General features: G+C 69.3%; 43 protein-coding genes and 5 pseudogenes (1 of these 48 running past the window's edge). 21 read left to right on the top strand and 27 right to left on the bottom strand.

Translation table 11 applies throughout. The features are described 5' to 3' along the window. Positions 1–16 precede the first annotated feature (16 nt). The 7 genes and pseudogenes from ABZS61_RS17930 to ABZS61_RS17900 all read right to left on the bottom strand — a co-directional run. Entirely contained in the window at positions 17–511 is a 495-nt protein-coding gene (locus tag ABZS61_RS17930) for a MarR family winged helix-turn-helix transcriptional regulator (protein ID WP_356421402.1), read from the bottom strand. Between the two features lie 577 nt (positions 512–1,088). Continuing rightward, a pseudogene (locus ABZS61_RS17925) lies at positions 1,089–1,250 on the bottom strand (RNA polymerase subunit sigma-24); the annotation flags it as partial. A 571-nt stretch (positions 1,251–1,821) separates the two neighbouring features. Then, the gene (locus tag ABZS61_RS17920) at positions 1,822–2,754 is read right to left on the bottom strand and encodes a hypothetical protein (RefSeq protein ID WP_356421399.1); all 933 of its coding nucleotides are present in this window, start codon (positions 2,752–2,754) and stop codon (positions 1,822–1,824) included. Beyond that, the gene (locus ABZS61_RS17915) at positions 2,751–3,233 is read right to left on the bottom strand and encodes a hypothetical protein (protein WP_356421396.1); all 483 of its coding nucleotides are present in this window, start codon (positions 3,231–3,233) and stop codon (positions 2,751–2,753) included. Before ABZS61_RS17915 ends, ABZS61_RS17920 begins: the two co-directional genes overlap by 4 nt. A 3-nt stretch (positions 3,234–3,236) precedes the next feature. Next, positions 3,237–4,460, bottom strand: coding sequence for a macrolide family glycosyltransferase (locus tag ABZS61_RS17910; protein ID WP_356421393.1), 1,224 nt, complete (start codon positions 4,458–4,460; stop codon positions 3,237–3,239). Then, on the bottom strand, positions 4,457–5,359 hold the full coding sequence (locus tag ABZS61_RS17905) for a patatin-like phospholipase family protein (protein ID WP_356421390.1): 903 nt from the start codon (positions 5,357–5,359) through the stop codon (positions 4,457–4,459). Before ABZS61_RS17905 ends, ABZS61_RS17910 begins: the two co-directional genes overlap by 4 nt. 431 nt (positions 5,360–5,790) lie before the next feature. Beyond that, a pseudogene (locus ABZS61_RS17900) lies at positions 5,791–6,453 on the bottom strand (nitroreductase); the annotation flags it as partial. Positions 6,454–6,592: 139 nt separating this feature from the next. On the opposite strand from ABZS61_RS17900, the gene ABZS61_RS17895 reads away from it, so the two are divergent. After that, positions 6,593–7,243, top strand: a complete 651-nt coding sequence (locus ABZS61_RS17895) for an NAD(P)H-dependent oxidoreductase (RefSeq protein WP_356421387.1) — start codon at positions 6,593–6,595, stop codon at positions 7,241–7,243. A gap of 369 nt (positions 7,244–7,612) precedes the next feature. Here ABZS61_RS17895 and ABZS61_RS17890 read toward each other — a convergent pair whose 3' ends face one another. The 3 genes from ABZS61_RS17890 to ABZS61_RS17880 form a co-directional block, all read right to left on the bottom strand. After that, positions 7,613–8,098, bottom strand: coding sequence for a MarR family transcriptional regulator (locus ABZS61_RS17890; protein WP_356421384.1), 486 nt, complete (start codon positions 8,096–8,098; stop codon positions 7,613–7,615). 225 nt (positions 8,099–8,323) lie between these two features. Then, complete coding sequence (locus ABZS61_RS17885) at positions 8,324–10,813, bottom strand: SpoIIE family protein phosphatase (protein WP_356421381.1); 2,490 nt, start codon at positions 10,811–10,813, stop codon at positions 8,324–8,326. 525 nt (positions 10,814–11,338) lie between these two features. Next, entirely contained in the window at positions 11,339–12,058 is a 720-nt protein-coding gene (locus tag ABZS61_RS17880; RefSeq protein ID WP_356421378.1) for an alpha/beta hydrolase, read from the bottom strand. 659 nt (positions 12,059–12,717) lie between these two features. Between ABZS61_RS17880 and ABZS61_RS17875 the strand changes: the two genes are divergently transcribed. Together ABZS61_RS17875 and ABZS61_RS17870 are read left to right on the top strand one after the other, a co-directional pair. Beyond that, positions 12,718–13,191, top strand: a complete 474-nt coding sequence (locus tag ABZS61_RS17875) for a carboxymuconolactone decarboxylase family protein (RefSeq protein WP_356421375.1) — start codon at positions 12,718–12,720, stop codon at positions 13,189–13,191. Positions 13,192–13,483: 292 nt separating this feature from the next. Then, complete coding sequence (locus tag ABZS61_RS17870) at positions 13,484–14,383, top strand: RNA polymerase sigma-70 factor (protein WP_356421372.1); 900 nt, start codon at positions 13,484–13,486, stop codon at positions 14,381–14,383. Between the two features lie 448 nt (positions 14,384–14,831). Here the strand turns inward: ABZS61_RS17870 and ABZS61_RS17865 are convergent, their stop codons facing one another. Beyond that, complete coding sequence (locus ABZS61_RS17865) at positions 14,832–15,671, bottom strand: alpha/beta hydrolase (RefSeq protein ID WP_356421369.1); 840 nt, start codon at positions 15,669–15,671, stop codon at positions 14,832–14,834. A gap of 728 nt (positions 15,672–16,399) precedes the next feature. On the opposite strand from ABZS61_RS17865, the gene ABZS61_RS17860 reads away from it, so the two are divergent. Further along, the gene (locus tag ABZS61_RS17860; RefSeq protein ID WP_356421813.1) at positions 16,400–18,100 is read left to right on the top strand and encodes an FAD-binding protein; all 1,701 of its coding nucleotides are present in this window, start codon (positions 16,400–16,402) and stop codon (positions 18,098–18,100) included. 76 nt (positions 18,101–18,176) lie between these two features. On the opposite strand, the gene ABZS61_RS17855 is transcribed toward ABZS61_RS17860, so the two are convergent. Next, entirely contained in the window at positions 18,177–18,908 is a 732-nt protein-coding gene (locus ABZS61_RS17855) for an NAD(P)H-binding protein (protein WP_356421366.1), read from the bottom strand. 642 nt (positions 18,909–19,550) lie between these two features. Here ABZS61_RS17855 and ABZS61_RS17850 point away from each other — a divergent pair. Beyond that, the gene (locus ABZS61_RS17850; protein WP_356421363.1) at positions 19,551–21,053 is read left to right on the top strand and encodes an SDR family oxidoreductase; all 1,503 of its coding nucleotides are present in this window, start codon (positions 19,551–19,553) and stop codon (positions 21,051–21,053) included. Beyond that, entirely contained in the window at positions 21,050–22,429 is a 1,380-nt protein-coding gene (locus ABZS61_RS17845; RefSeq protein WP_356421360.1) for a deoxyribodipyrimidine photo-lyase, read from the top strand. The genes ABZS61_RS17850 and ABZS61_RS17845 overlap by 4 nt, the downstream gene beginning before the upstream one ends. 115 nt (positions 22,430–22,544) lie before the next feature. On the opposite strand, the gene ABZS61_RS17840 is transcribed toward ABZS61_RS17845, so the two are convergent. Continuing rightward, on the bottom strand, positions 22,545–23,387 hold the full coding sequence (locus tag ABZS61_RS17840) for a DUF1206 domain-containing protein (RefSeq protein ID WP_356421357.1): 843 nt from the start codon (positions 23,385–23,387) through the stop codon (positions 22,545–22,547). A 58-nt stretch (positions 23,388–23,445) separates the two neighbouring features. After that, complete coding sequence (locus ABZS61_RS17835; protein WP_356421354.1) at positions 23,446–23,970, bottom strand: DoxX family membrane protein; 525 nt, start codon at positions 23,968–23,970, stop codon at positions 23,446–23,448. 228 nt (positions 23,971–24,198) lie between these two features. On the opposite strand from ABZS61_RS17835, the gene ABZS61_RS17830 reads away from it, so the two are divergent. Together ABZS61_RS17830 and ABZS61_RS17825 are read left to right on the top strand one after the other, a co-directional pair. Then, a complete protein-coding gene (locus tag ABZS61_RS17830) occupies positions 24,199–26,214 on the top strand; it encodes an NADPH-dependent 2,4-dienoyl-CoA reductase (protein ID WP_356421351.1) in 2,016 nt (671 codons plus the stop codon). A gap of 34 nt (positions 26,215–26,248) precedes the next feature. After that, positions 26,249–26,806, top strand: coding sequence for a helix-turn-helix transcriptional regulator (locus tag ABZS61_RS17825; RefSeq protein WP_356421348.1), 558 nt, complete (start codon positions 26,249–26,251; stop codon positions 26,804–26,806). Positions 26,807–26,815: 9 nt separating this feature from the next. On the opposite strand, the gene ABZS61_RS17820 is transcribed toward ABZS61_RS17825, so the two are convergent. Further along, on the bottom strand, positions 26,816–27,913 hold the full coding sequence (locus tag ABZS61_RS17820; RefSeq protein ID WP_356421345.1) for a hypothetical protein: 1,098 nt from the start codon (positions 27,911–27,913) through the stop codon (positions 26,816–26,818). Then, positions 27,910–28,770 (bottom strand): phosphatase PAP2 family protein, encoded by an 861-nt coding sequence (locus ABZS61_RS17815; RefSeq protein WP_356421342.1) that lies wholly within the window; start codon positions 28,768–28,770, stop codon positions 27,910–27,912. Before ABZS61_RS17815 ends, ABZS61_RS17820 begins: the two co-directional genes overlap by 4 nt. A gap of 162 nt (positions 28,771–28,932) precedes the next feature. Here ABZS61_RS17815 and ABZS61_RS17810 point away from each other — a divergent pair, with 162 nt between their 5' ends. From ABZS61_RS17810 to ABZS61_RS17765, 10 genes and pseudogenes are all read left to right on the top strand, one after another. Further along, positions 28,933–29,583 (top strand): TetR/AcrR family transcriptional regulator, encoded by a 651-nt coding sequence (locus tag ABZS61_RS17810; protein WP_356421339.1) that lies wholly within the window; start codon positions 28,933–28,935, stop codon positions 29,581–29,583. A 223-nt stretch (positions 29,584–29,806) separates the two neighbouring features. Beyond that, on the top strand, positions 29,807–30,820 hold the full coding sequence (locus tag ABZS61_RS17805; protein ID WP_356421810.1) for an SPFH domain-containing protein: 1,014 nt from the start codon (positions 29,807–29,809) through the stop codon (positions 30,818–30,820). Further along, positions 30,817–31,716 (top strand): hypothetical protein, encoded by a 900-nt coding sequence (locus tag ABZS61_RS17800; RefSeq protein ID WP_356421336.1) that lies wholly within the window; start codon positions 30,817–30,819, stop codon positions 31,714–31,716. The genes ABZS61_RS17805 and ABZS61_RS17800 overlap by 4 nt, the downstream gene beginning before the upstream one ends. A 162-nt stretch (positions 31,717–31,878) precedes the next feature. Then, positions 31,879–32,880, top strand: coding sequence for a helix-turn-helix transcriptional regulator (locus ABZS61_RS17795; RefSeq protein ID WP_356421333.1), 1,002 nt, complete (start codon positions 31,879–31,881; stop codon positions 32,878–32,880). A 42-nt stretch (positions 32,881–32,922) separates the two neighbouring features. After that, positions 32,923–33,423 carry an NUDIX domain-containing protein gene (locus ABZS61_RS17790; protein ID WP_356421330.1) on the top strand — a complete coding sequence of 167 codons (501 nt, stop codon included), beginning with the start codon at positions 32,923–32,925 and terminating at the stop codon, positions 33,421–33,423. A gap of 63 nt (positions 33,424–33,486) precedes the next feature. Next, complete coding sequence (locus tag ABZS61_RS17785; protein WP_356421327.1) at positions 33,487–33,981, top strand: FBP domain-containing protein; 495 nt, start codon at positions 33,487–33,489, stop codon at positions 33,979–33,981. A gap of 88 nt (positions 33,982–34,069) precedes the next feature. Continuing rightward, positions 34,070–34,477, top strand: coding sequence for an SHOCT domain-containing protein (locus ABZS61_RS17780; protein ID WP_356421324.1), 408 nt, complete (start codon positions 34,070–34,072; stop codon positions 34,475–34,477). 326 nt (positions 34,478–34,803) lie between these two features. Beyond that, on the top strand, positions 34,804–35,193 hold the full coding sequence (locus tag ABZS61_RS17775; protein WP_356421321.1) for a VOC family protein: 390 nt from the start codon (positions 34,804–34,806) through the stop codon (positions 35,191–35,193). A gap of 586 nt (positions 35,194–35,779) precedes the next feature. Then, positions 35,780–36,310: a DUF6221 family protein gene (locus ABZS61_RS17770; RefSeq protein ID WP_356421318.1), complete on the top strand. Its 531-nt coding sequence runs from the start codon at positions 35,780–35,782 to the stop codon at positions 36,308–36,310. 175 nt (positions 36,311–36,485) lie between these two features. Continuing rightward, positions 36,486–37,370, top strand: a pseudogene (locus ABZS61_RS17765) (IS5 family transposase). Positions 37,371–37,380: 10 nt separating this feature from the next. Here the strand turns inward: ABZS61_RS17765 and ABZS61_RS17760 are convergent. The 6 genes and pseudogenes from ABZS61_RS17760 to ABZS61_RS17735 form a co-directional block, all read right to left on the bottom strand. Continuing rightward, positions 37,381–37,776: a hypothetical protein gene (locus tag ABZS61_RS17760; protein WP_356421315.1), complete on the bottom strand. Its 396-nt coding sequence runs from the start codon at positions 37,774–37,776 to the stop codon at positions 37,381–37,383. A gap of 90 nt (positions 37,777–37,866) precedes the next feature. After that, positions 37,867–38,696, bottom strand: a pseudogene (locus tag ABZS61_RS17755) (IS5 family transposase). Between the two features lie 493 nt (positions 38,697–39,189). Next, positions 39,190–42,603, bottom strand: a complete 3,414-nt coding sequence (locus ABZS61_RS17750; RefSeq protein ID WP_356421312.1) for an SAV_2336 N-terminal domain-related protein — start codon at positions 42,601–42,603, stop codon at positions 39,190–39,192. A gap of 16 nt (positions 42,604–42,619) precedes the next feature. Then, the gene (locus ABZS61_RS17745) at positions 42,620–43,630 is read right to left on the bottom strand and encodes a MoxR family ATPase (protein ID WP_356421309.1); all 1,011 of its coding nucleotides are present in this window, start codon (positions 43,628–43,630) and stop codon (positions 42,620–42,622) included. Further along, complete coding sequence (locus ABZS61_RS17740) at positions 43,627–45,789, bottom strand: trypsin-like peptidase domain-containing protein (RefSeq protein WP_356421306.1); 2,163 nt, start codon at positions 45,787–45,789, stop codon at positions 43,627–43,629. The genes ABZS61_RS17745 and ABZS61_RS17740 overlap by 4 nt, the downstream gene beginning before the upstream one ends. A 1-nt stretch (position 45,790) precedes the next feature. Continuing rightward, the gene (locus ABZS61_RS17735; RefSeq protein WP_356421303.1) at positions 45,791–46,105 is read right to left on the bottom strand and encodes a trypco2 family protein; all 315 of its coding nucleotides are present in this window, start codon (positions 46,103–46,105) and stop codon (positions 45,791–45,793) included. 123 nt (positions 46,106–46,228) lie between these two features. Here ABZS61_RS17735 and ABZS61_RS17730 point away from each other — a divergent pair, with 123 nt between their 5' ends. Further along, a complete protein-coding gene (locus ABZS61_RS17730; RefSeq protein WP_356421807.1) occupies positions 46,229–47,797 on the top strand; it encodes a class I SAM-dependent DNA methyltransferase in 1,569 nt (522 codons plus the stop codon). A 775-nt stretch (positions 47,798–48,572) separates the two neighbouring features. Here the strand turns inward: ABZS61_RS17730 and ABZS61_RS17725 are convergent. The 3 genes from ABZS61_RS17725 to ABZS61_RS17715 form a co-directional block, all read right to left on the bottom strand. Beyond that, positions 48,573–52,961, bottom strand: a complete 4,389-nt coding sequence (locus tag ABZS61_RS17725) for a caspase family protein (RefSeq protein ID WP_356421299.1) — start codon at positions 52,959–52,961, stop codon at positions 48,573–48,575. After that, on the bottom strand, positions 52,958–53,851 hold the full coding sequence (locus ABZS61_RS17720; RefSeq protein WP_356421296.1) for a hypothetical protein: 894 nt from the start codon (positions 53,849–53,851) through the stop codon (positions 52,958–52,960). Before ABZS61_RS17720 ends, ABZS61_RS17725 begins: the two co-directional genes overlap by 4 nt. A 292-nt stretch (positions 53,852–54,143) precedes the next feature. Beyond that, positions 54,144–54,407 carry a hypothetical protein gene (locus tag ABZS61_RS17715; protein ID WP_356421847.1) on the bottom strand — a complete coding sequence of 88 codons (264 nt, stop codon included), beginning with the start codon at positions 54,405–54,407 and terminating at the stop codon, positions 54,144–54,146. Between the two features lie 27 nt (positions 54,408–54,434). Here ABZS61_RS17715 and ABZS61_RS17710 point away from each other — a divergent pair. Further along, a pseudogene (locus tag ABZS61_RS17710) lies at positions 54,435–54,572 on the top strand (IS3 family transposase); the annotation flags it as partial. 12 nt (positions 54,573–54,584) lie between these two features. Here the strand turns inward: ABZS61_RS17710 and ABZS61_RS17705 are convergent. Beyond that, positions 54,585–54,839, bottom strand: coding sequence for a hypothetical protein (locus tag ABZS61_RS17705; protein WP_356421293.1), 255 nt, complete (start codon positions 54,837–54,839; stop codon positions 54,585–54,587). A gap of 71 nt (positions 54,840–54,910) precedes the next feature. After that, a complete protein-coding gene (locus ABZS61_RS17700) occupies positions 54,911–56,473 on the bottom strand; it encodes a restriction endonuclease (RefSeq protein ID WP_356421290.1) in 1,563 nt (520 codons plus the stop codon). 751 nt (positions 56,474–57,224) lie between these two features. On the opposite strand from ABZS61_RS17700, the gene ABZS61_RS17695 reads away from it, so the two are divergent. Continuing rightward, a protein-coding gene (locus ABZS61_RS17695; protein WP_356421287.1) for an IS5 family transposase occupies positions 57,225–57,671 on the top strand; the annotation gives its coding sequence in 2 pieces (ribosomal slippage) (positions 57,225–57,555 and positions 57,555–57,671; 792 coding nt in all); it runs 344 nt beyond the window's last position.

Here is a 57,671-nt window from a genome sequence, read left to right as displayed (position 1 = left end):
CGGACGGATGGGAGGGTCAGCGCTGGGGGGCCTGCATACGGGCGAGTTCCGTGTTCATCCGGGCGAGGAAGCGGAGCGTAGCCGCCAGATCTTCCGGATCGGACGAACTGCGGGCCGCGGACGCGGCTTCGGCAAGGGGCATGAAGAACGACCGGGCAACCGCCTTGGCCGTGGGCTCGTAGTGCAGATGCACGACGCGCCTGTCTGCGCTGTCCCGCGAGCGCCGGATGTGACCGACGCGCTCCAGACGATCCAGGCACGCGGTCACCGCACCGGAGGTCAGCCCGAGATGATCACGCAGCCGGCCGGGAGTCATCGGAACATCCGCGTCCAGGATCGCCGCGAGCGCCTGGACATCCGTGGCGTGGAGGCCCTGGGTGTGCGCGAAAGCGTGCACCAGGCGGTTGATCTCGCCGGTCATTCGGCGCAACTGCATCGCCAGTGCCTGGAGCTCCAGCACCGCCGACGCTCCCGTGCGTGATCCCTCGCGAGCGTCGTCTGCACTGTCCACCGGACCATACTAGGGTCTTCCGATCTGGATCAGGCCTGATCAGGTCTCGGGTCCGGTACGTGCAGCTGCACGGTGGTGGAGGGAGTCCACGCGATGCAGCCTCCCCTGCTCGATGGGGGTCTCTCCTGCTCGAGCGCAGCCGAGAGCTCGGGGAGGTCGGCGATCGACAACATCGCCGGAGGTGTTCCACCCGGCCCTCAAGGCTTCGGAGGGCACGTGTCGAACCCCGAGAGCCCGCGTGATCCAAACGGAAGGGCCAGATCGCGTCGTCCGACAAGCTGGTCCGGAAGACAGCTTCCGGCTTCCGCCGCCGGGCGGGTCGACTCGTCTCCCAGTAGCAGGGGAACGTCCGGGCGATCCACTCCCCCGGTTCCGGCCACCCTTGCTGTTGAACGGGTGGCGGACCGTCGCCGGCCCACTTGCGCCTGTTGGGCAGTCCCCCGCATCGGGTGGCCTGAGCAGCCCTTGGCGGCAAAGAGTTCGCGTGAAATTGCCGCGTGGCGGGGCCGGTTGGAGGAGATCGCAGGGGGAGATGTTCGCTCCGTCGGCGCGAGCCGGCCCGGCGCGGGGACTGGCAGCGGGAGGTGAGGGTGGTTTCGGACTCGACGCGGGTGAGCTTTTCGGAGTTGCGGACGTAGTAGAGGCCCGTGACGCGGGCGTTCTCCGCGCGGCAGGCCAGCACACCGTCGATCACGCCGTCCAGGCGCAGGATGATTCCGGGGTTGCCGTTGATCATCGTCGGTCGCGTCATCAGAGCCGGTCACGCGCTCGTGCAGGCGGATCCGTTCGACGAACTCGGGACGCGGATTGACCACGGTCACGGACACACCCTCGCGCCGCGCCAGACTGTTCGCCGCCGTCACGCCCCCTTACCCGCCACCGATCACGACTATCTCGACGTTCCCGTTCATCATGTCTCCCATGTGTTGTGGACTCGGCATTGAGACACCGGCCGCGCCTCCCCCGTAACAGCCCGCGGATGAGATGCAGCCCACATCGGACGCGTCGGGGACTGCCTCTCCGCCTCGAGCGGCGTGACGCGCCCCTGCCCTGGTCGGGCAGGGGCGGGGAGTCTCGTGGCAGCGGGGAGACGGACCCGGGAAACAGAGGTCCGGAGAACGGCTCGGCCGCCACCGCCGGAAGATCGAGCGGGTGAGGTCCGCCTCCCACAGGCGGCGCCGGCACTGCGGCTGGGGTTCTCGACTCCGTTGCCCATGGATTCCTCCGGGGGCCATCCGGTCGGCGACGTGACGGTCGCGGTTCCCAGCCCGGCCGACCTGCACTACGCACTCCGGCCGAGGCGCTCATGGCTACGGGTGATCCGTGGCCACGGTCGCGCCGTGATGGGCGCGGATGAGCGAGATCACGGTGTCGGCCGTCCGGTCGAGGTGGCTGCGGCCGTCAGGCAGCCGAGCCGTCGTGCTGATGTAGCTGTGCGGCCCGACGTGCGTGGCCGGGTCGAGTCGGTGCACGGTGATCTTTCCCGCACGGTCGGCCCGGTTCCATGCGCTGCCCCTGACCAGGCGCCAGCGCTGAGGGAAGATCCAGGTACCGACTCGCTCGATCCGGTCGCTCGCACTGGTCAGGCGGTGCAGGTGCTCGGCTCGGCCGAGGTCGTTGGCGCCGTTGTGGAACCCACCGAGGGTGATCAGCAGGAGCGGGCATCGCAGCCGGGTGTGCAGTTCGTCGACCGCGCCGCTTGCGACCTGGGCACCGCCGCTGTAGCTGAGCAGCACCACGGGAATGCCGCTGTCGGGCTGATAGCCCGCGAGCCGGAGCTGCGTGGAAATCTGGGATCCGACGGCCCGGTTGTACAAGGGGCGGTACCGCTGGTCGGCGGCGACGAAGATCTGCATGACATTGTGCAGGAACAGCAGCAGCTCGGTGCGGCGGCGCAGCCACGCCCACACCGGTCGCTCGGCAAGCGGGTCGGCGAGTGGCGAGTAGGGCTGTACCTGGCCCAGCACCCGCAGCTCCGGCGCTCCGGCGATCAACGCCTTGACCAGCTGGCCGCCGTCCCGGCTGTCGCGGACGCGGCGCTTGCCGATGCCGTCCAGGTAGACCAGGTAGGCATGCGGAGGACTGTCGGGCGCCGCTCCCCGCGCGTAGGGCACACCCGCCGGAAGTTGATCGACGGGCGCCCGCCAGCCGGCCCCGTAGGCCAGTACCTCGTAGCGGGCGAGCAGTGCTTCGGCGAGGAGAGCCGGCCCGATCGCGAAGACCCAGAGCAGGAAGGCATTCATGAGATCGGCCCCCGCGCCTCGGCCGCGCTGATCCTCACGACCAGACGCCGAACAGCCTCTACGGCGACACCGAGCCCGGCCCCGGCGACGGTCACGCAACCAGCGGCGCCCCACCAGCCCAGCTCCGTCGCCGCGGCGAGCGGACCCGCCAGTCCGGCTCCGACCCCCACAAAGAGCAACAGGTGGAGGAGGGGCCCGAGCAGGGGGAACGCAAGGACGGCAGCCAACACCAGCGGAGCGACCAGATCCGGTGTCCAGGCCAACCCGGCGCCCGTCGGTGCAGGGGACAGCACCAGCTCGGCCAGGGTCCACGCGGTCAGCGGCCACAACGCGAACACAGCGCCCTCGACGAGGCCGCCGGCACAGAGCAGCGCTGCCACCCGAGTCCGCGACATGCCGGGTCGGCGCACTGCCAGGGGCAGGATGCGCCCGGCGGCCTCCGACACTCCGGCGAACAGCAACAGGACGACGAGTGCCATGGCTCAGCCTCTCTGTGACGGATCGACAGGAGCCGGCCGACCGGCCGAGCCTGTTTCATACAGGTACCGTTCGAATGCGTCGGCGGCGCGCCGATACCCACCCGCCTCGTGCTGGGCAACCTGCAGTGTGGTGGCGGCTGCCCGGAACCGGGGGTCGTGGAGAAGGCGCCCGGCGAGGGCGGTTACGGATTCCTGGGTCACGTCCCCGGTCCTGATCGACAGGCCGGCGCCGAGCTCTGCGACGCGACGGGCCACCATCGGCTGGTCCGCGCCCTGTGGGACCACCAGCATCGGGACCCCGGCGTACATGGCCTCGTTGACGCTGTTCATCCCGCCGTGGGTGACGAACAGCGCCGCGCGGGCGAGCACCTCGGGTTGCGGAACGAAGCGGCGGGCGAGCACATTCGCGGGCAACGGACCCAGTGCGGCGGGATCGGTCTGCCCGGTGGAGACGATGACGGTGCCGCCCAGTGTCGCGAGCGCGGTGGCGAACGTACGCAGAAGCTGCGGGTCGGCGTTGAACACCGTGCCCAGCGACGCGTAGAGCACCGGGCCCCGGAGCCGATCCACCGGGAACGACGGGTCGACCGGACGGGCGCCGATGCTCGGTCCTACGAACCGGTAGGACCCGTCGAAATCTGCGGCGTCGGGCTGGAACTCCCGCGAGGTGTAGACGAGATTGAGCGGCTGGCGGATGTTCCCCAGGTCGAGCAGGGGCAGCCCACCCATGTCGTAGCGGCGGCGCAGCCCCCGGCGCGACCGCAGGTATCCCTGGACGCTGCCCGGTCGAGCCGCCGCTGCGGCCAGCAGCTCCCGCGAGCCTCGGGTGGGGCTGGGCACGTGCCGGTTGAAAGCGAACGTGGTGAACGACGACGCCGCCGGGACCTTGAGTTCGCGGGCGGCGACCGCGCCCCACAAACAGGCGTTGTCGTGCACGATCAGGGCGGGCCGGATGCGGCGCAGGTCGGTGAGCACCGCGGGCAGCAGGCGGGCGGCCGTGCTTGCAAGCCCCTCGATCAATGTGACCGGCGTCGGTGGATCGGGGAGCGGCTGGTCGCCCCCGGGGTAGAGGCACACCGTCGCGCCGACAGCCTCGATCTCCTCACGGAAGGCGGGCGAGGTGTGGTACGTGACGGAGTGGCCGCGCCGAACGAGCTCGGCGACCACCGGCAGCGTCGGGTTGACGCGTCCATGCATGGCGATGTTGAGAAACGCGATGGTACTCACAGGGCAACCTCCGATACTGAGGAACTCGATGCCTCGCCCGGGCCTGCCGACGCCTCCGTCGGAGGGCCGTCGAGCCGATACAGCCCTGGCCCACTGACGTGCAGCTCGTCGAGAAAGCGTCCGGCGGTACGGGAAGCGGTGCTGATCAGCCGCTGGGAGTGACCGAAGTCCCAAGGGGCGGGCCAGGCATCGATGCCGGTCGGCAGCACGACGGTCGGAATGCGACGCGCCACCTCCTGCACATCGCGCTCGATCTGATGGTGCATCAACAGCAGCCCTGCTCTGGCGGCGATCGCCCCGGCCCGCAGGCGCGGGACGGTCGGGCTCAACGGCGAGCACTCCGGCCCGGTCGCCAGCACCACCACGCTGGCCGCCCCGGCCTGCAGGGCCGCCAGAACGGGGACATAGGCGATCACTCCGCCGTCGACGAGCGTCCTGCCGTCCCGGTTCACCGGAGGCAGGATCCCGGGAACGGCCGCGCTGGCGAGCAGCGCTGACTCGAGGTTTCCGTGGTCGAGCAACGCCGGAGCACCGGTGCTCAGATCCATCGCCACGGCAGTGAACGGGACGGCCAGTTGCTCGATACGAGACGGCAGCCCGGAGTGGGCAATCAGTCGACGCAGGCCGCGATCGGTGAAGATGCCGGCCCGTGACGACGGCCAGCCGAGCGGATAGACCTCACGCCGACGCAACCGGGTCCATACGTGGTCCAGCCACGGCGCGGCACTCTCGGGGTGGGCGGCCGCGATGGCCCCGTTGAGGGCGCCCACCGAGGTACCGATGATCATGTCGGGGACAAATCCGCGCTGCTCCAACGCGCATCCGATACCGACATGCGCCGCTCCGAGCACGCCACCGGCGCCCACCACGACGGCGACGGGACGGGGAAGTGCGTGCAAGCCGGACGCCGCGGGCCCCTGGGGCGGCAGGCTCGGTGACAGGGGAGGCGCCCCTTGGTCGCTCGTCGGGGTTCGAGGCCACTCATGGCCACGACCACTCGTCGAGACGCTCCCACTGAAGCCGGAGCGGGCCCATGGGACCGGTCTCCGACCACAAGCAATCTTTCTGATCAACGTTCTCACCACAGCACGGAATCGAGTTTGCTTTCTCAGCCATGTCCGGGCGGCAGCCCGATCTGTGACACCAACCGCCGGATCCGTTCGGTGAAGGCGCCATTGATACGCGTGGAGATGCGCCGCGCCAGTCGGCCTCCGGGCGCATGGCGCCTCCCGAGATCCGCGGCTCCGGCTCCTGGACCACAAGGCTTCGAGGTCGAGGAGTTCGCCGCCGTCCCCGACGTGGAGCGAACTCGGCCTGAGTGGTCCACCGTGTCGACGAATGTGACCGTCCTGTCGAGCGGCGCCCGGCCCGTTCGGGTCTCACCCACCGTCACGTCTTCGAACCCGATCGACATCCCACAGAAGAGCATGAGCTCGTCCGGGGGCGTGAGGACCTCGGCGACGGTCCTGTGATACTTCGCCCACGCCATCTGCGCGCAACTGTGCAGCCCCTCGGCGCGGAGGAGCAGCATGACGGTCTGCAAGTACATGCCGACGTCAGCCCATTGGGGCCGGCCCAGGTCGCGGTCGATGTAGCAGAACAGGGCGGCGGGCGCGCCGAAGCATTCCCAGTTCGCGGTGGCGGCCCTCTGGCGCGCCTCCAGGTCGTCGCGGCCAACGCCGAGTGCGCCGTAGCGCTGCTCGCCGAAGGCGGATCGACGTTCGCGATACGGGGACTTCAGTGCGGGCGGGTACTGCTCGTACTCCGGCTCGTCCCAGTGGCCACCCGCCGAGACGCGCCTGCCGACGCGTTTCTTGAGTTCGGCCAGCGGCGCGCCCGTCAGCACGAAGGCACGCCACGGCTGGAGGTTCGACGCAGACGGCGCCCAGGCCGCGGCGGACAGCACGCGCTCGAGCACCTCCCTCGGGACGGGCCGGTCGGTGTATCCACGCACCGCCCGTCGGCTCGTGACCGCTTCATAGACGTCGACCATCGCCATCCCATCCACTCGACACATCAACCTTGGTTACACTCGCGATGGTATCATTCAATACAATCGCGCATGCAACCATCTCCGCTGCGCAGTCGGCCCTTGATTCCCCGCCCCGGGGACCACTCTTCGAAGGAAGCCCATGGCCACACTGCTGCACATCGACTCGTCCGCTTTTCCCGGCAAGGCGTCCTCCTCGCGTTCGGTCGCGGAAGCCTTCCGCAGCGCATGGGAGGAGCAGCACCTGGAGGGCACCGTGCTCTACCGCGACGTCGCCGCCACCCCTGTCCCGCACATCACCGCCGACGCTTTCACTGCCGGATTCACCGCCGCGTCCGCGCACACCCCGGAGCAGTCCGCCGCCTTCGCAGCGCGCGTGAGGCTCATCGAGGAGCTGGAGCAGGCGGACGCCGTCCTGATCGGCGCCCCGATGTACAACTATTCGATCCCGTCGACCCTCAAGGCGTGGCTGGACAACGTGATCCTGCCCGGCCGCACCGCGGGCGAGAAGCCCTCCGCCCAGGGCACCCCCGTCACCGTCGTCGCCAGCCGAGGAGGCTCCTACGCGCCGGGCACACCGAAGGAGAGCTGCGAGTACGTGCAGAACTATCTGGAGGCCGTCCTGGGGGGCATCCTGGGTCTGGACGTCGATTTCATCGTCCCGGAACTCACCATGGCCCCCCGGAACCCGGCCATGTCCGAACTGATGCCTCTCTATCGGGCCTCTCGCGAGCGCGCCTTCGAGGACGCGGCCACCAAGGCCAAGGATCTCGCGGAGCGCCTCGCCGCGTAGGCCCCGGGTATGGACGCCCCGTGGCGCCTCGATCCAGGGCGTCACGGAACGCCTTCCTCGACTGCGCCTCCCGGAAGGTGACGGTGGCGAATTACCCCTGGGGGACAGCGGCCGGGCGCCGAGGGCTACGGCCTGCGCAGCCCTGGCCGCGCATCGAGACGAAAGAGCTGCCCGCGAGCGCGAAAGGCACACCGCCGCTCACATGGGCTGCGCGGTGCGGGGACAGCTCGGCCCCCGGTACGAGCCACGACTGCCGCGGCAGCCAGGTCAGGCGTGTGGTTGCGAGGCCGCATCCCGAGGCCGGGTTCGCGGCGGCAGCCGCAAAGGCCGGCGACGCGCGCCCAAGGGGCAAAGGGCGCAGGGACGCGCTTACGCCTCACCGTCAGCGGGATAGGCAAAGCGGATCAGCAGGTCCTTCAGCTTCTCGGGCTCACCAGGATCCAGGTCGGAGATCATCCGCTCAGCCAGTGGCGCCGCCGCCACGTGAGCTGCATCGAAAAGCTCGACGCCCTGATCCGTGATCTCGACTGCCCTTGCCCGCCGGTCCCCCGGAACAGCCTTGCGTACCGCCAGCCCTCTACGCTCAAGATCGTCCACCACGCGCATGATGCCCGCCTTGTCCGTCCCCGTCTCCGCCGCCAGGTCCCGCTGCACCGTGGCGCCACGGTCGACCAGCACCATCAGCACGGCAAAATGCCGCAGCTCGACGCCGAGCGGCCGAAGCGCCTCAGCCATTACTGCGGCCGCGCGCCAGTGCGCCCGGCGCAGCAGCAGGCCGAGAGCGAATGGCGAGGCATCCCCCGGGCGGTCGGTCGCACGCGAGGCGGTGGTGTGATCAGAAGCGTCGGTGCCCATGAGGGCAGATTACCAGCCATCTTTTCAATCGATACGATATCGAACGACATTAGTTGATTGCGGCTACACCTCGCTCCGCGCCTCAAGGACCCGGCCAGGACCACACGCGCACGGCCCCGGCAACGGCCATCATCTGCAGTGGTCACACTTCGGCACGGTCGGCCAGGCCTCGCGCCGGCACGAGCGACGCGATGCATCGAGGGGGATCCGGTTGCCCTTGAGGGGTTACGGGCGGCGTGCCGGAACTCCGCGCGCGTGAGGGCGTGCGGAAACCAGGTCCTCTTCAGCCCAGACGACCTTGCCGTCCGGTATCGAGCGGGATCCCCATCGGCGGGACAGGTGGGCGACAAGGCTGAGCCCGCGGCCGTTCTCGTCGACGGTGCGCGCGCGACGCAGACGTGGGGAGCAGACGTCGGTATCGGACACTTCACAGGTCAGGACCTGATGCTGGATGAGACGCAGATGGATCGGACCGGTGCTGTAGCGGACTGCGTTCGTGACCAGTTCGCTGACGATGAGCTTCGTGGGGCCTTCGACCCCTTCCAAGCCCCATTCGGCCAGCTGGCCGGCCGCCACCTGCCGGGCCGAGCGGGCAGCAGTCCGATCGTTCGGCAATGTCCAGGAGGCGACGCGGTCCGGGCTGAGGGAACGAGTCCGGACGACGAGCAGGGTGACGTCGTCGGACGGCCCCCGACCCGGGAAGGTATCCATCGCCCGGCTGCACAGGTCCTCCAGGGATCGGCCCGGTTGCGCCAGAGCAGCCCCCAGACGGTTCATTCCCACATCGATGTCGTGATCACGGGACTCGATCAGGCCGTCGGTGTACAGGGCGATGAGGCTTCCCTCGGGCAGTTCGAGCTCCACGGACTCGAAGGGGACCCCCAACCCGGTGCCGAGCGGCGTGCCGCTGGGAAGATCGGCGAAGGTGACCCCGCCCTGCGGGTCGACGATCGCGGGCGGAGGGTGTCCGGCCGCTGCCATGGTGCACTTCCGCGTGACCGGATCGTAGACGGCGTAGACACACGTCGCACCCACTGCGGCGGAGCGCTGGTCCGGAACGTCGGCGTCCTCCTCCGCCAGTCGCTGCACCGTGTCATCGAGGTGGGCCAGCACCTCGTCGGGGGGCAGTTCCATGTCGGCAAGCGTGTGGACGGCGGTACGGAGCCTGCCCATGGTCGCGGCGGCGTTGATGCCGTGCCCCACCACATCACCGACGACGAGGGCCACCCTGGCGCCGGACAGTGGGATCACGTCGAACCAATCACCTCCGACGCCGCGGTCCATATCCGCGGGCAGGTAGCGCGAGGCCGCCTCGACCGCGACACCGCCCCTCAGACGGTGCGGGAGCAACTGCCGTTGAAGCGTAAGAGCCACGGAGTGTTCCCGCGCGTACTGGCGTCCGTTGTCCAACGACTCCGCGGCCCGGCTGACGAGTTCTTCGGCCAGGAGCCGGTCGACCTCTTGGAACGGCGCCGGGTTTCCGGTGCGAAGGAAGAAGGCCACCCCCAGCAGGGCCTGTCGCGCGCGGATGGGTACGACCATCAGAGAGTGCACGCCGCTCTCATGGATCTTCTGCGCCCTCACGGGGTCCCGGTCGATCCAGGTGCCTGGAGCGGTGTCCACGATCGGCTCCAGGTGGGACCTGCCGGTGTGCAGGGCGTCAGCGATGGGCGAAGCAGGCGGCATGGGGACCGGCTCACCGCGCACCCACGGCGACTCCGGGGCCCCTTCGTGGATCGAGGCCACCCCGGCCCGCCGGAAAGCGGACAGGCGTCGGCCCATCGGACCGACGCGGACCGGGGGCCCTTCGCCGAACGGGACCGGCTGCTCCAGGTCGACTGCTGCGTAGTCGGCGAACAGTGTCACGGCAATGTCAGCCAGTTCCTGGCTGGTCTGCATCAGGTCCAGAGTTCTGCCCAGGCGCATACCGGCCTGGCCGAGGGCGGCGAGGCGCTCGCGCAACCGCCGCCTCTCCGTGACATCGACGTCGATGGTGCACACTCCCAGCGCTCTGCCGTCGGCGTCCTGGAGGCAGGAGGACGAAGCGGCGAACGTGTGCTCGCGAAGCGGACCCGCCGCGGGCTTGGGCCGCCGGTACTCGTGGACCCTGGTGGTGCCGCTCTCCAGTACCTGCCGCATCACCGCCTCCAACGCATCGCGTTCGGCACCGGGCAGTACATCGGCAGAACGACGGCCGAGCCTTCGGTCGCGGGATATACCGTCGTGACTCTCCATCGCGTCGTTCACCCAGGCGCAACGCAGCTGCGGGTCACGAACAGAGATGCCGATCGGCGTGCGGATGAGAAGCGACTCCCGCGCGGATCCGTTCACCGCCTGGCCGACGGGCGTGCCCACGTCGCTCACGGACATGAGCCATCGGATCGATTCGTCCTGCCCCCGCAACATCGAGATCCGCAGGTCGACGTCAAGCATGCGACCGTTTCGGTGGCGGACCGCCGTCGCGCCCGGCCAGCCGTTCTGGGTACGGCACTGCTCGACGTACGCCGACATCGTCGGCGCTGCCTCGGAGCACGGCAGTACGAGTACAACAGACCGACCCATCACGTCCCCGGCCGAGTACCCGACAAGCCGCTCGGCGGCCTGCGTCCACGCGACCACCGTCCCCTGCTCGTCGACCATCGCGATCGCCGGCTCGGATGTCTCACGCGTCTTCGGATCTTTACGACCGAGTGTCACATCGTCAGTACTGGTCATGGGGAAACACTGCCCTCAGATAGGTGGGAGGGGACCGATACGGGCCACGAGCGGATGCACGGACGGCTGCGAGCCCAGGAACCACGGCAGGGTGGGCACTTGAGCGGCCCGTCAGCGTTCTCGATCCCCGCGGAGACGCAGTCACCGAACTGGCTGCCCTATGCCCCTTTTGGGTAATTGACCGGATGGGACTCTGCTGTGTGACACCGCGGCATCCGCAGCTGAGTTGGGGCCACCCGGGTGTTGTCCACTGCGAGGCGGGCTGATGCCCGGCAGGCTGCGGCGAGCCCGGCGACGGGGAGGCTCACCGACTCCGGGCTCGCGGGAATCTCGCAGGTGCCCTGCCACCGGGCGAGGAAGCCCCGCCGACCGGTGCGATCACTGGACGGGCTCGGCGCCCTGGGCGCGAATGAACTCAGGCGGACGGGCACTTGGTTGCCTCGCTCTGTGCCGGGGCGCCCGGTCGCATCGTGCAACCAGGCGCCCCTGCACAGAGCTCGGCGATCGGGCACGGCCCTCCTGCGCTCAAGCGGTGGCCCGCGCCGCCTCGTTGATCAGCCGTGCGACGTCTCCGGGGTGCGACACGCTCACCGCGTGAGAGGCGGTGACGGCGACAGACGTGGCCTCGGCCCGCTCGGCCATGAAGATCTGCGTCTGCAGCGGGATGTTCAGGTCCTCCGTAGCCACGAGAACCCAGGACGGGATCTCCTTCCATGCCGGGGCGGAGGCGCCTTCGGTCAGGGCGGCGTTGGTCACGGGACGCTGGGTGGCAGCCATGAGGGCCGCCGTTTCCTCTGGAACGTCGGCGGCGAACTGGTGGTGGAACTTGCCCATCTCGATATACAGGTCCGCGGTCTGACTGCCGTCGGGGAGCGTGAGAGGCACCGGGTGGAGCGCCTCACCGAGGCTGCTGCCGGGGAACCTGCCCGCGAGGTCCACCGCGCTCTCACCCTCGTCAGGCACGAACGCCGCGACGAAAACGAGCGCCTTGACGTTGTCGAGGCCCTTCGCGGCGTTGCTGATGACGGCGCCACCGTAGGAGTGCCCGGCGAGGACTACGGGGCCCTGGATCGAGGCCACGAGCTGCCTGACGTACTCGGCGTCGCTGGTGAGTCCGCGCAGCGGGTTGCCGGCGGCCACCACAGGGAAGTCGTGCGACTGGAGCTCCTCCACGACGCCGTTCCAGCTGGAGGAGTCCGCGAACGCGCCGTGTACGAGAACGACGGTCGGCTTCTGTTCACTCATGGTGATTCCTTTCAGAGACATGCATGCATACGCGCGCTGTCGGGCGTACGGGTGAGGCCTGAACCGTGCTCGCTACTTCAGCAGCGACATCGCACGAATAGGCCGATTCACCCTGTATGACCGAGCGGACCTCCTGGATGTGACACGCGACGGGAGCAAGGTGATGTCTCACAGCACCGCACGGAATTGAAGGGTGGTGGGCCGCCTCCACTCGTGACTCTCCGTCCGCCGGATGAGCGGCGCACCGTGCGGAATGCCCTCCGGTGCAGGGACGATCGCGGTGCTTTGTCCAGGAGCGACGCGCGGGAAACTGTTTCGCCCGTACGGCGGTTGGGGCCGTCGGCCGAACAGGCGATGGGGCGACCCACCGGATGTGGCGCCGCGGGAGGCCGACGCCCCTCTTCTCGGCGTGGTCGTCGTCGAGAGTGCATTCGTCGACCAGGTCTGCGACCGGGACGCTGAAACCGGGGTAGGCGCGCCACTCCCACACATTGCCGTGTGCGCCGCCGCACATGGCCGGTGCCCGGGGGCACCCGGAGCGGCCCGCACCGTGGGGCGAAGGCCCGAGGGAGACGTACGTCACTGCACGTCGCTGTCACGGCTCGCCGGGTGATCCGGTCAGTTCGGTGTAACTGTCTCTACACCGAGGAGATCCCACCATGGAATCGCGCATCAACTACTTCGGCAATGCTCTCGCCGGCAAGGTCATGAAGCACCTCAACTCGGCCAACAAGGTGGTTGCCGATTCGACCCTGCCGATCGTGACCCAGGAACTGGTGAAGATCCGCGCCAGCCAGATCAACGGCTGCGGCTTCTGCACCGACATGCACACCAAGGACGCCATCGCCGCAGGTGAGCTGCAGCAGCGTCTGAACCTGGTGGCGGTCTGGCGCGAGGCCAAGGTCTTCACCGATGCAGAGCGGGCGGCCCTGGAGATAGCCGAGCAGGGCACCCGCATCGCGGACGCCGCGGGCGGTGTCACGGACGACGTCTGGGCGAATGCCGCCAAGTACTTCGACGAGGACCAGCTCGCTGCGCTGATCTCACTGCTCGCGATCATCAACGCCTACAACCGCATCAACGTGATCAACCAGCAGCCCGGCGGGGACTACAAGCCCGGCATGTTCGGCTGAGACGAACCGGCGTCGCCGGACACCCACCGTCCGTCTCCTCCGTGGCCTGGGCCAACGACGGGGAGACGGACTCCCGGTGTCCAAATGCGCCGAAGCGGACCGTGCCACTGGGCAGGCCTCCTTGATGCCGTCGTGCGAAACGCGGGACGCCGCCTCCTGGCGGCTCCGCCTGCCCCGCCGTCACACCACGACGGGGCACAACCTCTGGTCGGAGACCCTGTGAGTGGCTCCGCGCCGCAGCGGCGTGCCGCCCACAACGGTTGTAAAATTGGCTTGGCCCGAAGGGGGCACCATGCACGCTGCGGATGACACCGACTCGCTCGAAAGAGCGACCGAGGATTTCCTCGCGGCGCGTCCGCGGTTGTTCGGCGTCGCCTATCGCGTGCTCGGCAGTTCCGCGGATGCCGAGGACATCCTCCAGGAAGCCTGGCTGCGGTGGCAGAACACCGACCGTGAGGACATCATCGAGCCGCGGGCCTTCCTGACGACAGTGACCACCAGGCTGGCGATCAACCTGGCGCAGTCCGCCCGGATGCGGCGGGAGTCGTACGTGGGACCGTGGCTGCCCGAGCCGGTCGACACCAGCCGGGACCCGAACGTCGGCGCGGAACGCGCCGAGGCGGTGGAGATGGCGGTCCTGCTCGTCCTCGGGAAACTGAACCCGGTGGAGCGGGCCGCATACGTGCTGCGGGAGGCGTTCGACTACCCCTACCCGCAGATCGCCGAAATCCTGGATACGAGTGAGGTCAACACTCGCCAGTTGGTGAGCCGGTCGCGCAAGCATCTGGCCGCCGAACGCAAGGAGCAGCCGGTCGGCCGGGCCGAGCACCGGCGACTGCTGCAGGTCTTCCTCAGCGCGGCGCAGACCGGTGATCTCGCCACGCTCGAGCACGTCCTTTCCGAGGATGTCGTCAGTTACTCCGACGGGGGCGGCATCCGGGGCGCGTCGAAGATCCCGGTCGTGGGGCGTCAACACGTCGCTCGGTACCTCAAGGCATTCGCGCCACAGTTCTGGCCCGGGGCGGAAGTCAGCTGGGTCGAGGCCAACGGCCTGCCCGCCGTCCTGGTCACCTCCGACGGCAGCGCGGTGGCGCTGCTGTCCGTCGACGCGTCGAACCGCGGCCTCGAGCGGATCATGTGGATGATGAACCCGGTCAAGCTGGAGCCCTACGTGACGTCGCTGGCCGCCTGAAGCCCCTCACTCCGACCGGCACCCGATCCGTCCGCATGCGGCGACGCCTCTCTCGACGGTATGTCCCGCCCCTGTGGGCCGTGCGGACGGTGCGCAGTGGCAGCGCTCGCCGCCGGCCACCGGCTCCCTCCCGCGCCGCCTGACGACTCCTGGGGCGGCTCGGAGCAAGCGTGCGTGGACGGGGCAATGCTCGGGCAGAGGCCTCCACCCACGGAGGGCTGCGCGGTGTGACCGGCCTCCCCCTCGCCACCTCACCGGCGTCCGCGAGGGCCCACACCCGACGTGGCGCCGTGCCGGCGCTTCACCGGTGACCCCGGCGCCGAGTCCCGCCGCGGGGAAGGCGGGCGACCCCAGATGCCTGACTGCCTCATCGGGGGCAGGGCGCACAGGGAGGATGGGCGCGGCGGCGATGGCGCACCGCCCCGCCGTCCTCAGCTCTGCCGCCGGGTCAGCGGACCGTTCGGGCAGCGTCCTCGATGATCTCGGTGACCTTGTCGGGGTGGGAGACGCTCGCAGCGTGCGAGGCCTTCACCTCGACTGTATGGGCCCCTGCCCGCTCGGCCATGAAGGTCTGGGCCTTCAACGGAATATTGCGGTCCTGGGTAGCCACCAGGTCCCAGGACGGGATGGTCTTCCAGGCCGGTTCCGAGGAGCCTTCCGCCAAGGCCGCCTCGGTCACGGGACGCTGGGTGGCCGCCATGAGGTCGGTGGTGTTGCGTGGGGCGTCCGCCGCGAACTGATGACGGAACTTCTCCTCCTGGATGTACAGGTCGGTGCCCCGTGTGCCGTCGGGGTTGGTCACCGGGGCGGGGCGCAGGGCCTTGCCGAGGGTGCTGCCGGGGAACTTGCCCGCCAGGTCCAGCGCGCTCTCGCCCTTGTCCGGGACGAAAGCAGCAATGTAGACAAGCGCCTTGACGTTCTCGTTGCCGGTCGCGGCATTGCTGATGACCGCGCCGCCGTAAGAGTGTCCGGCGAGGACGATCGGGCCCTTGATGCCTGCCAGCACGTCCTTGAGGTAGGCGGAGTCGCTGCTCAGGCCGCGCAGCGGGTTGGCCGCGGCCATGACCGGATAGCCCTCGTGCTTGAGCTTCTTGATGACGTCGTTCCAGCTGGTGGAGTCGGCAAACGCTCCGTGGACGAGCACGACGGTGGGCTTGGGATGCGAGGCCGAGCCCGTGACGGCGCTCGCCGGGGCGATCGAGGTGGCTGTGAGAGCGGCGGCGAGGCCACCCGTGGCCAGGAGGGCGAGCGGGGTGCGGGAACGGCGGATGACGGTGCGCTTGTTCATGACCTTGCCTTTCGAGGTGGTGGAGTCGGCCCGGCCCGAGGACGGATCGACAACGACGCGTCGCAGCGTTCGCCCACTGCTTCGGTGGGGTGGCCAGGACCCGGTACCCGGAGGTGACCGGTCGTCGTGGCCGCTGCGCGTCGCGAAAGAGCCGAGGCAATGCCCCTCGACCCAGGCGCGTCCAGGTGGACGAGCCCTAAGAGGACGTGCCTGCAGTTCTGTTGTGCAGGCGGACGGACCGCCGAGGGGCGAGAGCCATGGCATCCCTGGGCTGCTGAAACGGGGTAGTCATGGCGCGCTCCTTGCACAGCGGACGTGCACGCTGCCTCACCCTTCATGACAGACAACCCGTGGCAGGTGTGACACGTAGCGAGGAGAAGCTTCTTCTCGAGCCGCCGTGTGACGGCCTCCTCGCGCGTGACTCCTGTGCGCCCGGCGGGGCCGGTCGCGCTCCTGCCGCAGCATCGCGGCCGCACACGCACCATCCCGCGGCGGGCCGATGGCGCGACGCGGGCACCGTAGGGCAGATGCGCGGGGCGGGTGCGACGATGGTGGGAGGCGAGGTGGCGCGGTGGGAGCGGGCGCACCGAGCGGATGGGCAGGGACGCCTGACCAGGCGCGGGAGTCATTGGCCCGGTGTCACAAACAGCGAGATCCGCCGGTCGTACTCGGAGACGAACCAAGCGATCGGAGCGAACGTGGCTATCACCGAACGACGACTGTCCACCATGGTCCTGGTGATCGGAACGGGCGGAGCGGGACTTCGGGCGGCGATCGAGCTGGCCGAGGCGGGCATGGACGTCCTCGCCGTCGGCAAGCGCCCCAAGGAGGACGCCCACACGGCCCTCGCGGCAGGGGGTATCAATGCGGCCCTGGCCACCATGGATCCCGAGGACAGCTGGCAACAGCACGCAGCGGACACTCTCAAGGAGAGTTACCTGCTCGCCGACCCCCGCACCACCGAAATCGTCACCCAGGGCGCCGCCCTTGGGATCGACGACCTGGAGCGCTACGGCATGGCCTTCGCACGGGAGGGGGACGGCCGTATCTCCCAGCGTTTCTTCGGTGCGCACAAGTTCCGGCGCACCGCCTTCGCCGGTGACTACACGGGTCTGGAAATCCAGCGCACGCTCGTCAGGCGGGCGAGCCAGTTGACCATCCCCATGCTCGACAGCGTCTACATCACCCGACTGCTGGTGCACGACGGTGCGGTGTTCGGGGCCTACGGCTTCGATCTCAACGACGGGACGCGCTACCTCATCCACGCCGACGCCGTCATTCTCGCGGCCGGCGGTCATACCCGCATCTGGCGACGCACCTCCTCACGGCGCGACGAGAACACCGGAGACTCCTTCCGGCTGGCAGTGGAGGCCGGCGCGCGTCTGCGCGACCCCGAGCTGGTGCAGTTCCACCCCTCGGGAATCATCGAGCCCGAGAACGCAGCAGGCACCCTGGTCAGCGAGGCGGCCCGCGGGGAGGGAGGCATCCTGCGCAATGCGCTCGGCGAGCGGTTCATGGTGCGCTACGACCCCGAGCGCATGGAACTGTCCACGCGTGACCGCGTTGCCCTCGCCTCCTACACAGAGATCAAGGAAGGTCGCGGCACGCCCAAGGGCGGTGTCTGGCTCGACGTGTCCCACCTGCCACGGCGGACGATCATGAACCGTCTGCCAAGGGTCTACCAGACGCTTCTGGACCTGCAGATGCTGGACATCACTCGCGATCCGATCGAGATCGCGCCGACCGCGCACTACTCGATGGGCGGAGTGTGGGTCAGGCCCGAGGACCACAGGACCGACGTGCGCGGCCTCTACGCCATCGGCGAGGCCTCCAGCGGCCTGCACGGCGCCAACCGCCTCGGCGGCAACAGCCTCATCGAGCTGCTGGTGTTCGGCCGCATCACGGGGCAGGCGGCAGCCGCCTACTCCCAGGGGCTGACGGCACAGGCGCGCTCGGCCGCAGCGGTGGACGAGGCCCGCCTCGAAATCGACGGCCTGCTCGCCGCGGACGGCCCGCAGAACGTCCGTGCCCTGCAACGCGCCATCCGCAACACCATGACCGAGCACGCCGGCGTCGTCCGCCACGAGGAAGGACTGCGCGCCGGTCTGGCGGAGCTCGCCGAGATCGGCCGGCGCATGGAGGACGTCGGGGTCCACCCCGACATCGCCGGCTTCCAGGATCTCGCGCACGCCTTCGACCTCAAGTCCGCCGCCCTCGCCGCCCGAGCCACGCTCGAAGCGGCGATCGAACGCAGAGAGACCCGCGGCTGCCACAACCGCAGCGACTACCCGGACATGGATCCCGCGCTCCAGGTCAACCTCGTCTGGTCCCCGACGACGGGAATCACCCACGAGAGAATCGCTCCCGTTCCGGACGAGTTGTCGGCTCTGATGGAAGACGTATCGACCGAAGGGAAGCTCGCGGAGTAACCGTAGCGTTCGGTGAACTACGGGAGGACGAACCGAACAGTCCGCCCTCCGAGAAGGGGCCGGGGTGACCGTTTGTTCAGGAGAGCCAGTCGGTGTAGTGAGTGGGAGCGAGGCGGGCACTGCGGTCGGTGAGGACATCTCCCGGGACAGCAGCGAACATGCCGGAAGCGTCGTCGTCGGTGATGACGGAGCGCGCATCACCCTTGGCGGTGAGAGTGAGCCGACCCAGTTCGTCGAGGGGGTAGATGTCAGGTCCTGCGATCTTGAGGACGCGGTTCAGAGGGTCCCCCGCGGCGACCTCGCTGACGACCGCCGCGACGTCTGCGGCCGCAATGGGCTGAATGGGCGTGCGGGGAAGGCGGATGGTGTCGCCCTCGGCCGACGAGGAGAGCACGGCATCCATGAATTCCATGAACTGCGTGGCTCGCACGATGGAGAACGGAATGGGCCCTGCCTTGAGGAGCTCTTCCTGCAGCGTCTTCGCCCGGTAGTAGTCCATGTCAGGCACTTGGTCCACGCCGACGATCGAGAGGATGACGAAGTGCCGGACGTTCGCTTTGTCACTGGCCGCGAGGAGGTTGTCCATGGAGGTACGGAAGAAGTCGATCGAGGCGGCGTCGAAGGTGGGGGAGTTCGCCACGTTCACGACGGCGTCGGCGCTCCCGACGGCTTCGTCCAGACCCTCACCGGTGATGATGTCCACTCCCGTCGACGGGGAGTGCGGCGTCGCCTGGTGTCCTTCAGCGTTCAGGTTCTTCACGACCTTCGACCCGATCAGGCCGGTTCCTCCGATGACAGCGATCTTCATCTCTCCACCTCTCCTGTCCATACCCCGTTCGGCTTCACATGAGCGCGGCAACCTCGCACAGGACACCGGGGACCGCGTGCTCATGGCAGAGCGACCCCGCCCTCCGGCGAGGCGGCGGGTGCACCTCCTGCGACGGGGCTCCACCTCCAGGAAGCACGTCCCCCGGCGGGCTCGCAACTCCGCCCGACGACTGACGCCCCGCCCATGTGACGAACACATCGACCGGCCGGTCACTGGTCGAGTCGAGTCACGGCATCTCACACCACTGCGCGCCTGTCCTCAATCGCCAGGCCCTCCCCTCGAACTGATCCCGAAGCCGCTCGAGCAGGGCCCGTGCTCACCACCGACAGGAACGGCGCAATCAACTTCCGTCGCTCCTCAGTGAGTTGTCCGCGTGTCCGATCCTGCCGACCGGATCCGTCCTCCACGCAGACCGGGACCGGCACAATTGATCAGGACATCGCACAGGCCCCGGGGCGCTCCCGGCCCATAACTCCTCCGTGCTTCTTCCGTTGAGCAGGCACGAGGCCGGACACCGCCGTCCCGACGGCGCCCCGGTTCTCCCGTCCGGCCACCGACAAGCGGAACGGACTGCGGGGGCACACCGTGGAAGCAGTACATCCGAGCCGGATCGGAGAGGTAATGGAGAGCACGGACGACGACGGACTGCGGTGCCTGGTGACCGGCGCGACGGGATACATCGGGGGCCGCCTCGTGCCCGAGCTCCTGGACGCGGGCCACACGGTCCGGTGTCTGGCGCGAAGCCCGGAGAAGCTGCGGGACTACCCGTGGGCGGGTGAGGTGGAGGTGTCCAAGGGCGATGTGACCGACGCGGAGTCCGTCGCAGCCGCCATGCGGGGCATCGAGGTCGCCTACTACCTGGTGCACGCCCTGAGCAGCGGGGCGGGGTTCGAGGAGACGGACCGGAAGGCTGCCCGGATCTTCGGTGAGCAGGCGCGCGCCGCGGGCGTCCGGCGCATCGTGTACCTGGGCGGGCTCACCCCGGCCGACGTTCCCGCGGAGGAGTTGTCGCCGCACCTGCGTTCGCGGGCCGAGGTCGGCCGCATCCTGCTCGACTCAGGTGTTCCGACCACCGCGCTGCGTGCCGCTGTCATCATCGGCGCGGGTTCCGCCTCCTTCGAGATGCTGCGGTACCTCACCGAGCGACTGCCCGTGATGGTCACACCGAGCTGGGTGTCGACCCGGATCCAGCCGATCGGGGTCCGGGACGTGCTGCGCTACCTCGTCGGCAGCGCGCGCATGCCCTCCGAAGTGAACCGCACCTTCGACATCTGCGGGCCCGACGTCATGACGTACCGGGCGATGATGGAGAAGTACGCCGAGGTGGCCGGACTGCCGCACCGGCTGATCCTTCCCGTCCCGATGCTGACGCCGCGCCTGTCCAGTCACTGGATCGGGCTCGTCACCCCGGTGCCCGCCTCCATCGCACGTCCGCTGGCGGAGTCCTTGCGGTACGAGGTCGTGGGCCACGAGCACGACATCGCCGACCACGTGCCGGACGGCGCCGGGCAGCCCTTCTCCTTCGCCACGGCTCTCGGCCTGGCCCTGCAGAGGGTTCGCGAGGCCAGGGTGACGACCCGGTGGTCCTCCGCGTCCACCCCGGGCATCCCCAGCGACCCGCTGCCCACCGACCCCGACTGGGCGGGCGGCAGTCTGTACACGGATGTGCGGGAGCACGACGTGGACGCCTCACCCGAGGCGCTCTGGCGGGTCGTCGAGGGAATCGGCGGTGACAACGGCTGGTACTCCTTCCCCCTGGCCTGGGCGGTGCGGGGATGGCTGGACCGGCTGACGGGCGGCGTGGGACTGCGCCGGGGCCGGCGGGACGCCCAACGGCTCCGCGTAGGGGACTCGCTGGACTTCTGGCGGGTGGAGGAGATCGAACCCGGCCGCCTGCTGCGGCTGCGCGCCGAGATGCGGCTGCCCGGTCTGGCCTGGCTGGAGATGTACGTGGAGGAGGGCGAGGGCGGCCGGTCCCACTACAGGCAACGGGCCATCTTCCACCCGACCGGGCTGCTGGGACATGCGTACTGGTGGAGCGTGTCGCCGTTCCACGCGATCGTCTTCGGTGGCATGTCGCGCAATATCGCGCGGGCGGCGGGCAAGGGCGGTGGGTCGCGGTGAGCGTATCGGTGGTCCTGTTCACGTCCGACCTGCGTCTCCACGACCATCCGCCCCTGCACGCGGCCCTCGCGTCGGCCGACGAGGTGCTTCCGCTGTTCGTCCTGGACGAGGGCATCGAGAACGCCGGGTTCGGCGTCCCGAACCGGCGTGCGTTCCTCGCCGACTGTCTCCTGGACCTGGACGAAGGGCTCCGCGGCCGGGGCGGACGGCTGGTGATCCGTTCCGGCGAGCCTGCTGAGGAGGTCTGCCGGATCGTCACGGAGACGGGTGCGCGCGACGTTCACGTCGCGGCGGGCATCAGCTCGTACGCGCACCGCCGCGAGGAGCGGCTGCGGACGGCGCTCGGATCCCAGGGCTGCCGGCTGCACGTCCATGACGCGGTGATCACTGCGGTGGCGCCGGGCGCGGTGGTTCCCTCCGGCGGGGGCAGGGACCACTTCGCGGTCTTCACGCCGTACTTCCGCCGCTGGTCCGACGAGCAGGTACGGTCCCCCTTCGGGGCGCCGCGGACCGTGCGCGTTCCGGAGGGTCCCGCGTCCGAGGCGGTGCCCTCGCGTGCCGGCCTCACAGGGGTCTCGGCGGGACTGGCGGAGGGCGGGGAGAGCGAGGGCCGCCGGCGGTTCTCCGGGTGGTGCCGTCACGGACTCGCAGAGTACGAGACGCAGCACGACGATCTCGCGGGCGACGGCACCTCACGGCTCTCCCCGCACCTGCACTTCGGCACGCTCTCCCCCACCGAGCTGGTTCACCGGGCCCGTTCGGCGGGCGGTCCGGGCGCGGATGCCTTCGTACGTCAGTTGTGCTGGCGGGACTTCCACCACCAGGTCCTGGCCGCCCGGCCCTCCGCTGCCCGCTCCGACTACCGTTCGCAGCACGACCGTTGGCGCACCGAGCGGTCGGCCGGGGAGGAGATCGCCGCCTGGCAGGAAGGCCGCACCGGCTATCCGGTGGTCGATGCAGCGATGCGCCAGCTGCGCCACGAGGGCTGGATGCACAACCGTGGGCGGCTGCTGACCGCGAGTTTCCTCGTCAAGACGCTGTACGTGGACTGGCGGATCGGCGCGCGCCATTTCCTGGATCTGCTGGTGGACGGGGACATCGCCAACAACCAGCTCAACTGGCAGTGGATGGCGGGAACGGGCACGGACAGCCGGCCCAACCGGGTGCTGAACCCGGTGCTGCAGGCCAAACGGTACGACCCGGACGGCGCGTACGTTCGCCGCTGGCTGCCCGAGCTCGTGGGGATCGACGGCGGTGCCGTCCACGAGCCGTGGAAACTGCGGGCTGCGGAGCGCGCCCGGTACGACTACCCGGAGCCGGTCGTCGACCTGGCCGAGGGGCTGGCCCGGTTCAGGGATGCCCGCGGACTCGACTGAGGGCCGGCCCCGTTCAGATGCCCGCGGACTCGCCTGAGGGCTGACCCGGTTCAGTCGCCCGCGGACTCGGCCGAGGCTGCCCGTCACGGACCTGCGGGTCAGCCCTCGGGGCGTCTCAGACCTTGCGCCAGCGGGCGTTGGCCCAGGAGAAGGCCCCGAATGCGGCCAGGCCGAGCGCGACCAGTACGAGCAGCCAGGGGCCCGCCGGGGTCTCGGTGAAGGAGCGCAGGGTGTCGTCCATGCCCTTGGCCCGGCCCGGTTCGTGCCGGACGGCCGCGGCGATCGCGAACCCGCCGGCCGTCGCGAAGACGATGCCGCGGACCGCTCCGCCGAACACGCCGGTGACATCGACGGCCTGACGGACCTTCTTCGTCATTTCGGACATCTTCAGGTGCTTGTGGTACTTACGGGTCACAGCCCGGAAGGCGATCCAGAGGCCCGCTCCGACGACGACGGCGCCCGCGATCCCGACGATCCACTGGCCGCCCGTCCATTCCAGGGCCTTCGCCGTGACGTCGTCGGTCTGCCGGTCGCTCGATCCACTGCCGCTGCCCTGGTCACCGGCGGCGTAGGAGAGCACGGAGTACGACACGAAGCCGTAGAAGAGGAAGCGGGCGGCAGCCATGGCGCGCTTGCCCGGCTTGTCACCGTCGGGGCCCGCCTGCCCGAAGAGCGCCTCGGACAGGCGCCAGAGGGCCATCCCGGCCAGCGCCACGCCGAGCGCCCAGAGCAGGACGATCCCGAAGGGCTTCTCCGCTATCTCGGCGACGGCGCCACCTCGGTCGGCCTGTTTCCCGCCGCTGTCGGAGAACGCGATGCGCAGCGCGAGCAGTCCGACCAGGAGGTAGATCGCCCCGCGCGCGACGAACCCCGCGCGGGCGCCCGCGGCGACGGCCTTGCTGTTCGCGGCTCTTCTGGCAGTACGACGTCCGTCCGCCGACAACGCGTTTGTATTCATGAACTGCCGGTTGCCCCCGAAGCAGCGATCAATGCCCGCCCGCCGCTACGGACCCGCCCTACTCCTCCGCAGCCGCCTCCACCTGCCCCTTTGCACGCCTGCCCACGACGGCGGCGGCTCCCAGTGCGCTGCCGGCGAAGGCGAGGGCAAGCGTCCAGGGCCGGTCGAGCACGTGGTGGGTGGCGTGGTCCAGGGAGTAGCGTCCGGCGCCGGTCAAGCCGATCGCAGCGGCGGTGAAGCCGAGGAACGCCGGGTACTCGTAGCCGCCTCCCATCGCGAAGAAGCCCGCAGGGGCGTGGACGGCGACAGCACCGGCCATCGTGCCGGCAGCCGCGGCCCCGGCAGCCGGGGTGGCGAGACCGAGGGCCAGCAGGACCCCGCCGCCGGCCTCGCCGAGGCCGGCGGCCACGGCGCTGTACTTGGGCGGGTGGAAGCCCATGGCCTCCATTCCCGCGGTGGTGCCCTCGATACCGCCTCCGCCGAACCAGCCGGCCAGTTTCTGGCTGCCGTGGGCGGCCAGCACGGCTCCCGTACCGACCCTGAGTATGAGAAGTCCGAGGTCACGCCGGTTGATGCAGGTCATGGGAGTCTCCCGTCGACGCGGAACGAGCGGAGGAACGAAACCGTACGAATCCACTGTCGTCGGGTCCGGGCGGCAAGGTGCGGCAGTGCTGGGCCGTTCGGGATCCGCTTGTGCGGGGACTGCGCTCCGGGAGTCGCGGAGTGCGACGTACGTCATTGTGCAACTAGTTGCACAATGACGTTCCCCTCGTCTACAACTGGCACGACGACACTGTGCGAGGAGACCCGGATGAGCCCGTACCCCCACCTGCTGAGCCCGCTCGACCTCGGATTCACCACCCTGCCCAACCGGGTGCTGATGGGGTCGATGCACATCGGCCTGGAGGAGGTCGAGCGCGGTTTCGAGCGGATGGCGGCCTTCTACGCGGCCCGTGCACGCGGCGGAGTGGGCCTCATGGTCACCGGCGGGATCGCGCCCAGCGCCCGCGCCTGCTCCTTCCCCGGTGGCGCCAAGATGACGAACGAGGCCGAGGCGGCGCAGCACGCGGAGGTCACCGCGGCCGTGCACGCGGCGGGCGGCCGGATAGCGATGCAGATCCTGCACTTCGGGCGCTACGCACACCACCCGGACCTGGTCGCACCGAGCGCTCTCAAGGCGCCGATCAGCGGGTTCACCCCGCACGCGCTGACCGACGACGAGGTCGAGGAGACCATCGAGGACTTCGTGCGGGCCGCGGAGCTGGCACAGCGCGCGGGCTACGACGGCGTCGAGATCATGGGCTCCGAGGGCTATCTGATCAACGAGTTCATCGTGGCCGCCACCAACCACCGCGAGGACCGCTGGGGCGGCAGCTACGAGAACCGCATCCGGTTCCCCGTCGAGATCGTGCGCCGGGTACGCGAGCGGGTCGGCACCGACTTCATCCTCATCTACCGGCTCTCCATGCTGGACCTGGTGCCCGGCGGCTCCACCCTGGAGGAGGTCGTCCAGCTAGCCCGGGAGATCGAGGCGGCCGGCGCGACGATCATCAACACCGGCATCGGCTGGCACGAGGCCCGCATCCCCACCATCGCGACGTCCGTGCCGCGCGGGGCCTTCACCTGGGTGACCGAGAAGGTGCGCGGTGCCGTCTCCGTACCGCTGGTGACCAGCAACCGCATCAACACACCCGAGCTGGCCGAGGAGATCCTCGCCTCGGGCCGGGCGGACATGGTGTCCATGGCGCGGCCGTTCCTCGCCGACCCGGACTTCGTCGCCAAGGCGGCCGAGGGGCGTGCCGACGCGATCAACACCTGCATCGGCTGCAACCAGGCATGTCTGGACCACATCTTCAGCCTGCAGATCACCTCCTGCCTGGTCAATCCGCGCGCCTGCCACGAGACCGAGCTGGTGCTCTCGCCGACCCGTACCCGCAAGCGCGTCGCCGTGGTCGGCGCAGGTCCCGCCGGTCTGGCGTGTGCGGTCACATCCGCCGAGCGCGGGCACGCGGTGACACTGTTCGACGCGGCCGACGAGATCGGCGGCCAGCTCAACGTGGCGCGCCGGGTGCCCGGCAAGGAGGAGTTCAACGAGACGCTGCGCTACTTCCGTACCCGTCTCGCCGAGGAGGGCGTCGAACTCCGGCTCGCCACGCGTGCCACATCCGCCGAGCTCGACGGTTACGACGAGATCGTCCTGGCGACCGGGGTCGAGCCCCGCTCCCCCGCGATCCCCGGCGTCGAGCACCCGAGTGTCGTCAGCTACCTGGACGTCCTGCGCGACGGGGCGCCGGTCGGCGACCGGGTCGCGGTCGTCGGGGCGGGCGGCATCGGCTTCGACGTCGCCGAGTTCCTCACCGACGGCGGTGACGAGGCGAGCCTGGACCCGGCGGTGTTCTTCCGGCAGTGGGGCGTGGACACCGACTACGCGGACCGCGGCGGGCTGCGCGCCCCCGAGCGTCCGAAGTCGCCCCGCACCGTGCATCTGATCCAGCGCAAGGCGAGCAAGGTCGGGGCCGGACTCGGCAAGACGACCGGCTGGATCCACCGCACCGAACTGCGCCACCGCGGTGTCACGATGATCGCGGGCGCCTCGTACGACCTCATCGACGACGAGGGCCTGCACCTCACCGTCGACGGCGAGCAGCACCTCCTCCCGGTCGACACCGTGGTCCTGTGCGCGGGCCAGGAACCGCGTCGCGAGCTGTACGAGGAGCTGCGTGCCGCAGGCCGCCCGGTGCATCTGATCGGCGGCGCCGATGTGGCTGCCGAACTGGACGCCAAGCGCGCGATCCGTCAGGGCACGGAGCTCGCCGCAGCCCTGTGACGGCTCCGCTCCACCCCTCCTTAGGATGCACTCCATGTCCCTCCCGCACGCGATCCTCACCGCCCTGCTCGAGAAGCCGTCGTCGGGGCTGGAGCTGACCCGCAGGTTCGACCGGTCGATCGGGTATTTCTGGCCGTCGACGCATCAGCAGATCTATCGCGAGCTGGGGAAACTGGAGCAGGCGGGGCACATCCGGGTCCTGCCGTCGCCGCAGCCGGCCCGCGGGCAGAAGAAGGAGTACGAGGTCCTGCCCGCGGGCCGCGACGAGCTCACGGCCTGGGTGGCGGTGTCCGAGGATCCGCGCCCGGTCCGCGATCCGCTGCTGCTGAGGATGCGGGCGGCAGCGGTGGTCGGGGCCCCGGGGCTGGCCGGCGAGCTGCGCCGGCATCTCGCCCTGCACGAGCGGCAACTGCAGGAGTACGTGGACATCGAGGAGCGGGACTTCCCGCCGGAGCGGACCGCGGACGAGGACACCCTGCGGCATCTGGTGCTGCGCGGGGGCATCGATCTGGAGACCTTCTGGACCGGCTGGCTCACCAGGGCGATCGGCGATCTGGAACGGCTCGGGGCGGACGAGGGCCCGGCTGCCTGAAGCCGGGTTTTACGGACCGCAGACCGACGCCGTGACCGGTTCGGGCATCAGCCCCAGCGGGTCGGCGGCCCGAGGGGCGTTAATGACCTGACTGCCCACGCCGACCGGGCTGCTGCCACCGGGGCTGCTCGTCACCGGGCTGCTGTTCGCCGGACTCGTGACGACCGGGCTCGTGACGGGCGGACTCGTGACGACCGGGCTCGTGACAGGCGGTCGGCTCGCGCCCGACGCGCTGCTGATGACGACCCGCGACGGCGCGTCCGCACCGGCGGGGCCGGGCGCGGTCCGCTGTTGGGCGCGGCTGAGCAGGATCACGCCCCGTACCGCGGCCGCCGCGCCGAGGAGCGCCGGGACCAGCCCGGTCACGCCACCCTGCAGGCGTTCGCCCAGCAGAGCCAGACCGATCACGGCGGCGGCGATCGGGTTGGCGAGGGTGACCACGGCGAGCGGGGCACCGAGGCCGCCCCGGTAAGCGGTCTGGGACAGCAGCAGGCCGCCCATGGCGAACACGGAGACGAGCAGAGCCACCGTCACCAGCCGCCAGCTGAGCAGCGGACCGGTGTGGCCGGTGGCGGCGACCGTGAGCGTCTGGGTGAGCGCGGAGGCCACGCCCGAGGTGATGCCTGAGGCCGCAGCGTGCCGGAGGCCCGGGCGGGCGCCCGGACGGCTGAGACCGGCGACCAGCGCCATCGTCACGGCGGAGACGCCGAGTGCCTCGGGCAGGCTGAGCGTGTCGTGCGGGCCGGCGCCTCCCGCGGCCATCAGCAGGGCGCCGAGACCGAGCAGGGTGAGGAGCGTGCCGCGCCATTCCGTACGGCTGACCTTGCGACCGGCGGCGCGGGCTCCGAGGGGGACGGCCGCGACGAGAGTGAGCGCGCCGAGTGGCTGGACGAGGGTGAGAGGTCCGTACTTGAGCGCGGCGACATGCAGCAGCGCCCCGCCGGCGTTCAGGCCGACCGCCGACCACCAGGCACCCCGGCCCATCAGCCGCAGCACTCCGGTCGACGGTTCGGTGCGGCCGGCGAGCCGTGCCTGTGCCACCGCGGCTGCGGCATAGGCGGCTGCGGAGACGAGTGACAGCGCGACGGCGAGAAGGGTGGCGTTCATCGCGATGCTCCGGATGGTGCGTACGGCCCGGACGCGGATGCGTACGCGGGGCTCGGGACGGGTGAGGGCGTGTACGGCCCGTCCGTCGGGATCCCGGAGTACTGCCGCGGCAGGTGCGTGTGGAGGGGTGCGGGGCGCGGCAGCCGGATCGCCGCGAAGACCACGGCCAGCAGCGCGGAGACGACGATCGCGTCGAGCCAGTAGTGGTTGGCCGTGCCCACGATGACGAGCAGGGTGACGAGCGGGTGGAGCAGCCACAGCAGGCGCCACCGGGAGCGGGTGGCGACGATCAGTCCGACGGCGACCGTCAGCGCCCAGCCGAAGTGCAGGGAGGGCATCGCGGCGAACTGGTTGGCCATCGAGTCGGTCGAGGGCGTGGCCCCGTACACCGTGGGGCCGTACACCTGTCCGGTGTCGACGAGAGCGGCGGCGTCCAGCATCCGCGGCGGTGCGAGGGGGAAGAGCACGTGCAGGACGAGCGCGGCACCGGTGACCACGGCGAGTATGCGGCGCGACCACACGTAGTGGAGCGGCCGCCGCCAGTACAACCAGACCAGGAACAGCAGCGTGACGGGGAAGTGCACGGTCACGTAGTAGGTGTTCGCCGCCTGCACGAGCGTCTGGCCGTGGAGCAGCACGCCCTGCACGGCCGCTTCACCGGGGAGGTGCAGTGCTCGCTCCAGGTTCCAGACGTCCCCGGCGTTGCGGTAGGCCTCCTCGACGTGTCCGTTCGCGGCCTGCCGGCCGAGTTTGTAGACGAGGAAGAGTCCCGCGACCAGAAGGAGCTCGCGGACGAGGGGCGGTCGGGCAGAGGTGTCCGGCTCCCGGTCCGCAGGCTCGCTGCGGGTGTGCATCACCCGTGCCCCCTTGCTGACGAAGCGCTGTTACGGCGGCATGGTCGAGTCCATGCCGTATCGATACGCCAGTGTACCGATACGTTGACGTATCGGTACACTGGCGTATCGATACACTGGGGTGCACAGAGTCCTCGTCGCAGAGCCGCAGAGAGGGAAAAGCGCATGTCATCGCCCGGTTCCACACAGCCGGCCGGTTCCGCACAGGAGTCGGCACCCCCATCGCGCCGGTCGAAGATCACACCGGAACGGGCACACGAGCTCTACACGGCCGTGCTGGACCTGCTCCGGGAGAGCGGCTACGAGTCACTGACCATGGAGGGTGTCGCCTCGCGCACACGGTGCGGCAAGTCGACCCTGTACCGGCAGTGGGGATCCAAGCCGGAGCTGGTCGTCGCAGCCCTCCACAACACCCGCAGGCCGGTGCTCGCGGACATCGACACGGGCACCCTGAGCGGCGATCTGCACGCGGCCGCCCAGGCCGTCTGCGCGGCGTCCGACCGCGACTCCACTCTCGTCCACGCACTCGGCCACGCCGCCCTGCAGAGCCCCGACCTCCTGCGCGCCCTGCGCGAGGCACTGATCGCACCGTCGATCGCCGCGATCGACGGCATGGTCCGGCGCGCCGTCGACCGCGCCGAGATCGAGGCGGACAACCCCGCGGCCGACTACGTCGCCGCACAGATCCTGGGCATCATGCGCGCCCGGCCGCTGCTGGAGGGACGGTACGCGGACGACGCGTTCGTCACCCGCTTCATCGAGTGCGCCGTCCTTCCCGCACTCAGGCTCCCGGCGGCCCCACCCGCGCCCCGATGAACGTGGGCCGTCGTCCGAGCGGATGACGACGGCCCGCCTGCGCCGCACCGTGGGGACGGGGGTGGCGCGCAAACCGGCAGGCCGGCGGCTTCCGAGAAGCCGCCGGCCTGCCGCTTCGCTTCGTTTCCCGCGCGCCGGCAACCACCCACGCCCGTTCTCGTCTTCTTGACGATTGGGCGCCGCCCCCATTATCGTCGCCATGACGAGAAAGAGGGGGATCACCATGGCCGACATCACCCGGCGCTTCGGCTGGCGACACCTGCGCTCCGCGCCCACGGCCCACATCCGCCACCACAAGCGGGGTGAGCTCAGCCATGACGGCCCCGGGCTGAGCTTCTGGTACCGGTCGCTCACCGCCGCGCTCTCCGAAGTCCCGGTGAACGACCGGGAGCTGGCGATGGCGTTCCATGCACGTACGGCCGACTTCCAGGACGTCACCGTGCAGGCAACCGTCACCTACCGCATCAGCGACCCGGCCGAGGCCGCCGCCCGGCTCGACTTCTCCGTGGACCCCGACACCGGGGTCTGGCGGAGCGCACCGCTGGAGCAGATCGCCACCCTTCTCACCGAGACCGCACAGCAGCACACCCTGGACGTCCTGGCCCGGACACCGCTCGCCACCGCCCTGGTGGACGGGGTCGCTTCGGTACGCGAACGGGTCGCCTCCGGCCTCGCCGCCGAACCACGGCTGCCCGCCACCGGCATCGACGTGGTGGCCGTGCGCGTCGTCGCCATCCGCCCCGAGGCGGAGGTCGAGCGCGCCCTGCGCACCCCGGCCAGGGAGCAGATCCAGCAGGAGGCGGACCGGGCCACCTACGAACGCCGGGCCGTCGCGGTCGAGCGGGAACGCGCCATCGCCGAGAACGAACTCGCCAGCCAGATCGAACTGGCCCGCCGCGAGGAGCAGTTGGTGGACCAGCGAGGCATCAACGCCCGCCGCGAGGCCGAGGAGAAGTCCGTGGCCGACGGCGTGCGCACGGAGGCCGAGGCCGACCGCAAGGTCCGTCTCGCCCGTGCGGAGGCGGAGGCCGCCCGCGAGGTGGGCTCGGCCCGCGCCGAGGCCCAGACGGCCTGGCTCCGGGCTCACGCCGAGGTGGACCCAGGAACCCTGCACGCACTGGCCGCGACCCGGCTGGCGGAGAACCTGCCCCGGATCGACAGCCTCACCCTCTCCCCCGACGTGCTCACCGGTCTGCTCGCCCGGCTCGGCAGGACGGATCCGGAGGCGCGGGCGTGAGTCTGGCCCCGCGTGCGGTCCTGGTGCACCGCACCACCGAGTACGAGGAGCTGCTCGCCCGGCACGGGACACACGGCCAGGCAGCGTTCTTCCTCTCGTCCCGTGGCAGGTCCATCGACGAGGTGGCCGGACGGCATCACCGTACGAAGCAGGCCCTCACCGAGGTGGCTGCCGCCGTTCCCCTGCAGTGGCGCCGTTCACAGGTGGAGCGTGCGGACCTGGACCGCTTCCTCTTCGGGCCCGAGGACGTGGTCGTCGTGGTCGGCCAGGACGGCCTGGTCGCCAACGCGGCCAAGTACCTCTCCGGACAGCCGGTCCTGGGCATCGACACCGATCCGGGCCGCAACCCCGGCGTCCTCGTACGCCATCGCGTGCGGGACGCGGCGGCGCTGTTCCGGGCAGCCGTCGCACCGGGTGACCGGGTGGAGTCGCTCACCATGGTCGAGGCCGTCGCCGACGACACCCAGCGGCTGCTCGCCCTGAACGAGGTCTTCTGCGGACCGCCCGGCCACCAGACGGCGCGCTATCGCATCGGCCCGGACGGCTCCTCGGCGGCCGGGGAGTCCCAGGCCTCCTCGGGCGTCCTGGTCGGCACCGGTACGGGCGCGACAGGCTGGCTGCGCTCCCTCTGGGGCGAACGCGGCAGCGCGCTGCGGCTGCCGGGCCCGTCCGATCCGCGCCTGCTCTGGTTCGTGCGCGAGGCATGGCCGTCGCCCGCGACCGGTACGTCACTGGTCGCGGGCGAACTGGGCCGGGGCGAGGGACTGGCCCTCACCGTCGAGTCGGACCGCATCGTGGTGTTCGGCGACGGAATGGAAGGCGACGCACTGGAGCTGACCTGGGGTCAGACAGTTCGGCTCGGAATCTCCGCCACTGCACTGAATCTGGTGGTATGACCCCTGGGAAGCACCCTTCGCACCGAGGCCGGATTTGTAACTGATATCTACATGTATCTTCCGCGTGTCCGGCGGGCCCGATACTGATCGGACACCGCACATCGAGCCGGCGCTCGTGACGCCTTCCACGGCTGAGCGGAACGCTCGACCGAGGAGACCACTGTGCTGGGTGCGATAGGCCTCGACGCCGTCCAGGAGATCACCTACCGCGAACTGGTCGGGCACGGGGCGGCCGATGCCGCACACCTGGCGGGCCGTCTCGCACTGCCGGAGAAGGATGTCCTCCAGGCGCTGTACGGGCTCGAGCACCAAGGGCTGATCACCCGGTCCGCCGAACGGCCCGACTGCTGGGTGAGCGCTCCCCCGGCGGTGGCCCTGGCACCCCTGCTCTCCCAGCAGCGCCATGAGCTGGAGTGCGCGGAGCTGGCGGCGGCGAGACTGGCCGACGAGTACCGGCCCGAGGCCGTCGCACCCGGCGTGCGTGACGTGATCGAGGTCGTGACGGGCGCCCAGGCGGTCTCCCAGCGCTTCTCCCAACTCCAGCTGGGGGCCGAGCGGGAACTCTGCCTGCTCATCCGCAGCCAGCCGCTCGCTGTCTCGGCCGCGGAGAACACGGCCGAGGTCCTGGCCATGGCGCGGGGCGTGAAGTACCGCGTCGTCATCGGCCGGGAGATGTTCCCCGGACGCGAGGGCGGGACCGTCGATCTGGCCGGTCTCGCCGAGTCGCTGGGCCGGGGCATGGAGGTGCGGGTGGTCGACGAGGTTCCGACCAAGCTGGTCATCGCCGACGGCTCGCTCGGCATGCTTCCGCTGAGCGACCCCGCCACGGAACCGGCGGCCCTCGTGGCCCGGTCGAGCGGTCTGCTGGTGTCGCTGGTGGCGCTCTTCGAGCAGGTGTGGAGCCAGGGGCTGCCCCTGACGCTGGGTGGGGGCGACGAGATCGAGGAGGCGCCGCTGCCCGGGCCCGAGCCCATCGATCTCCAGATCCTCTCCCTGCTGCTGGCCGGTCTCACGGATGTGGGCGTCGCCAAGGAACTCGACCTGGGCGCACGGACCGTGCAGCGGCGGATCAAGCGGCTGATGGACCTCAGCGGGGCGTCGAGCCGGCTGCGCCTCGGCTGGTACGCGAGCGAGCACGGCTGGATCACGCGTACGCATGACTGAGAAGCTGCCCTGTCGACTCCAGAGCTACAGGGAACTGAGGACATGACAGCCGACTCCGGGAACAGCTCCACGCGCAACACCCGTCCGCCCAAGGCGCAGGCGGGTTTCGGCGTGGGCGTCGTCGTCCAGGACGCGCAGGGCAGGATCCTGCTCGGCAGGCATCACGAAGGCACCTGGGAGCTGCCTGGGGGCATGGTCGATCCGACACATGAGTCGGTCGCCGCCGCTGCCGTGCGCGAGCTGCGCGAGGAGACGGGGCTGGACGTCCCCGAGGAAGCGGTGACGGTCTTCGCGATGCTCCATGACGTGGTGGCCGGGACCATCCGGATCACCATGGCTGCCCTGGTGTCCGTGGAGTCCGCGGTCGCCGAGGTGACCGAGCCGCATCTGATCAGTGCCTGGCGGTGGACGTCTCCCGATGAGCTGCCGGACCTGCTGTTCGACCCGTCGGCCCAGATCCTGGCGGCCTGGCGCCCGGATCTCGCCCTCGCGCACCCGCCGGCGCACCATCTGCGGATCGTCGAGGACGGGCCGCGGCGGTGAGCGCTGAACCTACAGAGGTTATTCATTTGCCTAAAGGTCATAGGCACGCTTAGCGTCGTACTCATGAGAGCCGTCAGCGAGCAGGACATCCGGGCATCGTTCGTCAATTGTTCCAAGGGCGAGGCGAAGCGGCTGCCCCTGCCCCGCGACCTCGACGACCGCCCGTGGGACGACCTGGACTTCCTGGGGTGGCGCGACCTGTCCGCACCGGATCGGAGCTACCTCGTCACCGAGACGGACAACGGGCTCACCGGCATCACGCTCCGCTTCCCGTCCCAGCAGCGGGGGTTCCTGCACCGCAGCATGTGTTCGGTCTGCCTGACCACACATCCGGGCAGCGGCGTCTCCCTGATGACCGCGCGCAAGACGGGGCAGGCGGGCAGGGACGGGAATTCGGTGGGCATCTACCTCTGCACCGACCTCGACTGCTCCCTGTACGTCAGGGGCAGGAAGCTCCCGGCACCCGGCGGGCGCTTCGAGGAGTCACTGACCGTGGGCCAGCAGATCGAGCGGACCAGGACGAAGCTGTTCGCCTTCCTGGGCACTCTCTCCGCCTGAACGGCCGAGCCCATCGGGGTGCCTGCGGATGCGGTTCAGTGGGAGCGGATGTACGAATAAGGGACCATTCGTGCGATCGGAGTAGACCGTGGACGACTATCCGCTCCTCAATCTCTTCCTGACCATGATGTACATCTTCCTCTGGGTCCTGTGGTTCTTCCTGCTCTTCAAGGTGATCACGGACGTCTTCCGCGACCACTCGCTGAACGGCTGGGCCAAGGCCGCCTGGTTGATCTTCGTCATCGTGCTTCCCTACGTGGGCGTCCTGGTCTACCTGATCGTCCGCGGCCGGAGCATGGGCCAACGGGACGTCAAGCAGGCGAAGGACCAGGAGGCGGCCTTCCGGAAGTACGTACAGGAGGCCGCCGGGCCCGAGGGCGGCTCCGGAACCGGCAAGAGCCATGTCACCGAACTCGCCAAGCTCGCCGAGCTGAAGGACAGCGGCCACATCGACCAGCAGGAGTACGAGAAGGCCAAGGCGAAGCTGCTCGCCTGATCCGCCCGCCTCCGTCCATGTCTTCCCGAACGGTCACCTCACGGCCGGGAAGACATGGACGGCGGCGCGTGCGCGTGGCACCACCACGGTGAGGCTTGACCCGGCAGGAACAACGGCCATTTCCAGCGCGGCAGTTGCAGCCGGTGGCCGACCGCCGGTGCGAGGCCGGTGCGAGCGGCGCCGGGAACACCGGTACGAGCTGGTGGAGTTGACCACCGATCCGTCACGTCCGCACACGGGAGCGGCAGTTCCGCCGCACCTAGACTGGTCAGCCACCCCACCAGGCACTCGTCGAACGACGAGCCGGGCGACCGGGAGGTCCCGACATGGCCAGTAAGTTCACCGAGCTGGCGATCGACTGCGCCGATCCCGGCGGTCTCGCCCGGTTCTGGTGCTCGGTCCTCGACTACGAGGTGCAGGACGAGGACGACGAAGTCGTCACCATCGGTTCTCCCGCCGTCCCTGAGGGCAGGAACCGTCCCGGTCCGGTGCCACCGACGCTGACGTTCGCGCGCGTGCCCGAGGGGAAGACCGCCAAGAACAGGCTCCACATCGACGTCAACCCGACCGACAGGGAGCAGGACGAAGAGGTCCGCCGGCTGCTCGACCTGGGTGCTCGGCACGCCGATGTCGGCCGGAGCGGCGATGAGAGCTGGGTCACACTGGCCGACCCGGAGGGGAACGAGTTCTGCGTCCTTGCGGGCCGCTACCCCTGATCGGGTCCCACGCACAGCGCGGGACCAACGACCGAGGGCCCTGCCTCACCGAAGTGAGACAAGGCCCTGACCTGGGCTCGAAGCCCTCTTGCACCGTCGGGACGACAGGATTTGAACCTGCGACCCCTTGACCCCCAGGAGTAAGGGTCAAGGGTATTTTCTGGATATAGCAGACTTAATCCGGGCGCGAGTTGTGCGTGTAGGCATGCATCGTGCACCACCGCGCGTAGCGTGTGGTCCCCAACTGGTCCCCACGCGCCCCCTTCCCATTGTCCGGCCGACGCCTCGCGCGAGCACCTCAAGCTCCTTCGAGATCGCAACCCTCCAACCACCTACGGGGTCATCAGGGTGGCCCCGGGGCCGGGTCGTAGGGTTGAGGACCTCCGCTGCCGTTCCCACGTAACAGCCAAGAGTGCGCTCGCTCGGTCACGCAGCAGTCCACGCCAGCCGCGATCTCGGCTTTTGCTTTGCCCCTCGAAGCCGGTGTCCCAGAGCACCCGTTCCCCTCTCCTTCCTCGAACGATGCGGTGCCAGTAGAACCAGCTACTGTGGCGGCGCACCGGATTACTCGGGGAGAGTGACGGGGATGGCAGCCAGCAATAGGTACGGCGCCCTGTGTGCCGCCGAGTTGTGCGCGACTTATGTGCCGCCCGGTGGCGGCATTCTGGTCCGTGGCGAAATCGGCTGGCTTACCTATTGCCCCGACGACGACCCTGCCCTTGGGCCCCGCAGATTCTCGGCCAACCCCGATGAGCGTGACCATGAGCCGATGATCGCCTTCCTTCTTGCTCGCCTTGACGAGGAGGAGGCCACTGCCGGAGCCGCAGGTATCACCCATTGGCGGCATTGGCCGGCCCGTAGCCAGAGGGTCGTCGACGACCACGACGAGCTGGTTGTCGCCTGTCCGCTGCGGGATGTTGCCGATCAGATCGCCACCTGGGGCCCAATGTCAGCCGTGGCGAACATCGAAGCCCGCCGTATGGTGCTGGATCTGTACGAACAAGCCGCACTGGGGCCCGCGCGCGACGCCCTCCGTCAGGCGGTACAGGCGCTGGTGATGACCTACCGCGATCATGTCGACTACGACATCTCATGGACTCTGCGCCAACAGCTGTAGTCTCGCGCCCCGAGTCAGGTGGACCGTACAGTCGGGCAAGTGCGGACGGTATAGGCCTGCACACGCTACCCACCCCTCCCTGATTTCAGGCAACGCGTCCACCGACGCACGTGTCCGTCTAGGCCGTGTCCGATGGGTCGCGTGACGCTCCCGCTGGGAACTCGTTCCGTGGGTCATGGGGCGGGGAGATCTTTCGGATGCAGAGTGGGCTCGACTGGAGTCGCACTTGCCGGTGAATCGTGGGCGGGGTGGACGGTGGCAGTGTCACCGTCGTGTGATCAACGGGATCCTGTTCCGGCAGCGGACCGGCCTTCCCTGGCGGGACCTGCCTCCCTGCTTCGGTAGTTGGAAGACGGTTCACGACCGGCATCGACGGTGGTCGGCGGACGGAACGTGGGAGAAGATCCTGCGGGCCGTCTAGGCCAACGCCGATGCCGACGGCCGGGTCGACTGGAGCATGGTTAGCGTCGATTCCACGACCTGCCGAGCTCATCAGCACGCGGCTGGCGCCTCCACCCGCACCCCGAAGATCCCGGGACGGCGCAATAGCCCGGCGCGCCACCGCCCCGATGAGGCCCTGGGACGCTCGCGAGGTGGCCTCACAAGCAAGATCCACCTTGCCGGAGAGGGCGGGCGCCGCCCGCTCGGGTTCATCATCACGCCCGGCCAGTGGGGAGATGCACCTCAGATGATCCCAGTGCTGGAAGAGATCCGTGTGCCCCGGCGGGACGGTGGACGACCACGCACCCGGCCCGACCATGTCGGGGGAGACAAAGCGTACTCGTCACGCCGCAACCGGCGTCACCTGCGCAGACGACAGATCAAGCACACCATCCCCGAGCGGAGGGATCAGCGGGCCAATCGTCGGCGCCGCGGCAGTCAAAGCGGCCGGCCCGCAGGGTTCGACAAGACGATCTATCGTCGCCGAAACGAAGTCGAGCGGACGATCAACCGGCTCAAGAACTTCCGAGCCGTCGCGACACGCTTCGACAAGCGGGCGTATGTCTTCCACGGGACGGTCACCGTGGCTGCCATCCGGCTGTGGCTCCGTCCGCAGTGAGACGTCCCGTTCAGAGCGCCTCGGCGTCCGGGTAGTGGTGGCGCAGGTCGCTGAGTACGCCCTCGTTGACAGCCCTGACATCCCACGAGGAGCTGTCGAACTCGGTCAGAACCACCATCAACTCGTCCCCGGCGAACCCACGTGCTTCGGCGTCGATGAACTGCAGGAAGGGGGTCGTCAACGACAACAGTGTCAACGTATCCATCCCCGCGTCAGGGGACCTTCTCCGAATCTCGACACAGCGAGGGTCGACGATCTCGTCGAACTCGACGCGCCACGTCAGGTCCAGGCCGAAGCTGCCAAGGCGAACCAAAAGCTCAGCCAGGGTCACGTAGTGCTTCCCGTGCCAGGCACGAAACCTGATCCCCTTCATCGACGCCTCTACTGCGGCTATATCGCGCGGCACGCAACCCCCTTCGTCCAGAGAACACTAGGCCACGTCCCTGATCAGCTCACCAGCCCCATCGGACACGGCCTAGGAGTTGTCGTCAAAGTGTCACGCCCACATCAGAAGCGAGGCGAGGGTGACAGCTGCCTGGTAGGACTCGGCGGTCTTGTCATAGCGGGTCGCGATGCCGCGCCATTGCTTCAGGCGGTTGAAGCACCGTTCCACGACGTTGCGCTGCTTGTAGATCTCGCGATCGACCACTGGTGGGCGTCCGCCGAGGCTGCCCCGCCGGGCCCGGTTGCGGACCTGGTCGGCCCGTTCCGGGATGGTGTGCGTGATCCCCCGGCGCCGCAGCCAGGCCCGGATCGCCTTTGAGCTGTAGCCCTTGTCTCCCAGGACGTGATCGGGCCGTATGCGGGGTCTGCCGGGACCGATGCGGGGCACCCGTATCGCGTCCATCACGGCGGTGAACTGGGTGCAGTCGTTGGTGTTCCCGCCGGTGAGAACGAAGGCGAGCGGTCGTCCGACGGCATCGCAGCCCAGGTGAATCTTGCTGGTCAGCCCACCTCTGGAGCGGCCGAGTGCCGGGTTTCGGAGTCCCCTTTTCGGGCTCCGGCGGCGTGCTGGTGGGCTCGGACGATGGTGGAGTCGACCGACACCAGCCAGTCGACCTCACCGGCCGCATCAGCCCGAGCCTGGGCTTCGCGGAGCATCCGCTCGAAGGTGCCGCCCTTGGCCCATCGGCGGAAGCGGGTGTGCAGCGTGGCCCAGGATCCGTACCGCTCCGGCACGTCCCGCCAGGCCGTGCCGGTCCGGAACTTCCAGACGATCCCGTTGAGGACCGTCCGGTCGTCCAGCCGTTTCCGCCCTCGCTCCGACCTGGGCAGCAGAGGGCGGACGAACTCCCACTCGGCATCCGACAGTTCATGGCGACGTATCACCCGACCATGATCCACCACCCAAGATCATTTGACGACAGACCCTAGATCGATGCGGACTGAAACGACGTAAACGGCGCCGCCGCCGCGTATCGGAGACAACTGTCGTTGCTGGCTCATCGGGCCGGCCGCACCAGTGGTGCCACCGCGGTTGGGATGAACGGCACGCAGTACCTCTCATCGAGGGAGGCTCCGCCCGGCAGAAGCCTCACATCGATTCGGGAATCACCGCTTCAGTTCATGTAGAACACCCACCACCCCATCGGAGTCCCGAACTTGAAGGCGAAGGCAGGTTCGAACGCACTGGAGTGCTCCTCACCGCAGATCCCGATCAACTGGGACTGGAGGTCGTCACCGTCGACGCGCCGGAATGTTCACGCCAACGCGGACCAAAATCCGGGCCATGCCCGGGCCAGCCACCCGTCACCTGCCCCAGCAGTCTCTGTCAGCAGTGATCGAGATCGACCCCTCTCTGTCTCTCCCGGGCTGCCGACTACTGACTGGGTGCCCACGCGGCGAGGCCCTCCAGCCAGCTCCTAACGCGCCGGGACCACTCTTGAATCTCGAACGCAGCCCGCGACCGTTCGCCTCCGTACTGGTCCAGCACGGCAAAGCTCGCGTCAACCACCCTCAGGGCTTCGTCGGGACGTCCCTCGTCGCCGAGCAGAACGGCGAAGTTGATCAGGCTCATGGCGTGATCCGTCCAGACACGCCGCGCCTCCTCCGGAGTCAGAGCGTCATAGATTTGGGCGGCCTCGGCGACGGCCGTCCGAGCCTCACCCTGCCGTCCCAGGTCTCCCAAGCGGCTGCCCAGGTTCGTGAGACTCCTCGCCAGATCGCCCCCGGCCGCCGGGGCACCCAGCTCCGCCTTTCGGCGCCCGATGAGGACAGCCTCCTCGATAGCCTGGAGTGCCTCACTGTGCCGGCCTGCCTCCGCCAGGCGGTTGGACAGGTTGTTCAGGGTCATGGCGTGGCCGGCGCCGAAGACGCCGAAGTCCCGGCGCCTCAGCTCCCGGTACAGCGTCTCCGCTTCGGAGACCGCGCCGAGACTCTCCCCTGCCCGGTCGGCTTCGCCCAGTCGCACGGAAAGGTTGCTGAGAGCCTCGGCAAGACCAGTCGAGAAGGAGACGGAGGCGGAGTCGGCCCCCACCAACAACAGCTCCCGGTACACCTCCACGCCCTCCAAGGCCGCAGCAAGCGACTCCTCCCGCTCCCCCATGGAAACCAGTTGGCTCGAGAACGTCAGGAGAAGACGGGCGAATTCCAGCCCGTAGGTGCCGATGTCCCGTCTCGCCAGATCTCGAATCCGCCGGACGTCCTCGGCGACGACCTCCTCCGACGCTCGGTCGGCCGTCGGGCCTCCGGACGCAAGGGTGAACGCCTCGGCCAGGGCGGCGGCCGAGGGTCTGCGGGCGGGGTCATGCTCCAAGCAACGCCAAAGAGTCCGCAGGAGCACCGCGCCGATCCCGGGGTTGGTCAAGGGACCGTGTCCCGAGTTGTCGGCCCTGGGGTCGCTCCACCGTCCCGAGAGGAAGGCCAGCAGCAGCGCACCGACGGCGTGCACATCGTTCTGCGGCGTGAGCGACCGCCCGTCGTCGTCCGCCTCCAGGTAGGTGTCGCTGAGGGGCAGCACGTCGCGGTGAGCGCTGTCGACTCCGTCGATCGTCGCGGTCGCCCAGCCGACCAGCCGGACGTCGCGGTCGGTCACGAGAACGGCCAGGGGTGAGAGCGAGCCGTGCACGAGCCTCCGGGAGTGGGCGAGGGCAACGGCCTCCGTCAGGCCCAGCCCGATCCGCAAGAAGAGCTCCTTCGGGACCGTTCCCCCGTGTTCGTCGAGGACGGCGCGCAGGTTCGGTGCGGGCGGTGAGGACGGGGCGTCTGCGCGGCGGTGGACGCAGCTCGCCGCGACCCACGGCAGCTCCCCCGTAGTGGGCGCCGCCACGCCGAGGAGTGCGGGGGCATGCATGCCCTGCATGCGCGTCAGGCACTCGGCTTCCGTCCGGACGAGGTCCCGCGCGGTTCCAGGGTCGCGGGTATGCAGCACGACCGGCGCCCGGACCGTGGCGACGGTGCCGTCATCGTCCTCGGCCAGGTACATCGTCAAGTGGGGCCAACCATGGGTACTGCGGCCACGGAGCCGGAACCGACCGAGCCGTACCGGGTCCTCCGGCAGGAGCTCCACCCAGCCGACTGGCAGGGCCTCACCCGAGGCGTCGTCGTACGCCTCGTCAGTCCCGGCAGCTGCTGCGTCCCGGGGCCTGGCAGAATCCCCGCTCTCGCCCCCGGGGACACGGGGCCGTTCCGGTCCGGGCGTCACCGGCCCGGTATCGGCGGACGGGATGCCGAGTCGCGTCAGCACCTGCTCCCGAAGCCAGCCGAAGGAGCGTGCGGTGTCGTCGATGACGGCCGCGCCGTCCGGGTGTCCGACCCATGCCGGGAAGACCGGGGCGCGGCCGACGGCGGCCTCAATGTGCCGCGTCACGGCCTCGGCGGTGCGCAGCAGTTCCCTCAGGGAGACGGCGCTGAGGAGGACGCGCCGGGCGTCGTCCGTGAAGTCGAACCGCCTATGGTACGGCAGCCGGTCCGCCCCGTCGGAGTCGAGCTCGTGCATCAAGCCCCCCAGGAACACCTCCATGAGGTGGCCGATGTCTGTCGGTGGTCCGAGGGCGGCCTGCACCAGGCGCATCACTGGCGGCGTGGCGGGGGTGACGGCCGCCATGTGGGCCGCGAGCCGATACGCGTCGGCGGTCGCGGCCTCCCTGAAGCGGAGTACCGCTTCGGCGGTGTCGCCGTCCCGGGCGCCGGCTGCGGTCCGGCTGGAGCTGGGCCGGCTGGCGTCCCATAGTGGGAGGAGCGCTGTGCCGCCGGGTGAGGCGACGAGCCACGCCCAGTCGGCGACGGCCGCAGGGGTCGGCGCGAGAACCGGGACGGGTATGGAGTCGAAGCGGACGAGGTCCGGCGGCAGGTCCGGGTCGGTGACGTGCCAGGCGCGGGTGGGGCCGCCGCGGCGATGGGTGGTGACCTGCCAGCGCCGTGCGCCGATGCCGGTGCTCGCCCAAAGCCGGGACGGCAGTGCCTGGATGATCGCGGTGGGACCGCAACGTCCCCAGCGGTCGGTCACCTGGCGCATCCCGCCGTCCCGCCAGGCTTCGCCCACACCGTCGCTGACGACCAGGACGAGGGTGTTGCCTGTCGGGTCGCACAGGGTCTCCGGCGTAAAGAGCCGGCCGCGGTGACGGTACGGGCTGGTCCGCAGGGACGGAGTGCCGCTGCGCGTGTCAAGTCCGTACACACGCACGTCTCGGAAGGCCCCGGCACGTTCCATCAGCGCCCGAACATCGGCGGCGAGCCGCTGCCAGAGGACCATGGAGACCCCGTCGTCAACCACGAGGGCCAGGGACAGCCAGCGAGTGCGCACCGCACGGGTGGCAGTCTCGGGCACGCCCGTCTCAGCGATGGCAGCGACGGTCCGTGTGACGTCAAGTTCATGCTGGCGCCGGTCGGGGAAACGCTGCCGCAGCGGCCGGAGGGACTTGCCGAGCCGGAGCTGCCCGGCGCCGAGGGTACTGCTGTCCGGGGCGCGGACTGCGACCGCCCGCGTCAGGCCCGCGGGCGCCTGCGCGTCTTTGTCGGGACTGGGCTCCGCTGAGGCCAGGAGCGGACGCGCGGATTGCTTCCTCGCGGACTCTGCAGCGGTCGGCTCTGGTGCGGGCTCCGCGGTCTCGGCCGCCGGCACGGTCGGCTCGTCGTGGTGGGACTCGCGGTGCCGCTCCGAGGTTGCAGCGGCCGTGCCGGCGGAGCGCGCCAGGGGCCCGGAGTCTCGGGGCAGCTTCCCGGCGAGCCACATGGCGTCGAGGAGTTCCTCGTGGGAGAGCTCCACCCCGCTCTCGGCCAGGGCCTTCGTCACGCGCGAGATCACGGCGTCACACGGCTCCGCCGAGACGGTGCAGGACGCCTTGGATGAGGGAAGCCGCGTCGAGGTTCACGCCACCTTTGCGGAGGAATACGGCGTTGAGCAGCTGATCGGTGGCCAGTTCGCCCTCGGCACGGCGTTCGAGGAACTCCCGCAGCAGGTCGTCGGTGTCGTCCAAGGCGTCGGGGCCGAGGTGCGCGGCGACGATCTCCCGAAGCCGCCGCTCGTTGGGCTCGGGGAGATCGAGGCGGACGCAGCGCCGCAGGAAGGCGGGCGGGAATTCCCGTTCGCCGTTGCTGGTGATGACTACGACCGGGAACTCAGCGCAGCGGACGCGGCCGCGCGTGACCGGGGCGGTCTCATCCAGGTTGTCGGTCCGAACGTGTACCGGTGCGTGGCTCGCGGGCAGCCGGGTGAGTTCGGAGATGGCGAACTCACCCTCCTCGAAGACGGTCAGCAGGTCGTTGGGCAGGTCGACGTCACCCTTGTCCAGTTCGTCGATGAGCAGCACGCGGGGGCGCTCCCGGGGCACAAGCGCGTTGCCCAGGGGGCCGAGCCGGATGTACTGGCCGATGTCCGGTTCCGTGCCGTCCGCGTCGTGCCGCAAAGTCGCCTCGCGCAGCCGGCCGACAGCGTCGTAGTGGTAAAGGGCGTCCTGAAGTGTTGAGCGGCTGTTCACTGGCCACTGCAGGACACGGCCGAGCGCGAGTTCGTGGGCGATGGCGTGGGCCAGCGAGGACTTGCCCGTGCCGGGCTGCCCGGTCACCAGGAGGGGCCGGCGCAGGTGGAGTGCCGCGTTCACCACCTCTACCTCGTCGGGGCCGATGAGGTAGGGCCGCGGGTACGGGACCCTGTCACCGGTCACGGTCTCCTGCCGGTCAAACCGGCGCCACGGGGGTGCGGCGGGGAACGGCGCCTCACGGCGCTCACCGTCCCCACGGAACAGCCACCAGTCGTCGCCTCCGCCGTCGGAGGATGAAAGCCGAGGGCTTGTACCGGCCAGGGGCTCTGAGGTGGTCATGACGCGTGCGATCCTCTCCAGGGGTCACTCAGTTGAAGCGACTCAGTCCGCGGGAGACGGCCTTCCGGTTCCCACACGAGGGAGGGCCGTGCCCGCAGCTCCGCCGGGCAAGCCGCCGAGTCGCTCCGGAAATCCCGGACCCGCTCGGGAAGTGCCTCCAGGTCGCCAGCGGGAGCCAGGATCTCCAGTCTCCCTGCGTCCTCGTAGCCGATGGCCCCACGGTCCCACAGCACGACCGGGACGCCCAGGACGAGACATGTCAGCAACCAGGACCGGCGCTCGTCGGCGGGGCCGTGGAGGACCACCCGCGCGGTATCACGATGCTTGGTCTTCAGCAGATTCACAAGCTGCCTGGCGTCGCCGGACGTCCGGCTGGTGACGAGCACCGACGCGCGTCCGTTCTTCCACCGGCGTTCCTGGTCGCCTTCGCGTTCCGGCCTCTGGTCACTGAGTTCCGGGCAGCTCAGGGAAACACGGTAGTCCGCTCCGATCGGCCACGCCGGAAGGATGTCGTCGAGCGCTCCGGGCTCCCATTCGTCGACGGCCAAGTCGAGCCCCGCCCGGTCGACCACGACGGTCACCCACGGCACATGGTCGCCTTGCCCCGGCTCCTGGGCCGCGGCGAAGACCGCCTCGCTCAGGCTGCTCGCCGCCTCCCGCGGGGTCTTGGGCTCCGACTCCGCCTCCTTGAGCACGCGGTACGAACCGTCGCCGCGGACGAGCAGAATCCGGGCCCGGTACCGGTTGTCCCCCGCGGCGGGGTCGTGTGCCAACTCCATCACGACCCGCGACACTGGCGACACTGCGCGCTTCGCCCACTGGGCGGCGTCCGCACGCCGCTCGCCCAGGGCCCCGGCGTGGATACCGAGCCGCCGGGCAGTCTTCCCCGACCACGCGCGCAGGTCGTCGCCCAGCCCGTCGCCCGCGGCCGCCGCCACGTACTCGACGAGCCGCAGCAGCGCCGGCACCGGCGGGGCGCCCTCGGGGCCGCTCACACCGTCGGATAGATCCTCCAAGCCCTCGACCACGCCGCAGACGTCGTCCTCGCCGAGCTGCGGACGGGTGAGGATCTCCGGGAGAACGACGTACCGCAGCGCCTCACCGGCTGTTCGGGGCAGCAGCGCCGGCTGCTTCTCGCAGACCCGGCGTAGCAGGCCGATCAGGGCGTCGTACTCGTTCACGGAGAGCAGCGACGCGCAGTCCAGTGGCCTGGCCCACGAGAACAGATGAGTCAGAGCGGCGCGAGCCGTCCCCTGCGCGCTGCTCGCGAGGGCTTCGCCGAGCGACGGGAGCGCCCGGGGATGCGCCATGAGGAGCGCCACGAGGTCGGCAGCAGTGGGTTCATAGCCCTGGGCCTCGTAGCCCAGTTCGCGCGCCAGGGCCCGGGCGTGATCGACACGGACGCCGGGGTACGAGAACAACGGCGCGAGCAGCTTTTCCAGTTCGCGCGCATCGGGCGTGCGCTCGGCGGCGGGCCCGGCCTCGGGCAGGGACGCGCCGATCGCACTCAGCTCGGGAGACCGACCGGTTTGCTCCTCGACGTGGGACACGAAGCCGCCGTCCCCGGCGAAGGAGGACACCGGCAGGGCGATCAGTCGGCGGGCTCCGTAGGCGTGGTCCTCCTCGGTCACGACGCCGACGAGGTGGCCGCCGCAGAAGATCGCCGCCCCCGAGGCCCCGCCCCAAGCGTTCCCGCCGTCGGTACGGGCGGTGGGGGCCGGTCCCTGGTCAAGGACGTAGCGGTCCTTGCCTCCGGAGAGGACCGGCAGGAGACCGCGCAGGTGCTCCGGCCCCCGGGTCTCCCCTTTGGCGGCCCAGGGGTAGCCGAGGCCCTCGTACGGCAGCGGCGCGGTGCCCGCGGGGCAGCCCCAGCGGACGGAGCCGGCCGGATCGATCTTGCGGTCGATGCGCAGCAGCGCGACGTCCAGTCCGTCCGGGTGAGCCCAGAGCAGCTCCGCGTCCACGCGCGTCGTCTCGCCGTCGAGGTGGTGGCCTACGCGTACGGTGATGACCGGCCACAGCGTTCCTGTGTCGCGGTCCTCCAGCACATGGCGGGCGGTCAGTACGAGCCGCGGGGCGATCAGATAGCCGGAGCCGACGGTGAGACGCCCCTCACCGGTGCCCCCGCTGCGGATCAGCGCCAGTCTGCGGCGATCCACGTCACTCCTCGTCCAGCGACCCGAACTCGTCGTCGCCGATCTCGGGGCGCGCGCCTCCGAGGGCCCGGTCCTTCACCGACAGCTTCAGAACCAGCTTGTGGGTACGGACGGTGGCTTGGTCGCCCCCCGCGCCGACGGCAACCACGCCGAAGGAAAGCTTGCCGTCTCCCTTGGCGGACTTGCGCAGTTCGAGCTGGAGTTCCAGCTCCGCCTCTTCGACGCCGAAGGCGAACTGCTGGTTGGCGCCAAGCCGCTGCGCTTCGTATAGCTCTTGGCGCAGCTCCTCAATGGCTGCGGCCAGACCGATAGTCGACACCTTCGCCCCGCCCCCGGTTCAAGACAATCAGAAAAACAGTAGGTCGCCGGTACGGTACAACGCTCGCGAGACACTTCACACCTCAGTCGTGGACAATCGCTTAGGGAAGGGGCCGTGCATCGCATGCCGCCGCGCAAGAAGAAGTCCACCGAGCAGGAGGAGACTTTGGGCGCCTCCACCTCCAAGGAGCTCCAGGCGATCCTCTGGAAGGCGGCCGACAAGCTGCGCGGCTCCATCGACACCGCCCTGTACAAGGAGTTCGTACTCGGGCTGATTTTCCTGAAGTACGTCTCCGACGCGTTCGAGGAGCACCGGAGCAAGCTTGCCAAGGAACTTGTCGAGGACGGCGTCTCCGAGGACCAGATCAGCAACTTCCTGGAGGACCGCGACGAGTACACCGGCGCGCACGTCTTCTGGGTACCGGAGACCGCCCGTTGGTCCTGGATCTCCGCGAACGCCAAGAGCCAGGGTGTGGGCGAGCTCCTCGACGAAGCGATGGACACGGTCATGCGATCGAATGCCTCTCTGACCGGTGTTCTCCCCAAGGTCTTCAACCGCGACAACATCGACCAAAGGCACCTGGCCGAACTCGTCGAACTCATCAGCGACGCTCGCTTCGGCGGCACCGCCGACAGGCCAGCGCAGAACGTGCTGGTGGAGGTGTACGAGTACTTCCTCGACAATTTCGCGCGCGCAGAAGGCAGGCGGGGCGGCGAGTTCTACACCCCGCAGTCGGTGGTCCGGCTGATCGTGGAGATTCTGGAGCCGCACAACGGGCGCGTGTACGACCCGGCGTGCGGCTCGGGCGGCATGCTCGTCCAGGCGAACAAGTACATCGAGGCACACGAGGGTCACGGCTACCAGGCCGACATCGCGGTCTACGGCCAGGAGCTCAACGAGCGTACCTGGCGCCTGGCCAAAATGAACCTCGCCATCCACGGCATCGAAGGCAACCTGGCCGCCCGATGGGGCGACACCTTGGCCGACGACAAGCACCCGGACCTCAAGGCCGACTTCGTCATGGCCAACCCGCCGTTCAACATCAAGGACTGGGCACGGGACCGGAGCGACTCCCGCTGGCGGTACGGGATTCCCCCTAGCAACAACGCCAACTTCGCGTGGCTCCAGCACGCCGTCTCAAAACTGGCCGACCGCGGGACGGCCGCCGTCGTCCTCGCCAACGGCTCGCACTCCGCGCCCAGAGTCGAGGCCGAGATCCGCCAGGCAATGGTGGAAGCGGACCTGGTCGCCTGCATGGTTGCATTGCCGCCCCAACTATTCCGGACGACCCAGATCCCGGCCTGCCTGTGGTTCCTGACCAAAGACAAGTCCCCCCAGAGCGCGAAACGCCTGGACGACCGGCGCGGCAAAACCCTCTTCATCGACGCCCACGGAATGGGCGAGATGGTCGACCGGACCGAGCGGACTCTGACAGAAGCTGACCTCGCGAAAATCGCCAGCACGTACCACGCCTGGCGAGGCACGGCATCAGCAAGGGAAGCAAACCTGGCCTACCAAGACGAGTCCGGCTTCTGCTTCTCGGCGGACCTGGCGACTGTGCGGGAGCATGAGTACGCGCTGGCCCCGGCACGTTATGTCGGCGTCGGCCGTCCGATCACCCGGGAGCCACCAGCGGTTCCGCGGAGCGGCCCCACCACCCTGATGAAGGACCTATACGCAATCTTCGACTGAGAACCGTCAGCGAGAGCCCCGGCTGGGCAGGGTCTCTCAGGCGGATAGAGCGAGACCATAGGTCGCAAACTCCGTCTGCCCCCACACTGTCGTCACGACTGCACTACGCCACCTGGGACGGCCGCGCCCCTCGACGGTGCTGTCCTGCCACCACTACTGCACCGCAGCACCTGTCATTGGTCGGACCCGGACCATAAGCAGGAGCACAGGCCGCTACCGGCAGAGGCGTCGGATGGACACGGCCGCACGGGCATCGGCCCGCAGAGGGAAGAAAGTGCGCACGTCAACGGACCGCATGGCGCACCTTGACCGGGTCAAGGTGCGCTTCAGCCCAGTCAATTGCGCTGGTCCCCAACTCGGTCCCCAGCTGGTCCCCAGGAATGATCGAAAGGCCGCTTCAGATTTCCTCTGAAATGGCCCCTGACCTGCGACTTCGTAAAGTCGGGACGACAGGATTTGAACCTGCGACCCCTTGACCCCCAGGAGTAGAGGTCATCCCTTTTGTCTGCACATACAGCTAGAAATTAGGGAGCATGGCGCGCGGCGACGTGCGTGCCGTTCAGGTGTGCGGACACCGTGTGGTCCCCAACTGGTCCCCATAGGGCACGTTCCGTTGGCCAGTGATCGCCGCAACAGCAAGGCCCACACCGCGCAACGGTGACTCATCCGACAGTCGTGTCTGTTGGACGAGGGTGGAGCGGCCGGGCTCTCGGAATCCGGCCGTATCCGGGACGTTGGAATGGGGGTGAGGTGGCGAGGTCGGTGAGGTGTCGCCTCAGTGGGCGGGCAGACGGAGACAGGTGAAGTCCTTCGTGGTGAGGACACCGAGGAGGTCTTCGCCCGCGATGGCAACGGCGTCCACCCTGGCACCGGGATGGACGCGGAAGGCGACTCGATCCGCGTCGGCGTCCAGGAAGGTCAGGCTCTGGTCGGGGCGGACGACAAGTGCGAGGCGGCGGCCATGCACGGTCAGCAACCTGAGGATCGGGGAAGCCCGACGGTGGCTGATGTCCTCATAGCGCCACATCGGCTTGCCCGAGAGGGCGTGGAACACCGAGATTCCGCCGTCGAGCAGGACGCCAATCACCGGTTCGCCGCGCCACAGGGCCAGGTGATGGCCACTCAGCGGAGGGACGGAGGACCTGAGCAGAGAGAAACCGGGCGTGCCGTCTGGGAAGGAGTAGACCTGGATCCCACCGCCTTGTGCGTGTGGCACCGCGGCGAGCAGGTTTCCTTCGTGTTCGACGTACTGCACCGGTGCCCCGTTGCCGTGCGTGCTCCACTGCCCGATCAGCTCTCCGTCCAACGACCATGCTCTGAACCGGTCGCTGTGGGGGCCGACGATCACGTCCTTGCCCTGGAGCCGGCCGAGTCCTGGTGTCAGACGGTTCGGGAGTCGCAGGTCGAGCGGGTCTTTGTCGAGGAAGGTCACGTGGGTCGGGCCCCAGAACATGTCCTGCCAGCTGTATCGCAGGGGTGGCAGTTCCGGGTGGCCGACTGTGCGGCGGTTCGGGGCCGCGTGCCCGCGCGGGGGAGTCACATCATCCCCCGTGGCGGCGTCGAGGAACCTGTCGAGGAGGAAGAACGACTGGCGGCCGGCGTACTGACCGGCGCTCAGGGTGGGCCGGAGCCGGCCGCGGTGTTTCCGTCGGCTCGGCGGGCCCGTCGGTGCCCGCAGGGTCCACACCCTCGGAGCAGGACTGTCACCCTGCCAGGACAGGACGTGATGTCCTTGGGCGTCTGCCCGGACATGGCGGAAGAACGCGGGGGTTCCACTGACCGTGGCGGCAGCCCGCGGGCGGCCGTCGAGGCCGACGACCCCAAGTTCGTCGTCGGGTTCTCCGTAGCAGAGCAGGAACTTCTCACCGGGAGCCGAGACGAGCTCCGCCCAGCTCAACCGCCGGTATTCCGTCCACTCGGCCAGGGTGTTGCTGCGCACGATCCGCTGGCGCTGCCGATCCGTCGCCAGCGGCGGATTCGCGAGCGTCGAAACCACCCACGTCCTGTCCTCCCACACGGTCACGGAAAGGATCACGTGGCCCTTGGCGCGGCGTGGAGGGGAGGACCTCGTCACCCGCCACCCTGCGCCCGGGTCAACGGCCCACTCCCAGATCCGTCCGTTGCCCACGCTGTCCACGTCACTGCCAGCGATCACCACCACGAGTCGCCCCGCGCGCATGCCCATGCCGATCCGCCAGCCGCCGCGCGATCCGTACCACCACAGGGGTGTGTGTCCGACGTGGGGCACGGGGACACGCGTCAGTCTCTTGCCGTCGGTCGGATCCACCAGGAGGATCGCCCCGGGTTCCAGCAGCGCCACGACGGGCCGGCCTTCGACGTCCGTGACGGCCCACCCGAACGCCCGAGTCTGCACCGAGGGTCCTGCGGGGGCGAGGGTACGCAGATCGAAGAGCCCGAGCACCGCCCGGGAACCGAACCCCTCCTGGGCACCGGACAGGACGAGGAGACGCGAGGACTCCGCGCCGGGCAGCGGGGCGAGGGCTCGAACGGGATGAGCGGCGGCGCCCGGCAGTTCGCCCAGGCTCGTTCCCGTGGCGAAGTCCCACAGCCGTACCCGGTTCGGGGTCTCCGCCGTGACGACCACCTTCCGACCGTCGAAATCCAGCAGGGTGACAGCGGTCACCTCACCCTCGTAACTGCCGATCGCCCGGTAGCCCGCGGCCCTGGCGTCGAGGGGCAGGGTCCACCGGGTGTCCCAAGGCGGACGCTCGCCGCCCCGGGCCCCTGCCGCTTCGGTGAGCTCATGGGCGCCCGACTGAAGCGCGGACAGCTGGAGTTGGGCCAGCCTTGCCTGTGGATCGGGTTCCCGGGACAGCTCTGGCCCCACTTGGTCGTAGACGGCCCGCGCGGCTCTTGCCGGAGCGGACCGTACGGTCGGTAGCCCCCGTTGCAAGGCCGTCGGTTCGGCGTGGACGAGAAATCCCGGGTCGCAGACCAGGTCGTCGAGGAGGCCGCAGCCCGCGGCATGGGTGGCGAGGTGAGCCAGGATGTAGGGGTCCGCTCCCGACCAGTCGCGCAGGCCCGTTGCCGCATCAGTGGGGACGAGGGAGAGCAGGGCGCGGGTGATGGCGGTCGGGGCACCAGGTGCCGCGTCCGCGCGCAACTCGACCGCGAACGACTCGTGGTAGAGGCGGTAGACCGAGCGCCCGTCGTCGTCCAGTTCCTCGACGATGTGCGCGCCCGCGGCCCGCATCACCCACCAGATATCGTCCGCCGTCACCGGGACGCTCGTCAGCTCCGAGGCGATCGCCGGCCACACCGTGGCACTGGGCAGCCCCGTACCCTGGGCCAGGGCGAGGGGAAGCAGCAGGGAGCGGGCTCGGTCGGCGTGTTCGTGGAGCTGGTCGCGCAGGGCCCAGCGGAAGGCGGGGCCGGCTGTGAGGGACGGTCTGTCCGTGGGACGCGGGATCTGCTGCCGCCAGCCGGGGGTCTTGGTGTCGAGAGGGCCGGGGCGGTGGGCGAGAGCCCGGGCGATCAAGCGGGCGACGAGGTAATTGTTGCCCTCGGCGTGCGCGGCGATTGCCTCGGCGACCTGCCGGGAGCTGGCGACGCCCTCATACGCTCCGGTACTGCCGAGACCGTCGGGGGCCCGGAGCAGCTTGTGCGCGTAATCGGCCACGTCCTGAACGCTGCCCCATTGCGGGTCGTCCAGATCCAGGGTGGTGAACCGGCGGCCCAGGGTTTCGACAATCCCCGGTCGGGTGCCGACGAGGAGCCGTACACATGGGATCTCCGCAAGGGGTGCGAGAAGCACCGAAGCGATGTGTTCGGCCTCGCCGCCCCTGCCGTCGCCGCTCGCCGTGCCCGCCTCGTCCAGGGCGTCGATCACGAGGACGAGCGGTTCGGACCGCTCCGCCAGAGCATGCAGCAGTTCCTCCCGACCGGTGCCGCCCGGCAGCCCGGCCGCGTCCGCGACCGCCGCGACCAGGTCGGACAGCAGTTTGTGACGGGCGTGGATCGCCGCGTGGATACGCCCCTTTTCCTGGAAGACACCGAGAAGCCACTCAAGGTCTCGTGGATCGGCGAGGCCGGTCAGTTCGCTCAGGTCGGGCGGACGGGTGACCTCGGAGTTCTCCACGACAAGACGGCCGAGCAGTGCGGACTTGCCCACGCCGGGGCTGCCGGTCACCACGAGTTGACGCTGGGCACTGAACACCGTCCGGCGTGGCCGGATGTCCGCGGTCACCATTCTGTGCATGAGGTACTCGTCGTCGTCCTTCCCGTGCACCCACGCCGTCAGGGCTCGCAGCGCTTCACGCCGCCCGGTGAAGTACGTCCCCCGCTCGGCCGTCCGTTCGGTTCCCCGACCCCGTGGTCCGAAGTGGATGACCATTTCCTCCCGTCGCCGTCGCCCTTCCGCACTGAGCGCGACGCGTTGCTCGGAGAGGTCGACGCCCTCCGCTGGAACGTCCGGTGCGTACCGGGGGTTCGGGAACAGCGGGACCTCGTCGCCGCACAGGGTGCCGAAGGTCGCGTGCTGGCCGGGGCTGCGCTCGGCGAGCTGTTCGTTGACCCGGTCGACGACCTGTTCCACGAACAGCTTGCGCTGGCGCGGGCCACCGAGCGTCGGGTCGTCGACGGCGTCGCGCAGGGCCTCGGCGAAGGCGCCGTCCGCGGCGAGTTCGAGTGGCCGGGCAGCTGCGATGACGGAGAACGACGTGAGGCGGTGCTGGTCGGCCTCGCGCGTCGCGGTCAGGCTGCGGGCCAGTTCGCGGACGGCATCGACGGAGCCCTGACCGGCGTAGCAGGTGTCGATGATCAGCAGGAGGCGCCGCAGGCCAGTCTCCGTCACGATGCCGACGACGTCCTCGGTGGCCAGGGCCGTGCCCTTGAGGCGCCCGGGGCGGCTGTCCCTGCACAGGAGGTAGTGGCGGTCGTCGGCGCTGCGGTCGCCGTGGCCGGTGTAGTAGAGGACCAGAGTGCCCTCGCCTCGGTCGTCATCGGACTCGGCCCAGTCGGCCAGCTCCGTGCGCAGTCCCTCGGTCGTGCAGCCGGAGACCCGGCGCGCGGTACCGTAGCCGAGCCGGGACAACACTTCGGCCATGACGTCGAGGTCCAGGTCGACGTCCGGCAGTTGATCGAGGTGTTCGTACTCCCGGTTTCCCGCGACGAGCGCCCACCGAGGTACGGCGGTGCCCGTCATCGCGCTCCCCCGGCCAGGCCCTCGGCTATGGCGGCGCCGGTTTCGGCGGCCGTGAGGTGGTGTTCGAGGGCGTGGGCGCGCCAGCCGTTGTCGACGAGGACGTCGTCGACCGTTCTCGTCGGGTCCGGGAAGAGGGGGGCGAGCCGTTTGGCGAGGGCGACGACGTCCCGTCGGTCGCACAGGTTGTGCCATCGGCGCACTCCACCGGGCCACGCGCCCCGGCCCGCCTGGGGTGCCGGGCGCAGCCGGTCGAAGACCAAGTTGGGGATGCCGAGCGGAGAGCCGATGGTGACCAGGGTCGTGACGGGCCATTCGGGGTGGGCGCACAGCGCCTCGTACGCGATCACGGATCCGAGGGAGTGGCCGACGAGCACGCGGGTCTCGGGGGTCACACAGTCGGCGATCTCCCGCTGGACGCTTGCGCGGACGACGTCGTCGGTGAGGTAGCGGTGTACCTGTTTCAGGACCCCGATCAGGAAGCGGTCGGCCACGCCCGCCAGAAACGACGATCTGCTGAGCGCGTACAGCGCTCGTTGCACCGAGTACGGTACGGCGGCCTTGCTCCGTGCCGTGCCGATGCCCGACGGGTCCGGCGCGGGCACCCGGTCCGGCTCCAGCCGGTTCGCCTCCCGCCAGAGGGCCAGCAGCAGTTCGGTTTCGAACGGATCCGTCACATCACGGTGGGCGTAAGCCGGTTCGCCCTTGGCGGAGGTGGTGCCGGGCGGTCGGAACCAATGTCCGTAGAAGGCGACTTCCACGTCGTCGGGCTTGAGCGGCGGGCCGTCGGCCAGGCGTACGCCGTCCAGCAGCGCGGGCGCGACGCTGCTGTGGAGCGTGTACTTGCCCAGGTACTGGTTTCCGACGCCGTGCACGATCACAATAGCTGCCATCGATCTGCTTCCCCCCGCAGGTCCGTCAAGTGCCGAGTAAGCCCGAGATCCTACCGATGGGACACAGCGGTGCGAGGCACCCCCTGTCAACGCCTCTCCGGCGCCGACACCTTCGGCCAGTGTTCCTGGAGCGTCCGGGCAGTCTCCATGATCACCAGCCAGAGGTCCGCGCCGGGGCGCTACAGGGCGTACAGGCGGCGCACGGGGTTGGTTCAGGGCGACTTCGACTGTGGATGGCAGCGGGCTGCCGCCACCCGCTACGCTCAACTCCAGCCCCGACCCACCGTCGGAGTCAACGCATAGAGCCTCCATCGATCCCGTAGCGACTCACCTGGCGTCTGAGCTCGCGGATGATGTCCTGCCATTGCCAGGAATCGCTGCCGCACCACTGTTCCTCGTCGACCGGCGACCAGGCCACCAGTTCCTCCAGGCGGTTGATCACCGTGGAGGTGTCGGTGTCGGGAATTCCGCTCATGCCGTCGAGTCGCTGCTTGATATCGTGCAGTTGGTGAGCCGCACGGTAGTAGGACAGTTGGGTGTCGCTGAGCCTGCGCATGGCGTAGCCGCCGCACCTGCTGCACCCACCCGCCAGGAACTACGGATCGCGATCGTCACCTGGATCGAACGCACCTACCGCCGCCGGCGCCAGAAACGCCTGGCCCGATTGACCCCCGTCGAGTACGGAGCCATCATGACCCCACCCGCAGCCCTGGCTGCATAACCCCGCTGTCACCTACTCGTGCAGCAGTCCCTCCTGAGCCGCGATGTCGGTTGGCAGGTTGGAAACCCAGTACTTGACCGGCTCGTTCTCCCCTTCTAGCCATTGAGCGATCAACCACCGCAGTGCGACACCGTCCAGGGTGGGTTTCGGGCGGCGGCCGGCGAGGCGGACACGCACGAACACGCAGCGAGCGGACATCGCTGGTTTGGAGCCCTTGCGCCAGGCGACCGTGACCGCTCGTGCACGTCCGGCGGCCAGGGCGTGCACGCGCAGGCTGACCGATCGGGTCCGGTAACGGGGCAGACCCCCGGCCCTGGTGCACTTCGTGGCTCAGGTAGTCAGGGGCCGGCGCTTCGAAGGCCGACTGCCCGCAGGTCCTCTTCGTCCGATCTGTACGGGTAGGAGTGGCCGTGGTCAAGGCTCTTCTGGAGGAGCGCCCCTTGTTCCTTGTCGACGTGGAAGACCGATCGGGCAGCGCATTCCGCGCACTTCTCGCACGTGAGGAATGGTCCTAGCGGGTGCAGTCCTTGGTCGCGATCGGCCAGGTACAGGATGGGCGCGATCCGATCGGGTCCGGTGTACCTAATTCTCTCAGTGGGGACCACCGGATGGTCTCCCATCAGCCGCCGCAGGGTGACAATGTCTGACTGCTCATGGCGATCCCACACCACCTGGGTCACTTCGAGCAATTGAAGGTCAGCGAGGAAGAGCGCTCGGTCGATGAGCAGGCGCAGGCTGCTGTGGGCCTCGTCGAGCTTGGCGGCAGAGACCGCAGGCACGTGTGTACGACCGTGGGCGTCGCCGTTCCGCTTGATGTTCAGACTCTGGCACGCCTCCTGAGCCTCGTCATCCGCGAGAAGGGCCGCGAGATCGTGGAGGGGGTGCTCTGGAGGCAGGTCGGACACGCCCGCTGCTTCCCCGATCTGCTCCAGGACCCGCTTCCAGTCCCCGAAGCCGGGGCCACCAATGCCGCCCGCGATCTTCCGTTTGAGGGTCCCCATTGCCTTGAAGCTGATACCGGCTTCGTGCGCGAGGGCGACAGTGGCCAACGCGCTGTATCCAAGCAGTGTTTCCGCAGCCTCAAGAACTGCTGAGTACTCCTTCCCCTCGTCGTCCTGGCCGCCAGCGGTTTTCTGCGCCTCGACGTTCCGCCACCGCAGCGCGATCGGATAGGGGTACCGCGTACGAATGATGAAGCCTGGATCGTCCAGTTGAGCGGCGGCGAGCGATCGGAGACGAGTTACCTGGCCTGCTTCGATGATGCGCCGCCTGGCTCCCTCCGAGCCGGTGCTCCGGTCGTCGAAGACTGAATTTGCCAGCCTTCCGGCCTCTGCTGCCCACCCTCCCAAGCGTTGCTCGGCAACGGACAGGTCGGTCAGCGCCGCAGACAGCGCCCGGTCATCGTTCGGCAACTCCAACTTCTTCAACTCGGACAGTCTGAGGTGTTGTTGAAGCGATCCGACTGCGAGAGAACCGACAACGTTGGAGCGCAGGAACGCGAGGACCAGCCGGGCATGGTCTGCCGTCAAGGGCTCGACGGGCCGCAGTACAAGAAGGCTTCGCACAGCAACAGCGGGCAGATCGACCTCCCTGACCACGGCAGCCTTCGGGCGCCCGGACACTACTGAAGACAGCAGGATGTCGCCGGCACGGAGGCGAAGGTGCTCTGGTACTTCACTTCGCCAGTCGTCGGCTCCCGGATCTCGCTCCGCGATCGCACCGTCTCGCCCGATGTTCTTCAGCCAGATGAGCCGCACGGCTCCCGGATCGGTCGAAGCGCAGGGGCCGACTGCGGAACGGGCGTTGAAGGCCCATCCACGCAACACCGATTCGAATACTGATGCGAACGGCAGGCGGTCTGCCGAAGGCGATTCCTCGCGTTGCTGGCCAGCGCCGGACAAGTGCCCCCCAGAGGTCTCGTGGTGACGAGATCCTACGGCCCGACGGAAGCTGCGGCCCCCGTCACCAGCAACTTACGGATCGAGAGCGGAGATGCCGGCCGACCAGCGGGCCGGGAGGAGGAGATCCGCGCAGAGGTGCAGTCCCTGGTGCGCGAGGCGAAGTAGGCCGCTGCGACAAGCGCGCGACACAAGGCGCCCAGCCACAGACTCAGAGTCGCATCAGCGGGTGGGCTAAAGTCGCCGAAGCCCGTAAACACGGTCCAATGACAAGGTTAATCATGGAGCTGCTCGACAGGGACCTCGCTGAGCTTGCCCTCGTCGCGCTCGTGCAGTAGCTGTTTCCCGCCCCACCACGTGCCCAGGGGGTCAGCATTGCCATCCCGGGGCCGGCTTTACGAAGTCAGACCGGCAAACAGCGGCCCGCCCCGGTGTTACGCCGAAGCCAGTTCCCGCGCGACCCCTCCAAGATCCCGATCAAGCTCTGCCAGGGTGTCCGACAGGGAGGCCCGAGGGCCGTCATCGATCAGGAGGTCGACGTGCTGGGCTTATCCGTCCCCTTCCCGGATCTTCATCACGGCCGACGCTGCGCTCAAAATCCCTGCACAGACCACTGGTCCCCAGAGCTGGTCCCCAAGTCAACCTCGCCGAGCAGTCAGACCAGTTAGAGGTCCTAACAGAAGTCTCGGACGATGTGACTGTCGGCTTGGATGCTCGTTGGACTGTTCGTGGGGAAGAAGAGTCACGTCCGTGGGTGGTCTCGGACGAACTGTGGTCGCTCATCGAGCCGTTACTACCTGGACCGGGGCCGAAGTTGGTCGCCGGGCGGCCGAGAGTTCCTGATCGGCAGGCGTTGTGCGGGATCTTGTTCGTGCTGCATACGGGGATCCAGTGGGAGTATCTGCCGCAGGAGCTGGGCTTCGGTTCGGGCATGACGTGCTGGCGACGGCTTGCCGCATGGAACGAGGCCGGCGTCTGGGACCGGCTGCACCTGGTGCTGCTGGCCAGGCTCCGAGCCGCGGGGAAGCTCGACTGGTCGCGGGCGGTGATCGACTCCTCCCATGCCCGGACCGCTCGGCGCGGCCCAAAAGCGGTCCCAGCCCGGTCGACCGCGCACGGCCGGGCAGCAAGCACCACATCCTTGTCGAGGGGCAGGGCATCCCACTCGCGGTGTCCCTGACCGGTGGAAACCGCAATGACG

Source organism: Streptomyces sp. NPDC005566 (genome assembly GCF_040605575.1).
In the GTDB taxonomy this organism is placed as follows: domain Bacteria; phylum Actinomycetota; class Actinomycetes; order Streptomycetales; family Streptomycetaceae; genus Streptomyces.
Note: the sequence above shows the minus strand (reverse complement) of the source record. Positions and strands in the feature narration are given on the sequence as shown.

Bases quoted from the DNA above. Each gene is read 5' to 3' on its own strand.
- ABZS61_RS17770 (WP_356421318.1), top strand. From the start codon at position 35,780: ATGGCAGCCAGCAATAGGTACGGCGCCCTGTGTGCCGCCGAGTTGTGC.
- ABZS61_RS17805 (WP_356421810.1), top strand. From the start codon at position 29,807: ATGGCCGACATCACCCGGCGCTTCGGCTGGCGACACCTGCGCTCCGCG.
- ABZS61_RS17865 (WP_356421369.1), bottom strand. From the start codon at position 15,671: ATGAACAAGCGCACCGTCATCCGCCGTTCCCGCACCCCGCTCGCCCTC.
- ABZS61_RS17875 (WP_356421375.1), top strand. From the start codon at position 12,718: ATGGAATCGCGCATCAACTACTTCGGCAATGCTCTCGCCGGCAAGGTC.
- ABZS61_RS17835 (WP_356421354.1), bottom strand. From the start codon at position 23,970: ATGACCTGCATCAACCGGCGTGACCTCGGACTTCTCATACTCAGGGTC.
- ABZS61_RS17730 (WP_356421807.1), top strand. From the start codon at position 46,229: ATGCCGCCGCGCAAGAAGAAGTCCACCGAGCAGGAGGAGACTTTGGGC.
- ABZS61_RS17775 (WP_356421321.1), top strand. From the start codon at position 34,804: ATGGCCAGTAAGTTCACCGAGCTGGCGATCGACTGCGCCGATCCCGGC.
- ABZS61_RS17830 (WP_356421351.1), top strand. From the start codon at position 24,199: ATGAGCCCGTACCCCCACCTGCTGAGCCCGCTCGACCTCGGATTCACC.
- ABZS61_RS17920 (WP_356421399.1), bottom strand. From the start codon at position 2,754: ATGAATGCCTTCCTGCTCTGGGTCTTCGCGATCGGGCCGGCTCTCCTC.
- ABZS61_RS17790 (WP_356421330.1), top strand. From the start codon at position 32,923: ATGACAGCCGACTCCGGGAACAGCTCCACGCGCAACACCCGTCCGCCC.
- ABZS61_RS17880 (WP_356421378.1), bottom strand. From the start codon at position 12,058: ATGAGTGAACAGAAGCCGACCGTCGTTCTCGTACACGGCGCGTTCGCG.
- ABZS61_RS17715 (WP_356421847.1), bottom strand. From the start codon at position 54,407: ATGCGCAGGCTCAGCGACACCCAACTGTCCTACTACCGTGCGGCTCAC.
- ABZS61_RS17885 (WP_356421381.1), bottom strand. From the start codon at position 10,813: ATGACCAGTACTGACGATGTGACACTCGGTCGTAAAGATCCGAAGACG.
- ABZS61_RS17890 (WP_356421384.1), bottom strand. From the start codon at position 8,098: ATGGGCACCGACGCTTCTGATCACACCACCGCCTCGCGTGCGACCGAC.
- ABZS61_RS17870 (WP_356421372.1), top strand. From the start codon at position 13,484: ATGCACGCTGCGGATGACACCGACTCGCTCGAAAGAGCGACCGAGGAT.
- ABZS61_RS17855 (WP_356421366.1), bottom strand. From the start codon at position 18,908: ATGAAGATCGCTGTCATCGGAGGAACCGGCCTGATCGGGTCGAAGGTC.
- ABZS61_RS17720 (WP_356421296.1), bottom strand. From the start codon at position 53,851: ATGGCAGCTATTGTGATCGTGCACGGCGTCGGAAACCAGTACCTGGGC.
- ABZS61_RS17840 (WP_356421357.1), bottom strand. From the start codon at position 23,387: ATGAATACAAACGCGTTGTCGGCGGACGGACGTCGTACTGCCAGAAGA.
- ABZS61_RS17895 (WP_356421387.1), top strand. From the start codon at position 6,593: ATGGCCACACTGCTGCACATCGACTCGTCCGCTTTTCCCGGCAAGGCG.
- ABZS61_RS17785 (WP_356421327.1), top strand. From the start codon at position 33,487: ATGAGAGCCGTCAGCGAGCAGGACATCCGGGCATCGTTCGTCAATTGT.
- ABZS61_RS17745 (WP_356421309.1), bottom strand. From the start codon at position 43,630: ATGACCACCTCAGAGCCCCTGGCCGGTACAAGCCCTCGGCTTTCATCC.
- ABZS61_RS17825 (WP_356421348.1), top strand. From the start codon at position 26,249: ATGTCCCTCCCGCACGCGATCCTCACCGCCCTGCTCGAGAAGCCGTCG.
- ABZS61_RS17820 (WP_356421345.1), bottom strand. From the start codon at position 27,913: ATGAACGCCACCCTTCTCGCCGTCGCGCTGTCACTCGTCTCCGCAGCC.
- ABZS61_RS17810 (WP_356421339.1), top strand. From the start codon at position 28,933: ATGTCATCGCCCGGTTCCACACAGCCGGCCGGTTCCGCACAGGAGTCG.
- ABZS61_RS17860 (WP_356421813.1), top strand. From the start codon at position 16,400: ATGGTCCTGGTGATCGGAACGGGCGGAGCGGGACTTCGGGCGGCGATC.
- ABZS61_RS17725 (WP_356421299.1), bottom strand. From the start codon at position 52,961: ATGACGGGCACCGCCGTACCTCGGTGGGCGCTCGTCGCGGGAAACCGG.
- ABZS61_RS17915 (WP_356421396.1), bottom strand. From the start codon at position 3,233: ATGGCACTCGTCGTCCTGTTGCTGTTCGCCGGAGTGTCGGAGGCCGCC.
- ABZS61_RS17850 (WP_356421363.1), top strand. From the start codon at position 19,551: ATGGAGAGCACGGACGACGACGGACTGCGGTGCCTGGTGACCGGCGCG.